We start from the raw sequence: 56,519 nt of genomic DNA on the forward strand, positions 1-56,519 counted from the left end.
AGAACGCCTTGCGGGCCAGATGCAGCATCACCGACGAATCCTTGCCGATGGAGTACAGCATCACCGGGTTGGCGAATTCGGCGGCCACTTCGCGGATGATATGGATCGATTCCGCCTCAAGCTGCTTGAGGTGGGTCTGTCGCTCGGGAGAAAGCATCGCGATTCGGCAACCTCTCTTGAACACGGCCGCCGCATGGCGCGAGACATGCCACATGGCGGCGAAAACGAGTAAAGCCCCGCGTGCCTGCTCACAGCACGTCTGCTCACACCACGGGGACCGATCATGGCGGCCACGTTACCCAGAGACACATGATAACGTCAAAGAATTAAGGACTATCTTTTAAGTACACAAAGGCATAAAGGGCTGCGACCGTCACGCTCACGGATCGACGCGCTCGACCCAGGTCGAGAGCCGTTCGCCTTCCAGATCGATCACGCGGAACCCGGGACGCGAGGCCTCGTCCAGGGCGAAGTCCGCCTGTCGCGGCAGGAACTGGTCCGCCGTGGCGGGACAGCCGTACACGGCGATCTCGCCTTGCGACGACGCATGCCGTGCGGCGAAGGCCTGGTGGATGTGCCCGCATAGAATCGCGCGCACCTGGCCATAGGCGGCCAGGGTCTGCCATAGCGCTTCGCGATCCGCCAGGCCCAGGGCATCCATCCAGGCCGAGCCGATTTCCAGTGGGGGATGGTGCATGGCCAGCAAGGTGGGCCGGTCGTCTTCTTCGAGGCGCGCGGCCAGATCCTGCAGGGGGCCCTGTCCGAGCTCGCCAGCCGCCTGCCCCGGCACGCGGGAGTCGAGCAACAGCAGTCGCCACTCGCCCAGGTCGAGCTCGTCGTGAAACGGGTGCAGCTCCGCCATGAATTCGGGATGGTCGTGGTTGCCGGTCATCCAGAACCAGGGACATTCGAACGCCGAGAACACCTCGTAGGCGTGGCGGTATGCAGCGGGCGACTCGTCCTGGCTGATGTCGCCAGTGACCAGCACGATGTCCGGGCGCAACTGCCGCGCCCGCGCGACGACGGCACGCAACTGATGCAGGGGATAGCCGATGCGCGAACGGGCTTCCGGATTGGCACACAGGTGGCAGTCGCTGATCTGGACCAGACGCATCACGGCAGCTCCGGCACGTCCGCGGTCAACCCATGGGCCAGGCCATGTTCCAGCCATTCGCCCAGGAACCGGTTGAGCTGCAGTTTCTCGTCGGGTTGGTGCATGCGTGCGTTGGGGTAGCGGTAGCGCCCCTGGAAATGGCGCTGGCGCTGAAAGTCGGTGACTTCGGCCATGCGCGCATCGTGGTACAGATGCACGCGCATGCGCGGTGACTCGATGATCCCGTCCAGCACGCCGCTTTGCGAGACACGACAAATCGTCGTATAAGGCGCGCACTCGAGGACTTCCAGCCACAGCGAACCGAAGCGACGGTGCTCGCCGGCCAGGGCGACCTCGCGGGTTTCCCCTGCCTCCAGGTCGCCGAGCAGACGGCTCAGGCGCAGATAGTTGGCGGTGCACTCCCCCTGGAGCGACTTGAGGTCATTGACATATGCCGTTTTCGCCATCGTCTACCTCCTTGCCCGCAAGGATGGCCGTTCGCGCACCAGCCAATGCATGCCGATCAGCGCCATCGCGTTGTCGATGGTGCCCCGTTCGAGTAACGCCCACGCCTCGGCGAACGCCATGACGTGGACCAGGATGTCTTCGTGTTCTTCCGCGAGACCGTGCACGCCGCCGAGGCCCTGACTGTCGATCAGACCGCAATACAGCGTGACGCGTTCGGTGCAGGCCCCGGGGCTCGGGTAATAGGTGTGCAGTTCGATCAGTTCGTCGATCTCGCAGCCGGCTTCTTCCTGCGCTTCACGTCGTGCGACTTCGGCCGTGGTCTCGCCGGGATCGACCAGGCCGGCCACTGGTTCGAGCTTCCAGGGACTGCAGGGATCGTCCAGCGCACCGGCGCGGATCTGCTCGACGAGCACCACGTTGTCCCGCCCGGGGTCGTAGAGCAGCACGCCCACCGCGTCGTGGCGAACATGCACTTCGCGGACCACCCGCTCGCTCCAGCTGCCGTCGAAGCGGCGATGCCGGTAATGCCGCCGCTCGAGCCGGAAAAACCCCGCTTGCAAGGGCTCGTCGTGGCGCGCCTCGACGGCCTCGTGCGCGTAACGTGGCGCGTGGGGATGAGACTGTTCGGCCATGACGCCTCCTGACAGTGAGGCCGTGGGGAGGCGAAACGGCCCGCAGGCGCTTCGTCCCGATGCACGGCACAATGCGCCTCATTATCCCGACGCCGCGCGGCAATGCCAACCGCGCGGCTCATGTATTACGACAATTCCTTCAATAGTTGCCGCGCCCGCTCGCGCAGCGCTTCGTCCGAGGCACGGCCGTCGCGGGCCTTGCCCTCCACCGCGAGACGCGCATGCCGACGCGCCTCGTCGAGGCGGCCCTCGTCGCGCAGATAGGTCGCATAGAAGTAATGCGTGTCGATGCCATCGCCGCGGATGTCCACGGCACGGCGCAGCAAGGTCTCCGCCTTGTCATCATCGCCGAACGCCACCGGCCACCCCGGCGCACGGTCGTAGAGCGCGCCCAGCGTCACATAGGCCGAAGCATCGTCGCCACGCGGGTCGAGCTCGATGGCGCGCTCCAGCGCCCGGCGTGCTCGCTTGGCCAGGTCCAGGGCGCCCAGTCCGCCTTTCGCCTTGGCGTACGACGCCAGTACCACGCCCTTGGCGGTCAACACGCGTGCGCTATCGGGATGCGCCTCGGCCAGTGCCTCGGCATCCTCCGCCAGGCGTGCGAAGGCCTTTTCCTGCGCCGCGCCCTGCATGGTGTACTCCACGTTGCCCCAGCGGGACATCAACGGATACACCCCATCTCCGGCGCTTTCGCCCCAGGCCGGCGCACCGAGCCCCGCCCCCAGTAACGCGACCAGCAAGACAGCCCCCACTTTTCGCGACGCGCGACGACGCGCTGCGCAATACGACGTGACAAGACGAGCTTTCATGACGACCTCCAGCGTGTTGCCCCATGGGGCGTGATCGATACCTCCAGAAATGTAACGAACGTTTGACTCAATCGCGACGTCGATTCGTCGTAGTGGCCACGTTCATGGCCCGACATCGGGCTTGGCGTACCGTCGAGGCTTGCGTAGGGTAATCACTCCACGCTCTGGAGGTAGGCATGAAAGGCCGCAACATGACTCGCTGGCGCGATCCGGCCAAGGATCCACGCCAGGAAAAGAAAAGCTCATTGATCACGGCACGGGGCTATGCCCGGCTCAAGGGCATCCACGAGCACCTTTCCCGCGTCAAGCGTCCCGCCCTCTCCACCAAGGTCGGTGAGGCGGCCGCGCTCGGCGACCGTAGCGAAAACGCCGACTACACCTACAACAAGAAGGAACTCAATCGCGTCATTGCGCGTATTCGCTACCTGGGCAAGCGCCTCGACGAACTCCAGGTCGTCGATCGCCTGCCCGCGGATACCTCACGCGTCTATTTCGGCGCCTACGTGACGCTGGAGGATGACGACGGCGAGGAAATGACGATCCGCATCGTCGGTCACGACGAAACCGATACCGACAAGCGCTGGATCAGTGTCGACGCCCCGCTCGCCCAAGCCCTGCTCGGCAAGGGACTCGACGAGGACGTCACCGTCAACGCGCCGGGCGGCGACACCGCCTACATCATCACGGACATCGCCTACGACCCCGAGGCCTGAGCCGGGCCTGGTGCAGCGTCAGCGTCTCGTCTTCACCGCCTGGTAGACCCGAAAACGCCGATCATCGGCCAGCACCGTGAACTCGCCGAAGGCGTCTTCCAGCCAGCGTGGGTACGGCAGGAAGGCATTGGCCACCAGCACCAGGCGTCCGCCGGGCACGAGCCGGGCCGGCGCTTCGCGGATCAGACGCTCCGCGGGGCCGTAGTCGATGGCGCGCTGCTGATGGAACGGCGGGTTGCTGACGATGGCGTCGTAGCTGCCCGAGACGTCACCGAAGACATCGCTTTGCCAGGCCTCGCCCGCGACCCCGTTGGCCTGAAAGGTGCGCCGCGTCGCCGCCACCGCGAAGGCGTCGAGATCCACCGCCGCGACCTGCGCGCCCCGTACGCCGAGCCATGCGCCGAGAATGCCGTCGCCGCAGCCCACATCGAGCACACGTTGTCCCGCGGGATCGCCCAATGCCGTGGGCAGCACTTCAAGCAGTTGTCGCGTGCCGTCATCCAGCTTGCCATGACCGAAGACGCCGGGATGACTTTCCAGGGTCAGTCCCGCCGCCTCGAAGCGTGTCCAGGCCGCCTCCGGCGACAACGCCAACCGCGCGGTGCGCGTGGCGTACAAGGTGCAGCGTCGAGCGCTGTCCACCTTGCGGCACCCCAGGCCCAGCGCCGCCAGCGACTTGAGCACGCGCTTGACCCCACCCTGGTGCTCGCCGACCACTTGCAGCGGCGTCCCCTCGGGAAGCGCGGCACACAGCGCCAGCAGCCACCACTCGCCCAGCGCATGCGCCTTGGGCCAGAACAGCACGGCGCCGGGCACCGGTGCGGTCAAGGTCGGTGCCAGATCAGCATGCACGGGACGTCCGCGCGCGCGCCAGGCCTGGCAAATCGCGGCATCGGCACTCCAGACGCTGCCGCCCATGGTGTGCAGCCACGCATCGTGGGGGGGCGCGACCCACAACCAGTCGCGATACGCCTCCGACTGACGCTCGAGCAATTGACAAGGGGGCGTCTCGGCGCTCATGACGCAGTCTCCGGTTTGAACAATGTGTAATGCAGATAACGGCCCAGCCGCCAGTGAGGGTCTTGCTGACAGTAACGACACTCGAGCTCGATGAGCTGATCGAGCTTTTCGGGCGAGACATCGCGGTCGGCCAGATAGTCGTGGAAGATACGCACTCCCGTGACCGAGACCAGCGACAGCCCCGCCTCCTGGCTCCACGCGCGCACCTGGGCATCGGTGAGCGGTGAGATCGGCGTCAGGCGCTGGCGCTTGCCCAGCCCCTCCAGACGGTCGTCGAGCGCCTTGGCGAGATTGCCCTTGACCACATTGGAAAAGCGCAGCGCATCGCGATTGAAGACCATCACCGACAAGTACCCGCCAGGCGCCAGCAGCGACGCCAGGCGCGCAAAGGCGTCACGCGGCTCGGCCAGCCATTCCAGTACCGCATGGCAGATGATCAGCCCCCAGGGACCGGGGGCACGCTCGGCCAGCGTTTGCCAGGTGGCATCCAGCGGCGTGACCGCCAGCCCCGCCACCCTGGCCATGGCACGTTCGCGCATGTCCCGGGAGGGCTCGACCAGGGTCACGGCATGCCCGCGCCGGGCCAGCCACTCGCTCATCTGCCCCAGACCGGCACCCACGTCCAGCGCCGGACGAGCGTCGGCGGGCAACTCACGGGGCAGGACATGCTCGAGCACCGCCAGGCGAATCGCGCCACGCGGCGTGCCGTACAAGCCGGCGGCGAACTTGTCGGCCAGGCCGTCGAAGACCCGATCGCGCTTGGCGGCATCATCGGCCGTCTCCTCGTGCTTCGCTCTGCCCACTGACCTCACCTATCATGCAAACGTTATAAAATGTCGGCATTTGCCGACACTTTTCGGGGCAATGTCTGGCGCCGGAATACCAAAAACGGGTAGTCTAGCGTTGCTGGGGGGTCGCCTCCAGCCCAGAGCACCCGGGGCTTTCGTGCATGGCGACCGGTACCGGGCCCGCCAGCGCATGCCACGGCAAGTCATTGTATCGCGGCCCGGCCTTCGACCGGTGAAACCACGCCATCACCACGCCGCCGCGTGGAGAACGCATAGGACACGAGACCCTTGGCTCCACACACCTTGCCGCCGTCACTGACCGAGCTGCTGGAAGTCCCTGGCATCGCCCTCACGATTGCCGATGGCGACCTGCCCGGCTGTCCGCTGGTGTTCGCCAACAAGGGGTTCGAACAGCTGACAGGCTATACGCGCGAGGAAGTGCTGGGACGCTCATGCCGCTTGCTGCAGACGGGCGACACGGACCCAGAGGCCAACCATCGCCTGCACCGTGCCATCGAAGAACACACACCGCTGACGCTAACCCTCGAAAACCGCCGCAAGGATGGCACCCGTTTCGACAGCGAACTGATGCTGGCCCCACTATACAGTCAGGAGGGACATTGCTACCTGATCAGCGTGCAGCGCGATATCAATGAACAACATCGATCTCGCACCCGCTGGCGCATCCAAGGCCGCCTCCTCGAACAGCTCAACGCCCAGGTGCCCGGTGTGCTGTTCCACTACCGGCAGGCCCCCGACGGTCGCGGTGACTTCCCTCACGTCAGTGAACGCCTGGCCGATTACTGCGGCCTCGAGCGTATGGCATTGACGCACGACGCCGAATGCTTCTTCTCCCGGATCGAGGACGACGATCGCACGCGACTGCGTGTCTCGCTGACATCCTCCGCCACCTCGCTGCGGTTATGCCAGGTCGTCTTTCGCTATCATCATCCCACTCGCGGGCTACGCTGGCTGGAATGCTCCGCCGTGCCCACCCGTTTGTCCAACGGCGGCACGCTGTGGCACGGCTACACGACCGACGTCACTGCACGCAAGCTCGCCACGGAGCGCATGGCGCTGGCCGAAACGGTCTTCGACAGCACCCACGACGGCATTCTCGTGACCGATGCCGACAAGCGCATCATCGACGTCAATCCCGCTTTCACGAAGCTCACCGGCTACAGTGCCGACGAAGCCCTGGGACGCAAGCCGCACCTGCTGTCCTCGGGCAAGCACGATGCGAACTTCTACCACAACCTGTTCGCCACGGTGCATCAGCAAGGCTACTGGACAGGCGATATCTGGAATGTGCGCAAGGATGGCCGCCAGTTGATCGAAAACGCCACCATTTCGGCGATCCACGATGCCGACGGCACCATCACGCACTATATCGCCGTCTTTCGCGACATCACCCAAAAGCACCTGAAGCAGGCGCGCCTGGAACGACGCGCGATCTACGACCCGCTCACGGGCCTGTTCAATCGCGAACACTTCGGCGATGCACTGGAAAATCTGCTCTCCGGGCTTTCCTACACCGGCATCGGAATCGCCGTCCTGTTCATCGACCTCGACGACTTCAAGCCGGTCAATGACACCTATGGCCATGCCGCCGGCGATGACGCCCTCGTGACCATCGCCCAACGGCTCAAGCAACAGACGCGCAGCACCGACCTGGTCGCCCGTCTGGGCGGCGACGAATTCGTCATCGCACTGGCAGGCATGCGCAGCGCGGAAAAGGCCGAAAAGGTCGCCTTCAAGATTCTCGATGATCTGATCAGCCCCATCGCGCTGCGCGGCGAACATGCCATCACGCTTTCCGCCTCGGTGGGCATCGCCTATACCGACGACAGCCGCTTTGCCCCGGACGCCCTGATCGCCGCCGCCGACAGTGCAATGTACGAAGCCAAGAGTCGTGGCAAGAATCAGGTCGCCATCACCGAGCATCAGCAAGCCAACGGCGACGATCTCTACACCCGACTACAGACCGCGCTGGACGACGGTGAGCTGGCCCTTTTCTATCAGCCGATTCTCTCGTTGAACGACGAACGCATCGTCAGCTTCGAGGCCCTGGTGCGCTGGTACCACCCCGAGCAGGGCTTGCTCGCGCCGCACCATTTCATCGATATCGTCAATCATTCGTCGCTGGAGCGGGTCTATAGTGCCTGGCTGGTCAACCAGGCCGCGCATACCGTACAGCGCTTTCAGGCACGCGACATGGCGGTCACCGTCAGCATCAACGTGACGCGCGACCAGGTCGAATCCGGCCAGCTCGCCGACGACATGGCACAGGCTCGGGAACGCCACGCCCTCGCTTCGCCCTTTCTCAACGTGGAAGTGGTGGAGACCGCCCAGTTCCACGACATCGACCTGGCGTACAACCAGCTTCAGCATGCCCGTCGACTCGGCGCGCAAATCGCCCTCGACGACTTCGGCTCCGGCGTATCCTCGCTGACATATGCCAGCCAGCTCCCCATCGACATCGTGAAGATCGACCAGGCGGTGATTCGCCGCCTCGCCGAGCGTCCCCAGCAACGCCGCTACGTCAGCGGCATCATCGACATGGCCCACGCCATGCAGCGCGTCGTCCTGGCCGAAGGCGTCGAAAGCGTCGAACAACTGGATGTACTGCGGCAGCTGGGCTGCGACATGGTACAGGGCTTTCTCATCGGCCATCCCCTGCCCAGCCAGGAACTCGAAGCTCACTATCTCGCCGAGGACGCAGAGCCGTTCTATCCGCTGGCGCTTCTCGCAGAGTCCAGGCAAAACGCGGGTTTATCCCAGGCGCCCGGGCGCTTATAATGCCCACCCGATCACGCCCCCGTAGCTCAGCTGGATAGAGCAATCCCCTCCTAAGGGATAGGTCATAGGTTCGAATCCTATCGGGGGCGCCATCGCAAGTCCCGCCATTGCGCATTTCTCCTCATCTTGATGGGCTCCGCTCCACCTGCCCTCGCCTCAGCCAAGACCGAGGCCAGTTCCGGCAGTCGCAGGCCAGCAGAACGCCGTTTGCCGATGCGGAAACGCATTGCGTTGGTTCCCTGTGGACGTCGCCCGGCTTTGCGCCAGACGCTTTCTGACAAGGATTAATCGGAGTGGGAGTTGATGAAGCTATCAACGACCTTGCCGGACTCCTGAACCCTTTCACAGAGCTCAGGTGATGGCTGCTGCTCGGGGTTCTCTTCCAAGCTTTCCAGCTCCGCGTAGATGCTCTCGTAGTCATATCGCTCACGAAGTGCCTCGAACTCGCTCCGATACTTTTCGAGAACCGACTCTGGGTCATCGATCCCCTCCAGAAACGCCAGGAAAGAGGCTCGTTTCTCCATCATCGATGATCGAATGCCATCCCGACTGCATTCGATATCAGCGGCGCTGTCAGGCGCCGAGACGAAGGAAATCGCCATGGTCACGATCACGGCACCCACCGGCCAAAAAGTGTTCATGTCACACCCCTGATTGTTAGAAGAACGAAACCTCTCGAACTTGCATTAGACCACCAACTGAATCGCTGCAACCGATTCCTATCCGATACCCGCCGCCATTCACCTCTTGACCAGCACAACGGCGAGCGCCCGGCCGGGCGCTGGCGAAAGTGGTCCGCCAGGTCCTCACGCAAGAACGCGTTATCGGGTTGACCATCAGCACGGCATGCCGCTTTCTGGGTATCAGCCGCCAGGCCTGGTATCAGGGGGGGCAGACGTTGCAAAAAGTATGCAGACCGGGATCTGAGAGTGATCGTTTTTGTCCGCAAGAGTTGCCTTTACCAGATGAGGTCAATCAGGGGGACTTGCGGGCATCATGACGCCATTATCTCGCTAATTAAGTCATGAGACATTTGCGTTGAGCTACGCGCTCGCCCCCGGTAGGATAGCGCGGCCTTTCGGGGCTAATTAAAATTCGATATACGCAAGGGAACACCATGACTCTCAAAAAAACGGCAGCCGCCATTTGCGCGGCGGGGATGGTATCGCTTTCAGGTTGCGCCAGCATCGTGGGCGATACGGACCAGCAGATCACGATCAACAGCACGCCTTCGAAGGCGGACGTGGTGATTTCCGACGAACATAGCCAGGAAGTCTTTCAAGGCACCACGCCGACGACCGTGACCTTGAAAAAGGCCGATGGCTCTTACTTCGGCGGCAAGAGCTATACCGTCGAGCTCAGCAAAGAAGGCTACGACTCGCGCGCAATTTCGATCACCAGTGCCCCCAACGGCTGGTATATCGGGGGCAATATTCTGTTCGGCGGCCTGATCGGCTGGCTGGTCGTCGACCCGCTGACCGGCGCCATGTACACCCTCAGTCCGGACGACATCGATGCAGGCCTTGGCGAGAGCGTGGCCAGCCATGACGGTGGCAAAACGCTGAACCTGGTGCTGACCGAAGACGTCCCCCAGGAACTTCGCAAGGACATGCGGTTGCTGGGCCAGCTGTAAGCATTCCCTATCGGTAGCACCTGGAAAGCCCGCGCTCGTCGCGGGCTTTTCTTGCCGTGAGTCACACTACGGCGTTGCACACTTTGCGACACCGCTTGTCGCTCCCCAGCGCAATACTCATGCCGTCTCGTCTTTATCGATAGGAGATCGACATGGAAAACGGGGTGGTGACATATCTAGCATCGTATGTCGCACGCAAGCGTGGCGATGTTCGAGACAAGGAAGCCTGGGCACTAAAAGACGAACAGCTCGCCTTGTGGGAAGCGGATCGCAGGGTCTGGAGTGACGAGGTACCGCTGAATGCCGACTTGGCGGCGAGCCTGCCGCTGATCCCCGTGATCGACGACCGCCTCGCCACGGCGACTACCGATGGCCATGCGCTCTACTTCGATGCTCGCTTCAGCGCTACGCTGGATACGGCAAGCCGCCGCTATCTGCAGGCCCATCTGCTCTGGCACTGCGCTTTCGGCTATTTGCTGCCCGATGACCCGGAGCACGCTCTCTGGCATTTGGCATGGGATCACGAAATCAACAGCCTGCTGCTGCAACAAGGCTATGCCCTGCCCAGTTCGTCGGTGCTGTTCTTCGCCAAGGTCACGCGACCGGCGAACGAGGTATACGACTGGCTTCTGACCCACCCCGCCCTGGAGCAGGAACTCCCTACAGATAGACTCTGGCAGGAATGCCTGACGTCACCGTCATCGCGCCACGCTCGGCGTGATGCCGATTTCAGACTGGGCACGGTCGACCGGCGGCTGACGGAAAGCTGGCGCGCCCATACACGCATGCTGGCCAACGATTATCGATGCACTCAGCATCTGCCCATCCCGATTGCCAAACGCCTGCGCGACCTTTGAGCAAGCAAATTCAGTGGTACTAAACCCCATGATGCTAAACAAAGTCAGGTAATAGCCGATAACGATATGTAATTAAACGTAATCAAAGGCGAGAATGTCATGTCCGATGTGCGCGATACACTCTTTCGCTACCTGACCCTGCTGCAGTTGATTCCACGCAGCCCCGGCCGCATCGCCACCCCCGTGCTGCTGGAAAAGCTCCGCGAGCGTGGCTTCAGGGTCGATGCACGCTCGCTGCAACGGGATCTGCGCGACAAGCTGGCACTGCATTTCCCGTTGATCTGTGACGACTCGCACAAACCCTTCCGCTGGTATTTCGACCGCCAGTTTCAAAGCCACCTGCCGGCGCTGGACCTGCCCAGCGCGCTTACCCTGATACTTGCCGAAGAACACCTCAAGGGGCTTTTACCGCCCGTCGTCGTCGACCAGCTATCGCCTCAGTTCGCCGATGCCCACCGGGTGCTGGACGACTTGAGCGACAACGGCCTGAGCCAGTGGACGCAACGTGTGCGCGCCCTTCCCAATGGCAAAGCACTCCTGCCCGCCGCCATCGACAATGCGGTATGGCAATGCGTGGCCCAGGCCCTGCTGGAAAACCGGGCACTCGAAGTGTGCTACCTGTCGCGCAGCCGCGAGAGCCATAAAACGCTGACCCTGCATCCACAAGGCCTGGTCAGTCGGTACAGCGTGACCTATGTGGTGGCGACCGTGGGGGATTACGACGATATACGCCAATTCGCGCTGCATCGCATACGTCACGCGACCATCAGCCAGTGTCCGTGGCGCGCATCGCCAGGGTTCGACCTCGACGCCTACATCGCCGACGGCGCCTTCGGCTATCGGCAGACGCCCGATGATGTCGAGCTGGTCGCCAACGTTGCCCCACACGTCGCCTGGCTACTCTCCGAGACACCGCTGTCGAACGAGCAACGCCTCGAGCCTTTGGCGCATGGCGATTGGCAACGGCTCACCGCCACCCTGCCCGACGACCAGCAGACCCTCTGGTGGCTAAAGGGAATGGGGGCCAGCGTGGAGGTCGTCAAACCCGATACCTGGCGCGAAGAAATACGCGACGATGCACGCCGGATTCTCGCTCGTGCTTCCTGCCGCACTTCCAGGGCATGCGATGCTGTCGCCGAGGAAGAAAGCTCCCTCTGATCACGCCACCCTATAGAGTCGGTGACAAAAAAAACCCCGCAAGAATGCGGGGTCAATCAGAGCAGGGATGGACTATCGCTGGCTCACACCAGCCGTCGCGCAAGATGCCGTTAGCACCCTTGCCACTCGGACACTTTCGACATAGCAGCCCATTCACCGTTGTACAAGTTATGTACTGAAAATTTATAACTTCTGTACACCATGCACGAGACATAAAAAAAAGCCGGCTCGATGAGCCGGCTTTCGTTTTCATGCGACCTTCAAGATCGCTGGGGCATCGACAGCTTAGAAGCTGTAGAGGGCACCCACAGAGACACCGTCACCGAAGTCGTTTTCACGATCGTACTGTGCGTACTCGATGAAGGTGTACATGGCCGGAGACAGGTTGTACGTCGCGCCAAGCACGAATTCGTTGAAACTGTCGTCGCCGTCGTAAGAACCCGGTGCAGTGAGACTGTGGCCCCCACCATTTGCGTTGTAGCCTGCCGGGTTAGCTACAGCCGCGACTTCCTTATCGGCATCGACGTACTGGTAGGAGCCGTAGACGTCGCCGAAGCCATAACCGTAGCGGGCACCCAGCGCGTAGCGCTTGATGTCGCCGTTTTCACCGGCGTAGTCGACATCAGTGTTTTCCGCCTTGGCGGAAATACGCAGGGCATCCATGGTGTACTGAGCGTTCAAGCCATAGGCCTTGGCTTCGATGTCATCGCCACCAGTGGTGCTTTCGAGCGTGTAGTTATCGAGGTCGTCATAGACGGCCGCGATGGAGAAGGCGCCAACGGTATACTTCAGGCCACCGAAGAAGGAAGCATTGGAGCCCTGGTTTTCGTAATCGTCACCGGCATCAAACTCGTCCTCGGCGTCGCCCTTGTACTGCGCGCCGACGGCGAACTGCAGGCCAGCCAGTGACGGCGAGACGTACTGAACCTTGTCGCCTTCGCGATCCGCAGTAGCGTCAAGGCCGTAATCATCGCCGTAAAGGTTACCCAGGTCGCTGCTGGAGTCGGAAACGTCGAAGTATTCGTTGTTGGAGATCGGGTCCTGGATCCAGTCGTCGATCAGCGGATCCCAGGAACCGACACGGGCGTCACCGAAGTCGCCCTTCAGGCCCAGGTAAGCCTGGTCGCCGGTGTCGAGGCCGCCGTCGATCTTGGATTCGTCGGCGTCGTGCTCGAGCTCGGCCTTGAAGTAGCCGGTCAGGCCCGGGTTGATGATGTGCTGACCGGAGAAGCCGATGGTGGAGCCGTTGTCGAACAGCTCGTCTTCGGAGTTACCGTCGATATTGTCGACGGACTTGTAGGCAAGCTGAATGTTGCCGTATAGGTCGAGTTGCGTGCCGTCCTGGTTGTAGACAGTGGCAGCCTGTGCAGCGGCGGAGGCGCCCAGGGCACCGGCAACGGCAGTCGCTAAGAGCGTCTTTTTCATCGCGATAGGTTCCTTAACTAGCTTACTGTTCGATCGTGTCTGCAAATGCAGTCGGCTTTCGACCCGGTTTTTTCTCGACATGCCTTGGACAATGCCGAGACGAGTTCATAAAGCCTTGTTGTTATCCAATGCTCGCAAGGAAACCTTATACCGGTCTTTCGGAGAACGCAACAAGAAAAAAACACTGTTTTCCTTCCGCGTCACCTGACGAATCGGTCAAGCCTTCCTCCACCGCGAGCCGGCCCCGCAAGGCCCAGACGTCAACGTACGCCTGAGACATGACAACGGCGTGACATCGACGGCCTCTCATCTTTACGACTCAGAGCATCGCTGACAAGAGGCAAACTTCAACGGCACCCGAGTTTACGACAAAAGTCGCATCCCCTCAGTCGCGCGACTGACAACGAGCGGAGTCATGGAAAGAAAAAAGGGGCTTATGCCCCTTTTTTCCTCTCATCATTTTACCGTCTTGCGCGACATTCAACGCCCGTGCTTGGCCAGCAATTGACTCAGCTTGCGCTCCAGCTGCTCGGATTCCTTGCGTTCCTGCTGGTGGCGCTGCTGCTTTTTCTGCTTCTGCGTCAGTCCGTCGAGTTGCTTGCGCGCGTGGCGCGCTTCGCCTTCGGTCACGGCCTCCACCGCCTGCCCATCGAGATCCACCCGCATGACGCCGGCGCGTACGGCCTTTAGATAACGCGGCAAATGCACATAGCAGGCCAGCGCACGACGGACGAGCTTTTCCGGCCAGGGCTCGCGCGCCACGAGATCCAGATGGATGCCTGTCTTGAGCGGCTGCGTATGCCCCTTGAAGAAGGTGTCCGGATAACGCCGATACCATTGCGACAACAGCGCCTGGGGAGACGGCGGTTCGTGTTCCGCGCCCAGTGCCAGACGGGCCTGGGGCGTCTCGTCATCCGACTCGGTGGACAATGGCGATGCATCCGACATCGAGGCGTTGGAGGATGACGAGGAAGCCGTTTCCGACGTGCGACGCGGCCCGCGAAAGGCGATCGGCCCCAGCCCCCGAGCCTTCGCTCCCGCATCGGGAAGCTCCGCCTGGGTGGCCGGGGTCTCGGCCTCGGCGGGTTCCAGCTCGGCGAGCGCCAGCAAGCGCTCACGCAACGCACGATTTTCCGCTTCGAGTGCCGATAGTTGCCCACGAGCCGCCTCGAGTTCGGCCTGGCAAGCCTCGGCATGATGTTCCAGTGCCCTGAACAGGGCGTCGGCGTGGTCGGTCAGCAAGGCGTGCACTCCCTGGTTGCCTTGAACAACGCTGGGCCACCGAATCGCCTGCGCGTCGCATCGGCAGACAAGCCCAGCCCATGCGGGCTATCGGGTAAGTCTGTGCCAGCTTCGGCGCGCTGGCAACCTCGATCGCCCGTCACGCATTCTCAGGTCTGGGCGGACGCGTCGGTACCGGCATCGTCGCGACGCGTGTAGTGCACGAAGGCGTACTCGGGCTTGCCCTCGCCGCCCTGGCCCGGCACGCGCTGCGTTTCCTGCCACTCGCGGGCGTCGAACGCGGGAAACCAGGCATCGCCCTCGACCTCGATGTCTACCTCGGTCAAGTAGAGCCGCGAGGCGCAGGGCAAGGCCTCGGCAAAGATTTCGCCGCCCCCGATCACGCAGATGTCCTCGACGCCATCGATGATGGCCTGGCCATCGGCCATGTCGAGGGCACTGGCAAGATCGTGGCACACGCGAATCCCGTCATGGTCATGCGCATAGCCACGGTCGCGGGTGACGACGATGTTGAGACGCCCGGGCAGCGGCCGGCCGATGGACTCGAACGTCTTGCGCCCCATGACCAGCGGCTTGCTCATGGTCACGGCCTTGAAGAACTTGAGGTCCTCGGGCAGATGCCACGGCAACTTGTTGTCGACGCCGATGACGCGGTTGCGCGACATCGCCGCCACCAGCGCGATGGGCACGACCGTCTCGATACAGGAGGTCTCGGTACGTGGGGTCGCGTCGCTCATACGGCCACCTCCGCCTTGATGTGTGGATGCGGATCGTAGTCTTCGATGGCGATGTCATCGAACGTGAAGGCGAACACATCCTTGACCCGTGGATTGAGCACCAGGCGAGGCAGCGCGCGAGGCTCGCGGCTCAATTGCAAGCGTGCCTGCTCGAGATGGTTGAGGTACAGGTGGGCATCCCCCAGGGTGTGCACGAACTCGCCCGGCGCCAGGTCACAGGCCTGCGCCACCATGTGGGTCAACAACGCGTAGCTGGCGATGTTGAATGGCACGCCGAGGAAGATGTCGGCGCTGCGCTGATACAGCTGGCAGGACAGCCGCCCCTCGGCGACATAGAACTGGAACAGGGCGTGGCACGGCGGCAACGCCATCTCGTCGACCAGTGCCGGGTTCCAGGCCGAGACGATGAGGCGGCGGGAATCGGGGTTGCGCTTGATCTGCTCGACGACATTGGCAATCTGATCGACATGGCCGCCATCCGGACGCGGCCAGCTACGCCATTGGTAGCCATACACGGGCCCCAGATCGCCGTTCTCGTCGGCCCATTCATCCCAGATGCGAACGCGATTTTCCTTGAGATAGGCGATGTTGGTGTCGCCGCGCAAGAACCACAGCAGTTCGTGGATGATCGAGCGCAAATGCAGCTTCTTGGTGGTCACCAGCGGAAATCCCGCGGCCAGATCGAAGCGCATTTGATGGCCGAAGACGCTGAGCGTCCCCGTGCCGGTGCGGTCACTTTTTTCCACGCCGTTCTCGAGCACGTGGCGCATTAAGTCGAGATAGGGTTGCATGTCGTCCGAACGTTAAACGGTGAAGGCGCGGCACGGCCGCGCCGAGAATGAGTGGGCGGCGCTCACGTCGCCGCCTGCATGCGCGCGTCGTCGACCGGCTGGCGCCGCGACCACACGCACAGCGCGATGCCGGCCAGCGCCATGGGCACGGTCAGGAGTTGGCCCATGGTCAACCAGTCGAAGGCGATGAACCCGAGCTGCGGGTCGGGCCGACGCACGAATTCGACCGAGAAGCGGAATACCGCGTAAAGCAACAGGAACAAACCAGATATCATACCACGACGACGCGGCCGGCTTGAGACCCACCAGAGCACGACGAACATCACCACGCCTTCCAGCGCGAACTCGTACAACGGCGAGGGATGCCGCCCCTCGGGACCCAGTCCCGGGTACACCAGCGCCCAGGGCACATCGGTCACACGACCGGGCAGCTCATGGTTGATGAAGTTGCCGATACGCCCGGCACCCAGGCCGAGGGGCACCAGTGGAGCGACGAAATCGGTCAACTGGAAGAACGCCAGTCGATGCTTGCGCGCGAACAGCCAGGCAGCGATCAGAACGCCGATCAGGCCGCCGTGAAAGCTCATGCCGCCATCCCAGACCTGGAAGATCCACAGCGGATCGGCCGCGAGGCGCTCGAAGCCATAGAACAGCGCATACCCCACGCGCCCGCCGAGTACCACACCGAGCGCACCATAGAACAGCAGATCCCCGATCGCGTCCGGCTGAACCCCGAGCCGATCGGCACGCCGCCGGCCCAGCCACCAGGCGCCCACGAAGCCCACGACATACATCAGCCCATACCAGTGCACCTTGAAGGGCCCCAAGGCGATGGCGACGGGATCGATATCGGGATAGGTCAGCATGCGCTCTCCTTGCATACGGTAGTGTCGGCGGCAGGAGCGCCACCTTACGATAGCCGCCGCCGGGCGGCAACGATGGCGCTGAAGCGCCGACTACTCGTCCGACGGGTTGGCCGTTCCGAGCCAGCGACGCACCATGGCCACCAGATCGCCCGGCCGGTACGGTTTCGCCAGACAATCGTCCATGCCGGCTTGCAGAAAGGCTTCCCGCCCGGCTTCCGTGACATTCGCGGTCAGCGCCACCAGGACACTGGCATGCCCCCTGGCGAGCCGCCTTTCCAGACGCCGCCAGCGTCGGCTGGTTTCCATGCCGTCCAGTGACGGCATGTAGATGTCCATGAACACCAGGTCGAACGCCTGATGCTCGGCCAGCGCCAGGGCTTCCTCGCCACTGGTGGCGGTCTCCACCTGACATCCCTGGCGCTCGAGCACGCTGCAGGCCAGCAGCGTATTCACGGGACCGTCGTCGACCACCAGCACGCGTGGCCGCGATTCTTGCGCGGCTGCCTCAGGTCCCTTGGGACGCTCGGTCAAGGTCTCCAGCAGCATCAGCGCGTCGTCGAGTCGTTTTCGCAACGCCGCGGTACCAGGCGAATCCTGATCGTCCCGAGCCGCCGTATCCGTCAGCGCCGACTCGAGTTCCTGACGCAGATGGTCGAGATAGCCGGATTTGAGCCGCGCATCCTCACGCGCCTGATCGCGCGCCACGCGCAGCTGATGCAGGGTGTCATCGATGTCGGCCTGATCGAAAAGCCCCCATACCGTATGCTCGCCTTGAACGGTCAAGCACTCGAGCCGGTATTCGCGCGTATCGCCGCGCGCATCGGTCAGGCGAATTCGGCGGCGCTGGTCATCGACGAGGCGCGGTGCCAGCCATGCCGACAACGTGGTGCCGCGAAAGGCATCGGGACGCTCCCCCATCAAGCCGGCCAGGGTGGGGTTGAGGCCGACGAGCATGCCGCCTTCAGTCAGCAGGGCCGGCAACTGCAAGCGTCCCGACCAGGAGACCATGTCCCAGTCGTCACTCGATGTCCGCTTCCGCAAGTGAGGTTCGAGACGCGCCAGCATCGTCTCGAGCGTCGTGTACGACGTGTCCTCGTGAGACGGCGGCGTCTCGCCCAGCCGCGTCAACCATCCTCCAAGCCCCGCCAAGGCCGCTTGCCAGCCTTCCTCTTCGCGCTGCATGCGCCAGTAGAGCACCATCACGAAGCCCGCGAAGATCAGCACATTGCCCATGATCAGGCCGATGCTCAGCCATGGGAGCGCCTTCTGCCAGGCACTGTCGTCGGGAAGACGAAGACGACTCACCAGCCGCCAGCCGGTGCTTGGCAGGGTATCCCAGAGCAATGCCTGGTCCCGTCCTTCCAGCCATTGCATGCCATAACGTCCCGCCGCGTCGGGCAATACGCGCGTGGCCTCGTCACGCATCAGCGAGCGCCCTTCGGCATCGACCAGCCAATGTTCGCCGGCGCTGCCCGCTTCATCGCGAATGAGCTGTTGCAACTGGGCCATGGAGATTTCCAGCCCCACTCTCGCGAGATAGTGGCCGTCTTCGATGACATTTCGCGTCGCGACCAGGTATCCCTCCGGCGAGGACGCCCGCGGCCACCAGACCACGCTGTCTGTCCCCTGCGGTGTCGCATCGCGCTGGTAGGGAGGCAAGGCGGTCTCGTGCAGAGGCTCGGGAACGCTGAAGGCACGCATGCCCTCAGGCATCACGAAGAGACGGCTGACCAGGGAGTCCATGGCGTAGTAGTCGTCCAGCAGCGTGGTCATCACGCGTTCGACATCGTCGCGGGACAACACTGCGGGCAGGTCCGATGTCAGGATGCGAGCCGGTCTGGTCTGCGTGGCTGCTGACACCAGTACACGACGCGTGGCGCGCGACAGCATGCGCAAGTGCTGCTGCTGAGTCGACAGGCGTGTATCCAGCTGGCGCGCGTAGACACTGTGCGACGCCTGCAGGCGCGCCAGTTCGTTTTCCGTTTCACGACGCTCGCTGGCCTGCCAGATCAAGGCACCGGCGCCGAGACACAGCAGCGTGAAGCCGATCTCGGCCAGCAGCAAGGGCCCCAGCAAGGCCTTCCAACGCGAACGATGGACGCTCGAAGAAGTCGCAGCGTGGTGCATTCTCTACCCTGCCCGTATCGATGCAGCGAGTGTACGCGCTCGCTTATCGACTGTCATGACGCGTGCGGGGCCGGGTGTGGCGCGTTAGGCTGGCGGCATGCAGCCAAAGAGAGGCACACGCCATGTGCTTGATCGTTTTCGACTGGCGTCCGGGGGACGAGGTACCACTGCGTCTCGCCGCCAACCGCGACGAAACCCACGACAGGCCGACACGCGCCCTGGCGCCCTGGGAAGATGCACCGTCACTGGTCGGCGGGCGAGATCTTCAGGCCGGCGGCACCTGGCTGGCGGCGTCGACGGCCGGGCGCCTGGCCGCCGTCACCAACGTCCGTGCGCCCCTTCATCCCGCCCCTGCCGCGCCGCCGAGTCGTGGCGCCTTGCCCTGCCGCGCCTTGATTCACGAAGCACCACGCGAGTGGCTCGAGGCGCTCGCCGCCGGCGAGGCAGCGGCATACGCCTGGTTCAACCTGTTGTACTGCGATGGCAACGCGCTGTGGCACCTGCATCACGGCCCGGAGGCGACGACGCTGACGTCCCTTTCGCCCGGCGTGCACGGGGTCTCCAACGCCACGCTGGATACCCCCTGGCCGAAGCTGAAAAGAGCCCGCGAGGGATTCGCGCATGCCCTCGCACAGACGTCATGGGAGGCCCACGCCTGGGCCCTGATGCGCGACACGCGTCCGGCCCCTGCCGACCGGCTGCCCGACACCGGCGTCGGTCTGGAAATGGAACGCTTCCTGTCGCCGATCTTCATTCGCGGCCAGCGTTACGGCACGCGAGCCACGACATTGGTGGAATGGCGGCGTGACGCCATCGTGCTGCAAGAAGCACGCTTCGGCCCCGATGCCCGACGGGACGGAGACAGCGAGCAACGTCTTGCCTTGTCTACGCCGTGATCGTCACGCCCGTCGTTCAGTCCTCGGGGGGCAGGAGATGGGCGAGTTTCCAGCCGCCCAGGCGTTGCCGCAGATGCGCACGCACCGCCGCCGTCGTGGGCAGTTGCAGGGTCTCGTCCAGCAGCGTGCAGGCGTCCTTCAGCGATACACGCCGAATCGCTGCACGCACGCGCGACAGGCTGGGCGCATTCATGGATAGCGTCTCGAAGCCCATCCCCATCAGCAGCAAGGCACCCGCGGGATCCCCCGCCAGCTCGCCGCACACCGAGGCCGGCACCCGCAGACGCCGCGACTCGCGGGCGAGATGGGACAAGGCGCTCAGCACCGCCGGATGGCAGGCGTCGTAGAGGCTGGCCACGCGCGGGTTGTTGCGATCCACCGCCAGCAGGTACTGGGTCAGGTCGTTGCTGCCCACCGAGAAGAAATCGACCCGCGCGGCCAGGGCATCCAGCTGATACAGGGTTCCCGGCACCTCGATCATCACCCCGATGCGCGGCCGCGCCAGGCTCACGCCCTCCTCCGCCAACTCGCGCAGGGCACGGTCGATGAGCTTGAGCGCGGCATCGACCTCCTCGATGCTCGAGATCATGGGCAGCAGGATGCACAGGTTGTCGAGCCCCACCGAGGCGCGCAGCATCGCCCGCAACTGCACCATCAACACCTCGGGATGATCCAGCGTCACGCGGATGCCCCGCCACCCCAGGAACGGATTGGCCTCGTCGATGGGAAAGTACGGCAAGTCCTTGTCGCCGCCGATATCCAGCGTACGCATCACCACCGGCAGCGGCGCGAAGCTCTCGAGCTGATCGCGATACAGCCGCGTCTGCTCCTGCTCGCTGGGAAAGCGCTCGTTCATCATGAACGGCACCTCGGTGCGATAGAGCCCCACGCCGCCGACCCGGGACTTGAGCGAGGCCACGGCCTCCACCGTCAGTCCGGTATTGACCATCAGCGGCATGCTGTGACCGTCGGGTGTCTCGCTGGGGCGGTCCTGCTCGTGCTCGAGCACATCGCTCAGCGCGCGTTCCTCGGCGATCAGGTTGCGATAGTGGTGTTCGCGTTCCGCATCCGGGCGTACGAACAAGCGCCCGCGATGGCCATCGAGGATCGCGCGCGCGCCGTTGAGGCGGGGCAGTGGCAAGTCCACCATCCCCAGTACCGTGGGGATGCCCATTGCCCGGGCGAGGATGGCGACATGCGAGGTGCTCGACCCGCGAATCGACACCAGGCCGACCAGCTTGTCGCGCGGCACCTCGCCGAGCGAGGCGGCACTCAGCTCATCGCCGATCAGGATGGTCTGCTCGGGGAAGGTATCCGGCGTGCGCGGACTGTCTTCCTGCAGGTGCGACAGCACGCGCCGCCCCAGATCGCGAATGTCGGCGGCCCGTTCGCGCAGGTAGTTGTCGTCGACACGCTCCAGGTATTGCACGTGCCGCTTGACCACATCGGCCAGCGCGCCGGGTGCCCACTGCCCTTCGCGAATGCGCTTCTCGACTTCCTGGCCCAGCGCAGCGTCCCCCAGCATCTGCTGATAGACATCGAACAGGGCGACTTCCTGGGCGGAAATACGCTTGACCAGGCGCGCGGCCGCGACGCCGATCTCCTTGCGCACGTTATCGATGGCCTCGTGCAGACGCGCGATCTCGGCATCGATGTCGGTGGGAATCAAGTCGGGCACGCTGTTCAGGTCGGCCGGGGGCATCAGCACCACCAGTTCTCCCACCGCCATGCCGGGCGATGCCGCGATGCCCGAGAACATCGCCTGGCCATCGGCCTCGGTCGGACGGGTCAGCGTGCCCGTGGCCATGGCATGCGCCAGCACGCCGGCCAGCTGGGCCGCCATGGTGATCAGGAAGGCCTCCTCGCCTTCATCGAAGCGACGCATGGCCTGCTGCTGCACGACCAGCACCCCGAGCATGCGGCGCTGGTGAATGATCGGCACGCCGAGGAAGCTCGAAAAGCGCTCCTCGCCGGTTTCGGCAAAATAGCGGAAATACGGATGCGACGGTGCATCCTCGAGGTTGAGAGGCTCCTCGCGCTGGCCGACCAGCCCGACCAGCCCTTCGCCCAGCGGCATGCTCACCTGTCCCACCGCCTGGGTACGCAGGCCCAGGGTATCCATGAGCACCAGGCGATCGCGCTCGGCATCGAATAGATAGACGGAGCACACATCGGTGCGCATCGCCTTGCGAATCCGGCGCACCATGGTCGCCAGCGCGGCTTCCAGGCTACGCGCGCCGTTGACTTCCTGAATGATGCGTCGGAGAACGTCGAGCATGGGCATTTCTTCTTGTTGTCGTCACGGCGTGCGTGCGACGGTTGATCTGAGGCGAACGTGGCGGGGACCGCCCAGCTAGGCCGCGTCGGCCGGAGGCACGCCCGCGGCTAGCAAGGTCCCTCTTCGTTCGCCAAGCGGTGCACGCGCGGCGCCAGTTCCCGCAAGGCGCGGCGGTAGACTTCACGCTTGAAAGGCACGACCTGCCCCAGTGGATACCAGTAGCTCACCCAGCGCCAGCCATCGAACTCCGGCTTGGGGGTGGAATCCACGCAGATCCGGCTATCCCGGCAACGGATCTTGAGCAGGAACCATTTTTGTTTCTGGCCGATGCACACCGGCCTCGAATGCGTTCTCACCATGCGTCGTGGGAGACGGTAGCGCAGCCATCCGCGCGTACAGGCCAGGATCTCGACATCCTCCGGCGTCAAGCCGATCTCTTCCTCGAGTTCCCGATACAATGCCTGTTCCGGTGTCTCATGCGCCTTGATCCCTCCTTGCGGAAATTGCCACGCATTCTGTCCCACACGACGCGCCCAGAGCAGCTGTCCGCTGCGGTTGGCAATGATGATGCCAACGTTGGGCCTGAAGCCGTCAGCGTCGATCACGGACATCACCTTAATGAATCTTCGTTGAAGCCATTCTTCCACAAAGCCAGAAAGCGCATCAATACGCCTTGCGGTGGGCAACATTCGGTAACTCTGCGATAATCCCTTCCCTTCGACACCACGACTCGTCCCCTTCACCCTGCACGATGCAAGGAGCCTTCCTTGAGCCTGGCGATCTTCGATCTCGACAACACGCTACTGGACCTCGACAGCGACCACGCCTGGGGCGAGTTCCTCATCGAGCAAGGCGCCGTCGACGCGACGACCTACCGCGACGCCAACGAGCGCTTCTATCAGCAGTATCAGGACGGCACGCTCGACATCATGGCCTACCTGGCTCTCGCCCTTAAGCCGCTGGCCGAGAACACGCCCGAACAACTGGCCGCCTGGCACCAGCAGTTCATGGCCAGCAAGATCGAGCCGCACATCCTGACCCGAGGCGAGGAGCTGCTGGCGCGTCATCGTGCCAAGGGCGATCGGCTGTTGATCATCACCGCCACCAACCGCTTCATCACCGGCCCCATCGCCGAGCGCCTGGGCGTCGACGACCTGATTGCCGTCGAGCCCGAGATCGAGGCCGGCCACTACACCGGCCGCGTGGTCGGCACGCCCAGCTTTCGCGAAGGCAAGGTCGAACGTCTCGACGCCTGGCTGGCCGAGGAAGACGTCACGCTGGACGGCGCCTGGTTCTACAGCGACTCGCATAACGATCTGCCGCTGCTCGAGCGTGTCGACCACCCCGTCGCGGTCGACCCCGACGACGCCTTGCGTGAAGCCGCCACGCGGCGCGGATGGCGCATTCTCAGCCTGCGCGATTGATCCCGGCGACGGTTTATCGGTCGCCAAAGGGATTCCTTATGGCTTTATCATTAGTCATAAAGTCGACCTTGGGGATGCAGTATTTCCCGGCCAAAACCGTTATAATGCAATGCATCAAATTCCATCGCGCCGGTCGCAGTTCGAGACGCCGCTTGCCCGGCTGACCGACGCACCTTGTGTAAGGGTTACGTGAATGGTTGGCACGCATATGGATGAGTCAGTAGACATTGTACTCGTGGGCGCGGGCGTCATGAGCGCCACGCTCGCGACCCTGCTTCACGAGCTGGAACCGGATGCCCGCATCGAGATCATCGAGCGTCTCGACAGCACCGCCAGCGAAAGCTCATTTGCCTGGAACAATGCCGGCACCGGTCACGCCGGCTTGTGCGAACTCAACTATACGCCCCGCGCCGACGACGGCTCGATCTCGCTCGACAAGGCCATTCATACCAACACCCTGTTCGAAGAGTCCAAGCAGTTCTGGAGCTACCTGGTCGAGAAAGGCAATCTCGGCGACCCCGGCCGTTTCGTGCACCCCGTTCCGCACATGAGCTTCGTGCGCGGCGAAGACGACGTGCGCTTCCTGCGCGATCGCTACCACGCCATGCGCGAGCACCCCTGTTTCGAAGGCATGGAATACACCGAGGATCGCAGCGTCATCGGCCAATGGGCGCCGCTGCTGCTCGACGGTCGAGAAGGCGATGAACCGCTCGCAGCGACACGCGTGACCACCGGCACCGATGTCGATTTCGGCGCGCTGACCCGCCAATTGCTCGCTCGCCTCGAGGAAAAGCCCGACGAACAGGTGCGCATCACCACCGGCCAGACGGTCGAGGACTTGACGCGCAATGAAGACGGCAGCTGGCGCCTCAAGGTCGCGGGCAACGACGACACCCAACGTACCCTGAACGCACGCTTCGTGTTCCTGGGCGCCGGCGGCGCCTCGCTGCATCTTCTGCAGAAGAGCGGCATTCCCGAAGGCAAGGGCTACGCGGGCTTTCCGGTCAGTGGTCAATGGCTGCGCTGCGACAAGCCCGAAATCGTCTCGCGCCACAATGCCAAGGTCTACAGCAAGGCGCCCATCGGCGCGCCTCCCATGTCGGTGCCGCACCTCGACACGCGCAACGTCGACGGCTCGCCCTCGCTGCTGTTCGGCCCCTTCGCCGGCTTCACCACCAAGTTCCTGAAGACCGGCTCGGTGATGGATCTGGCCAAGTCCGTGCGCTCCTCCAACCTGAGCCCCATGCTCTCGGTGGCGCGTGACAACTTCAGCCTGGTCAAGTACCTGATCGATCAGGTACGGCTGTCGCACGAGCAACGTGTCGACGAGCTGCGCACGTTCTATCCCATGGCCAAGAATGACGACTGGCGCCTCGAAGTCGCCGGTCAGCGCGTCCAGGTGATCAAGAAGGACCCGCAGAAAGGCGGCATCCTGCAGTTCGGCACCGAGGTCGTGGCCGCCAGCGACGGCTCGCTGGCGGCACTGCTGGGCGCCTCGCCCGGCGCCTCCACCGCCACCTCGATCATGCTCAATCTCGTCGAACAGTGCTTCCCCGAGAAGTTCGCCAGCCAGGCATGGCAGCAGCGCCTGCACGATCTCGTACCCGCTCGTGCCGAGACCCTGGCCGACAACGGCGACCTGCTGCGCGACGTGCGCCGCCGCACGCACGACACCCTCAAGCTGGTGGACACGCAGCCCAGTCCCGAACCGGTGACCTGAAGCCGCGCCACTGTCTCGGAAGCCCTGCTGCAACGAAAGCCCTGCTGCATCGAGTAGGAGGGGGAGTCGCCTCCCCCGTCCTCTCACACCACCGTACGTACCGTTCGGTATACGGCGGTTCATGAAGAACGGCTAAGCCCTCTTGCCGTGTCGAGTACCGAGATCAGCCCCTGCTGCTCGAACCACTTCCGTGGCAGGGCCTGATTCATGTGCGAGGCGCCCGCATTCCACCAAGGACCTCGCCCATTCCCCGCTGACTTCCTGGCACGGGGCTCGTCCAACCCTAGCGCCAGGAGTTTCCGACGCCGGGTGCCTGGACGTTTCCACTGCCGCCAAATCACGCAGCGCAAGCGTCGGCGTACCCATTGATCCAGCGCTTCCAGGGGACGCTTCACATCGACGAGGCTGAAGTAGCTGGCCCAGCCGCGTAGGACGGGGGCCAACGCCTCGGTGACTCGCCGGATGTTGTGCCCCCTGCCACGCTTCAGGATCTCCCGGACACGCTGCATCAGGCGCTGCAAGCTGGCCTGGGTCAGCGTCAGCCGTGGCAGCTTGTGCCGAGTCAGCGTGTACCCCAGATAGCCTCGCTGCCAGGGGCGATCCACCGTGCTTTTGGCATGGTTGACCATGAGCCGAAGTGAGTTCTCGAGATACTCACTCAGGCTGGCCATGACGCGCTCACCCGCTCGCCGACTGCGTACATAGATCTGCATGTCGTCGGCGTAGCGGCAGAAGCGGTGGCCGCGGCGCTCCAGTTCCTTGTCCACGTCATCCAGCAGGATATTCGCCAGCAGCGGGCTCAGCGGTCCGCCCTGGGGCGTCCCCTGTCGGCGTGGCGCGGCCAAGCCGTGCTGGAACATCCCGGCTTCCAGATAGCGACGGATCAGGCGCAACACCCGCTTGTCGCGGACGCGACGCGCGATCCGCGCCATCAGCAGGTCGTGGTTCACCCGGTCGAAGAAGGCTTCCAAGTCAAGGTCGACCACCCAGCGGTGGCCGGCAGAAACGTGAGCCTTCATGGCCGAAACAGCCTGCTGAGCACTGCGCCCGGGGCGATAGCCGTAGCTTGATGCGGAAAAGCCCGGATCGAAGATCGGCGTCAACACCTGCAGCAGCGCCTGCTGGATCAGTCGGTCGGTGACCGTGGGAATGCCGAGCTGTCGGGTCCCGCCCTTGGGCTTGGGGATCTTGGCGGCTCGGATCGGGCTGGGGTGGTACTCACCGGCCAGCAGCCGCTCGCGCAGCGTCGGCCAGTACTGTTTCAGGTGGTCGGTCAACTGGTCCACCGTCATGCCATCGGCACCCGGCGCCCCTTTGTTGGTGACCACCCTACGGTAAGCCCGCGCCATGTTGGCCTTCTCTACCACGGCTTCCATGAGCGGGGCGGGCTCCGCTTTCGTCCACGATGACGACGCCGGGACCGTCTCGACGCCCACCGGCTGGGGCGCGGGGTTCCACCCCGGCCCCTCTGGGTGGGTGGCGGTGTTAGCGCCCATTGCTGTCTTCACGATCAATCCTCGAGACGTCATCGCCTACTCGCGGTTCTTCATGTTCGGCCCTTGGTGCCGAGGTGAACCGGCCCTTACTATGGCCTTGGCTGACGTCTGATGGCCCCTCCCGTCGCCTTTCGACGCCGGTAGCACTGTGGCAGACCACCAGACCTCCCAGGGTAAGACGCGCGACCTTCCCGCTTATGCCTGTCGGATGTACGTCATGGCGTTTCGTGCAAGTACCGGGCGTTGGTGATCGTTGCCACCTCACCCCGCCAGGACGCCTCATATCCGCTTCCTGTTCGTCAGGCCAGCGTTTTGCCTCGGGCTTCCTTCGGATTCTCCCTCGCAGAAGACACCCTTGCCGTCGGCTAGTACTTCCCCTTGCCGGGCGTACAGGGGACTTTCACCCCCAAATCATCCCGAGGCACCACCCTCGGGAACAGCGCCAGTCTGGCGCTGCGCGCCATGCCTGGCGCACAACGAAAAGCGCCTCGACCCAAGGGTCGAGGCGCTTTTTCATGTCCGGGGCGCAAGCGTGCGGCACGCCAGACTCAAGGCCGCCAGCACCGCTCGGGGCAAGCGCTCTTCAGTGCAGCCAAAACCACAGGTGCATGGTGCTCCAGGCATAGACGCCGGCCAGCACGTCATCGAACATGATCCCGAAGCCGCCCGCCACGCGGCGGTCGACCCAGCGAATCGGCCACGGCTTGATGATGTCGAAGACCCGGAACACCACGAACCCCCATAGCGCCGCCTCCCAGGAAAAAGGCACCGCCGCCATGGTGAGCCAGTAGCCGACGAACTCATCCCAGACGATGCCGGAGTGATCATGCACCCCCAGGTCGCGGGAAGTCTTGTCGCATAGCCAAATGCCCAGCAGCGAGGCAATGCCCACCAGTCCCAGGTACCACTCGAGGGTCAACCCCGACAGCAGCCAGTAAAACGGGATCGCCGCCAAGGTGCCGAAGGTTCCCGGTGCAAAGGGAATCGCCCCGCTGCCAAGCCCGAAGGCCAGAAAATGCGAAGGGCGACGCCAGACGCTGCGTGGCGCGCGATTCATGAGGCGCCTCCTGTGAAGTGCTGCCATCCCACTCCTTGGAGCGTCTCGGGAATGCCTCGTATGCCCGGCTCGGCGGCGACCCGCCCGATCTCGGTCAAGGCGACATCGCACGCGGCGCAACGTTGCTGGGCATCCGCCCAGGCGGCATCCGGCACGCTGACCAGCAGTTGATAATCGTCGCCGCCGTTGAGCGCGGCATGCAATGCGGCCTCGCGGCCCAGGGTCATGTCGAGGGAAGGCGCAAGCGGCAGGTCATCGGGCGACAGGACGGCCCCCACCCCCGAAGCCCGGCACAGATGACCGAGATCGGCCAGAAGCCCGTCGGAAATGTCCAGCCCCGCCGAGGCCAGGCCACGCAGGGCCTGACCGGCAGCGAGCTGCGGCGTGGGCGTCAGATAGGCGGCCAGCAGGGGGTCCGCGAGATCGTGACCACCCGCCTGCCACATGCGCAACCCGGCGTGACCGCCGCCCAGCGACCCCGTCACCGCCAGACGCTCGCCCGGGGCCGCGCCGGTACGGCGCAACGCCTGGCCGGCAGGTACATCGCCGATCACGGTGACCCCGATCGACAGAGAGCCGCGTGTGACATCGCCGCCGATGAGCGGCGTCGCGGTGCGCCGGCCGAGTTCGCGAAACCCGTGGGCGAAACGTTCCAGCCAGTCGGGCTCGGCGTGCGAGAGCGTCAGCGCCATCAGACACCCCCGCGGACGCGCCCCCATCGCCGCCAGATCGGAAAGTGCGACGGCCAGCGCGCGATGCCCGATGGCCTCGGGCGGCGCATCGCCGGGAAAGTGCACGTCGACCACCGAGGTATCCACGCTCAGCGCCAGTTCGTGACCGGCCTCCGGACTCAACAGGGCGCAATCGTCGCCGACGCCCAGCGCCACGCCGGGCATCGGCGGTTCGCTATCGGGCGTGGTGAAATAACGCGCGATGATGTCGAATTCACCCAACATGTCAGCGACGGCGCGCAGCGACCTCGGCACTCCGCAAGCGACTCGCCAGCTTGTCGAGAATACCGTTGACATACTTGTGGCCATCGGTGGCGCCGAACGCCTTGGCCAGTTCGATGCCTTCGTTGATCACCGCACGGTACGGCACCTCGAGGCGATACTTCAGCTCGTAGGCGCCCAGCCGCAGAATCGCCAGCTCGATACGGTCGAGGTCCTCGAGACGCCGGTCGAGCAACGGCGCGATGGTCTTGTCGATGGCCTCGCGGTCGGCGGCCACGTTGTGCAGCAGCTCATGGAACAGCGCCAGGTCGGCGATTCCCATGACCTTGTGCCAGTTCTCGTGGTCTTCGAGGTCCTCATCGGCAATCTGCGCCCGGAACTCCGACTCCACCGCCGTGATCGACTTGCCGGTCATCTGCCATTGGTAGAGTCCCTGCACCGCCAGCTCACGCGCCGCACGCCGCGATTGCTGAGCCGGGGTCGCCTCACGTGGCGTCTGGCTCATGCCTCACCCCCGAAGCGCTTGAACAGCGAGACCATTTCCATCGCCGCCATGGCGGCCTCGGCGCCCTTGTTGCCGGCCTTGGTCCCGGCGCGCTCGATGGCCTGCTCGATGGAGTTGACGGTCAGCACGCCATTGGCGATGGGCGTGTCGGACTCCAGCTGCAAACTGCTCAGCGCGCTGTTGCAGTTACCCGCCACGTACTCGAAATGCGGCGTACCGCCCCGAATCACCGCGCCCAGGGCGATGACGGCATCGGGCTTGAGTACCCGCAGGGCACGCTTGACGGCCAGTGGCAGTTCCCAGGCGCCGGGCACGTGGATGATGTCGACGTTTTCTTCGTCCACGCCATGACGGACGAGGCTGTCCACGGCCCCTTCCACCAGGCTATCGACCACATGATGATTGAAGCGGCCCACGACGATGACATAACGGCCATCGACATCGGTGTAGCCACCCTCGACTTGAGAGATCGGTTGCATTGTCAAATCCCGGGTCTGGAAGCGCGAAACTTCGCGCACGATATATCAGCTATGTCGGTACGTGCCAGTGAAGTGATCGCTTACGCCGCCATGACGCGACCCTCGGGCCGCGTCCGCGGCCGTCGCTTGCGACCGGCACGCCCGGCCGCCGGCGCCCCAGGGCGCGGCGGTCGAATGGATGAAGACCTATTCTACCGGCTGGTCGCTCTCGGGGGTATCGCCACCCACCCGTTCGACGACCTCGAGGTCGAAACCGGAAAGCGCGGAGAACTTCCACGGCGAACTCAACAGCCGCATCTGCCCCACGCCCAACTGGCGCAGAATCTGCGAGCCGGTGCCGATGGTCAGGTAATTGCCGGCGCCATCGGACTCGCTGGAACGCGGGGCCGGCTTGCGTCCGAGCAGCACGTCGAGCTGGTCTTTCAGATCGAGCCGTGGTCGACCATCATCCAGCAGCACGAACACGCCCGCGTCGGCTTCGGCGATCTGGGCCAGGGCACTGGCAGCGGTCCAGCTGTGGCTATCCGGCCTGGTCAGCATCAGCAGGTCGCGCAGCGTATCGGCGATGTGCACACGTACGGTGGTCGGCGACTCGGTGCGCGGGGTGCCCTTCACCAGCGCCAGATGGTGCGTATTCTGGATGCGGTCGCGGAAGACGTGCAGGGTCAACTCGCCGAAAGCGGTATCGACGACGCTGCGCTCGACCTCGTCGACGGTGCGCTCGTGGTGAATACGGTAGTGAATCAGATCGGCGATGGTGCCGATCTTGATGTCATGCTCGGCGGCGAAACGTTCGAGCTCGTCGCGACGCGCCATGCTGCCGTCATCGTTCATGACCTCGCAGATCACGCCGCTCGGTTCGAAACCGGCCATGGCGGCCAGGTCGCATGCCGCCTCGGTGTGCCCGGCGCGCCGCAACACGCCACCCGGCTCGGCCATCAGCGGAAAGATATGCCCTGGCTGGACGATATCCGCGGCCACGGCGTCGCGCGCCGCCGCCGCCCGTACGGTGCGAGCACGGTCGGAGGCGGAGATCCCCGTGGACACGCCGCGCGCGGCTTCGATGGAAACGGTGAACTTGGTACCGAAACCGGAGCCGTTGTCGCGGACCATCAAGGGCAGTTCGAGGCGTTCGCAACGCTCCCGGGTCATCGGCAGGCAGATCAGGCCGCGGGCGTAGCGCGCCATGAAATTGATGTGCTCGGCGTCGACGCACTCGGCGGCCATGATGATATCGCCTTCGTTCTCGCGATCCTCATCGTCCATGAGAATGACCATCTTGCCTTGGCGGATGTCCTCGACGATGGCGTCGATGGAAGCCAAGCCCTGTTTGGATGAAAGCGCCATGGTGTCTCCGATGCTCGTCTCGTACACCGATGCGTCGCGGGCATCGGCGCCGTCTAGGGGGTGTCGTTGCATGACAACGCGGGCGTCGTGGCAGCCCGACACCCAGTCAGGTCGGCGCCCAGAGTACCTGCAAGCGCGCCGACGCGCCAGTGGCAGCGCCCATGTGAGTGAAGGCTCACGCTTCGTCCTTGGCGCTGCGCGAGGGCCGCGCCACGATCCGCCAGTCCTGGCCCACGGCGCGAATGTCGTCGATGTGCAGCGGACGTTGCTGCGCCATGCGTTCCAGCCCCGGCAGGGCGAACAGGGGACGTGCCTCGCCGCCGAGCAGCGTCGGCGCCACGAACAGGTGCATCTCGTCGATCGCCTCGAGATCGAGCATGGCACCGGCCAGCGTCGCCCCGGTTTCCAGCAGGACCTCGTTGCACTGCTCGTCGCGCGCCAGATACGCCAGCAGCGCGCGCAGATCGACGCGGCCGCCCTCATCGGCGGGCAGCATCAGCACCTCGGCGCCGGCACGCGACAAGGCCTCGCGGCGTGCCTCGTCGGGGGTACAGGTTGCCACCAGGGTGCGCCCCGGCTCGCGCAGACAGGCCGCCGCCAGCGGCAAGCGCAGGCGCGAGTCCACCACCACGCGCAAGGGCTGTCGACGGGCGATGGCCTCGCCGTCTTCGAGCGCGAGCTGATCGGCGCGCACGGTGAGCCGCGAGTTGTCGAAGATCACCGAATCGACCCCGGTCATCACCGCACTGGCCCGCGCGCGCAAGCGCTGCACTTCGGTCCGGGCGGACGCCCCGGTGATCCATTGCGACTCCCCGCTGGCCATGGCGGTACGCCCGTCCAGGCTCATCGCCATCTTCAAGCGCACGAACGGCAAGCCATCGCGCATGCGCTTGACGAAGCCGACATTGAGCGCCTCCGCGTCGGTCGCCAAGAGCCCCACGCCCACCTCGATGCCCGCCTCGCGCAGCATGGCCACGCCACGCCCGGCCACCTGGGGATTGGGATCGACCATGGCGACCACGACACGGCGCACGCCGGCATCGATCAACGCCTGGGCACAGGGCGGCGTGCGGCCATGGTGGGAACAGGGCTCCAGTGTCACGTAGACCGTGGCGCCCGCGGCGGCGTCGCCCGCCTCGCGCAAGGCATGCACCTCGGCATGCGGGCCGCCGGCATAGGCGTGGTATCCCTCACCGACGATGCGGCCGGCATTGACCACGACGCAGCCGACACGCGGATTGGGATGCGTGGTATAGAGGCCATGGCGCGCCAACTGCAGCGCACGCGCCATGCAGGCTTCGGGGGACGGCGGAGTCATCAAACCTCCTGAGGCATTGACGCGTCGCGGCAAGCCGCGTCAGCGTTTGTCGGCATCATCCGGCGAAAAGCTGGGTTCCTGCGCCAGACGATCGATCTCGGCGCGGAACTCATCCAGGTCCTGGAAGCGACGATAGACCGAGGCGAAGCGGATGTAGGCGACCTGGTCGAGCCGCTTGAGCGAGCGCATGACCTCCTCGCCGATCTCGCGCGCCTCGATTTCGCGCTCGCCACGGGCACGGAGACGCTGGCGAATGCGCTCGACCGCCGCTTCGATGGACTCGGCGCTGACCGGACGTTTCTCCAGCGCACGCAGCATGCCGGCGCGCAACTTGCGTTCGTCGAAGGTTTCCCGCGAGCCATCGCCCTTGATCACGCGGGGCATGACCAGTTCCGCCGTCTCGTAGGTGGTGAAACGCTCGCCGCAGTCGTTGCACTGGCGACGCCGACGCACCTGGTCCCCCTCGGCGACGAGGCGCGAATCGGTCACCTTGGTGTCGTACTTTCCACAAAAGGGACAATGCATCGTGGCGCATCCGCGGTTGGCTATCGAGGATCAGGGGCGTCGTGATCGAAACCGCGACGGGGCATCCGAACGACCTTCAGTCGTCACATCACGGTCAAGATCATCGGCCATTGTAGCCTTTACGCCGGGCAAGCGGAAACTCGCTTGCACACCGTGGCCACCCGGACCACGCTCATAACGCGACGCTTGCGTCGCAAGCACCCCCTTCATTGACAAGGAATCGCCTGGAGGAACCGTCATGGGCATCATCGCATGGATCGTCTTCGGCCTGCTGGCCGGTATCGTCGCCAAGCTCATCATGCCGGGCCGCGATCCCGGCGGCCTCATCGTCAGCCTCATCCTCGGGGTACTCGGCGCCATCGTCGGCGGCTGGATCGGTACCGCGCTGGGCTTCGGCACGGTGGATGGCTTCAACCTCGGCAGCTTCGCCATCGCCGTGCTCGGGGCCATCATCCTCCTGGGGCTCTACCGCATCGTGAAGAAATGACCCTTCCCCGCCCGCGCACGTCGGCCAGGGGCTGGCGTGCGCGGGCCACCATGCCCGGCAAAACGGCAGTCTTCGCCGAGCATGGCACGACTTCTGCAACAATTCTGGCGTGCGAACCCCCGATTCTCGCGAGGAGCCGTCGATGCCCCACCCCATGTCCCACGCTCCGCAGCGTCAACTCGATGAAGCCGAGTTCGTCGACCGCGCTCGGGCACGCCTGAACGAGATCTACGGCCCTCGCGCCGACGAGGTGCTGCGCCGATTGCAGCGACTGGTGGCGCACCAGCGCGGTGCGATTCCCGAACGCCCGCGTCCATTGTGGAGCGAGCGCGACCAATTGCTCATCACCTACGGCGACCTCCTGCTCGACGGCGAACGCCCTCCGCTGCAAGTGCTCGACGAATTTTTGGAGACCCGGCTCGCGGATACCTTCAGCGGCGTGCACGTCCTGCCGTTCTTCCCCTGGAGCAGCGACGACGGGTTTTCGGTCATTCATTATCGCGAGGTCAACCCTGCGCTGGGCGACTGGGACGACATTCGCCGCCTGGCCCGTCACGGCGACCTGATGGTCGACCTGGTGATCAATCATGTCTCGCGGGAATCGCTGTGGTTCGTCGACTACCTCGCGGGCACGCAGCCGGGCCGCGACTATTTCATTGAAATGGACCCCGCCACCGACCTGTCGCAAGTCACGCGCCCGCGCAATTCGCCGCTGCTGGTGCCGGTCTCCACGCGCCGGGGCACGCGCTACCTGTGGGCCACCTTCTCCGAAGACCAGATCGACCTGAACTTCGCCAATCCCGATGTGCTCATCGAATTCATCGGCATCATGCTCTATTACGTGGCGCAAGGCGCGCGCATCATCCGCCTCGACGCCATCGCCTATCTGTGGAAGCAGGTCGGCACCGCCTGCATTCATCTGCCGGAAACGCATGCCGTGGTGCGCCTGCTGCGCGCCGTTCTCGATCACCTCGCCCCCGGCACCCTGCTGATCACCGAAACCAACGTCCCGCACCGCGAGAACATGAGCTATTTCGGCCTCGAACGGTTGGCGACCGCATCGCCGGACGCGACCGCGCAGCCCGACGAAGCGCACATGATCTACCAGTTCACGTTGCCGCCCCTGCTGGTGCATACCCTGACCAGCGGCGACGCCACGGCGCTGGAGGCCTGGGCGCGCAGCCTGCCCTCGCTGCCGCCGGGATGCACCTACTTCAATTTCACCGCCAGCCATGACGGCATCGGCGTGCGAGCCCTGGAGGGCCTGCTGCCGCCCCACGAGATCGAAGCGATGCTCGAGCTCATGCATCGCTTCGGGGGCTACGTGAGCATGAAGGCCGACGCCGACGGCAAGGACTCCCCCTACGAAGTCAACATCACCTATTTCGACGCCCTGCGCGGCACACGAAGAGGCGCCGACCCCTGGCAGGTGGAACGCTTCCTGTGCAGCCAGCATCTGATGCTGGCCCTGCAAGGCATCCCCGGCATCTACTTCCACTGCCTGACCGCCACCCTCAACGACCATGAAGGGGTCGAGCGCAGCGGCCAGTTGCGCACCATCAACCGGCGCCGCTGGCAGAAGGAAGAACTCGATGAGTTGCTCGACAGCCGCAATACGCCCACGCGCGAGGTCTTTTTGGCCTTGCGCCGACGTCTCAAGCTGCGTGCCCAGGAGCCCTGCTTCCACCCTCAGGCGGCGCAGCGCATCGTGACCACGCCTCCGACACTGTTCGCCGTGCAACGTGGCCCGCTCGACGATGGCCGCCGTCTGCTCGCGATCTACAACGTCACCGACAAGCGCCAGCCCCTGGAGGTGGCCGAACTGGACGAAGGCAGCTGGTACGACCTGCTGGCCGACGCGCCCTGGGATGCCTCGGCACCACGCGAGTTGCGCCCCTACCGCAGCCTCTGGCTGGTACAGCGCCCCGGCGCGGATTGAAGCACTTGCCGACGCGACAGGCGCTGGGTAGAGTGAATGCCGGAGATGGCATTCCTCCGGTCGCCGAGCCCCGTCATGTGCGGTGCCACCGCGACAAACCGCCTGGCGTGATCCGAGACCATGACGTCTCGACCACCGGCCGCCAGCGCTAATGATGCCTGCCAACGCACCCGAGGTGCGTCGTGTGCAGGCATTCGCTATCCGTCTTTCGGCACGCCGCATCTCGTTCATTCATTCTCGACAGGAATGCGAACACACATGTGGCTTTCCCTCGTGGCGATCGGTGCCGGCGCCGCCCTCGGCGCCAACCTGCGCTGGCTACTCGGCATGTGGCTCAATGCCCTTTTCCCTGCCCTGCCCCCCGGTACACTGGCGGCCAACTGGCTGGGCGCCTGGTTGATCGGCATCGCCATTGCCCTGTTCGCCCAGCTGCCGCAGCTTTCACCGGAATGGCGCCTGTTCGTGGTGACCGGCTTTCTCGGTGCACTGACGACCTTCTCGACGTTTTCCGCCGAGATGTTCGGCAACCTGCAGGCCGGACGGTACGCCATGGCGTTGACGGGCATCGCCGTGCACGTCGCGGGATCGCTGGCGATGACCGGCCTGGGCATCGCCACCTTCGGCGCCCTCAAGCAGTTGGGAGGTATCATCAAATGAATGCATGGCAACACGGTGACGAAGTCATTTTCATGGCACCGCAATCACGCCGGCACCACGGCAAGCCGGTGATCGATGCCGTGGCGGCATGCGCCAAAAAGCTCGGCATCACGCGCATGACGCAACGCATGGACAGTGAGGGTACCGGCGCCAACGGTCGCACGCACTCGGCGCATTTTTTCGAACTGGCCGACCAGCCCGTCGAACTCGCGTTCGTGCTGGAAAAGGCATTGGCCGAGCGCCTGATCGAGGCGGTCGACGAAGCGGGTATCGACGTTTTCGTGCTCCGCCGCGACGTCGCCTACGCACAACTGGGCGGCGAACGACGCTGAGGCTACACCGTCACCAGGGCGAAGCCGGCGTTCTGCAGCGCGATCCCCACCGTCATGCTCGACTGCGCCCATTCGACATCGGCCAGCGCGGCAATGTCGGCGAAGCCTTGGCCATGCCAGGCCTGCAGGCAGGGGCCATGATCACCACGCCCTCGCGCTGCAGGGCCTCGATCAGGGCGCGATTCGGGTTGCCCGTGTCAGCGGGCAGGCCATGCTGACGCGCGTAGGCGGTGTCTTCGAGCAGACAGGGGGTGGCCGCGCCCGAGGCGACCACGACCATGTGACGCCGCTCGACGGGCACCTCGGCCGCGGCGAACAGGTTCACCGCCCGTACCGCACGCAGCAGGCCGGCATTCGCCGAGGTCGCCTGCGCGCTGGGCGTCGTCCATTGAAACAGCGCCCGGTAGGTCCCCCATGCCAGCGGCAGCCATTGGCTCAGCTCACCGCCAGCGGGCGGCGCGATATCGATGGGCGGTGCTACATCGCTCGGCATCTGCCGCGAGATCCAGGTATCCCAGCGTGTCATGATGGCGCCCTCCCGACCGTCGATGTCTTCTACTTCATCGCGTCCGCGCGCACTTGGCAAGCCTCGCGCGCCGTCAGACGGAAACGTTTAATGCTCGGCTAATCCCATCCCGGTAACTTGAGCAAGACATAGCATTGCTGACTAGCGTCTTTTCCTATTGCATTGAGAGGAGCTTCTCATGAAGCCTTTCCACCATGGTGCCCGACTCGGCCTCATTACTGCTCTGGCTTTGGGCAGCACTCCCATATGGGCTCAGCCCGACAATCTTCCCGCTCCCATCGAGGCGCTCGTCGACCAAGGACTGACGGTACACGAGCGCTTCGAGGCTCCCGACGGCCTCACCGGTTATGCCGCCAGTGCGCAAGGCCAGCCGGTGGCGATCTACGTCACCGCGAACGGCCAGCATGCCATCGTCGGCAACCTCGTCGATGCCGAGGGCAACAACCTGTCGAGCGAGCCGCTCGACGAATTCGTCAAGGGGCCACAGGACGCCGCCGTCTGGCAACGCCTCGAGGACAGTCACTGGATTCTTGATGGCGACCGCAGCGCTCCGCGCACGGTGTACGTCTTCACCGATCCCAACTGCCCGTACTGCAAGCGCTTCTGGGACGCCGCACGCCCCTGGGTCGAGGCCGGCGAAGTGCAACTGCGACATATCATGATCGGCGTTCTCAAGTCCGATAGCCCGGCCAAGGCAGCCACGTTGCTGGGCGCCGCCGATCCTGCCGCCGCCTTCGCGGCACACAATCGCGGCGACGAAGTGGCCCCGTCCGCCCAACCGGCCGACATCGAGCAGCAGGTTCAGGACAACAACACTCTCATGCGCGAGCTGGGCCTGCGGGGCACGCCGGCGATCGTCTATCATCGCGACGGTCAGCTGGAGGTCACTCAAGGCATGCCCGGCGACGACAAGATGCACGCCGTCATGGGCTCACCACGCCCCTGACAACGCGATGCACCATTTTTCCGTATGGCCATCACTCAATGAGTTTCAGGATGAGGCCCAAGAGAACGGGAAATGCGACCAAGGATGAAAGAGAGGCCCGGACCTATGCCATCAATTCTCATGAGGTGGGTACTGCTGTTGGCGTTACTAAGCTTCGCCGCATCAGCCACGGCTCAGTCGCCATTCGGACAACAAGGTGATTTTCTGCCGCCGGACCAGGCCTTCAAACCGACGCTGGTACAGGACGGTGACAAGCTAGAAATCGACTGGCAAATCGAGCCCGGTTACTACCTCTATCGCCACAGCTTCTCTGCACAGGCGGGCGGGCGCGAACTTTCCCTCGACATCCCCGATGGGAAGAAGATCGAGGACGAGTACTTCGGTCGTTCCGAGATCTACCGCAATACGGTGAGCATGACCACACAGATCGGGGATGCCGATACCATCACTCTTCATTGGCAGGGTTGTGCCGATGCTGGTCTCTGCTATCCCCCACAGCAACGAACCTTCGATCTGGAATCCGACACCCTCACTTCGAGGAGCAGCACCGCAGAGGCTAACGCGGCGGACACGAATGTCTCAGCCGATTCCCCGAACGCATCGCCCACAACTTCCTCATCTGACGCGCCAATTCCCACCTCTCAACCCCAGACAGAGGCGGAAATGGCAGAAGATCAGCAGTTGGCAGCACGGCTCGCCAATGGCAACTGGATCTGGGCGCTGCTTGCCTTCTTCGGCATGGGTCTCTTACTGACGTTTACGCCTTGCGTGCTGCCGATGATTCCCATTCTCTCGAGCCTGATCGTCGGTCAGCGTAGTAGCGGGAGGAATCAGCGTACCACCGGATTCCTGCTCTCCCTTACCTACGTTCTGCCCATGGCCGCGACCTACGCGATACTGGGTGTCGCCGCCGCCATGGCCGGTGCGAACCTGCAAATACTGTTTCAGAATGTCTGGTTCATCGGTATCTTCTCGGTGCTATTCGTGGTGCTGGCACTCGCTATGTTCGGCGTCTTTGAGCTCGAACTGCCGGTAGCGCTGCGTCGACGTCTGGATGCCGGGATGTCCAAACAGCGCGGGGGACGCTTCAAGGGTGTCGCCGTCATGGGCGTTCTCTCCGCGCTGCTGGTCGGTCCTTGCATGACCGCGCCTTTGGCTGGCGCCCTGCTTTTCATTGCCGAGACCGGCAACCCCTGGCTTGGTGGCGCGGCTCTATTGGCGCTGGGTCTCGGCATGGGTACCCCGCTGGTGCTGATCGGCACGCTTGGCAGCCAGTTGTTGCCCAAGCCCGGTACCTGGATGACACGTGTCAAGGCGCTGTTCGGCTTCGTGCTGCTGGGCATGGCGATCTGGTTCATTGCCCGAATTATCCCTGATGCCATAGAGCTTGGCCTGTGGGGTGCCCTAGGCCTCGGCGTCGCGATCTCTCTGGCGTCCATGGCGCGAAACAACGGCACGGGTGGCGTCCTGCCCCAAGTCGCAACAGCCAGCGCTGCCATCATCGGTCTGTGGAGCGCGTTGATCATGATCGGGGCCGCCGGTGGCGCTGACGACCCCTGGCGGCCGCTGTCGGTCTATGCTCCGAGCGATATGGCAACGGCCTCCCAAGACGTCAATGAGACGGGACCTATCGCGTTCGATGACGTGGACGACCTGGACACGCTGAAACGCCGTATCCAGGCCGCAGCCAACAGCGGCCAGATGACACTGATCGAATTTACCGCAGATTGGTGTGTGTCCTGTGAGGTCATCGAGCAGGAAGTATTCAGCGACCCAACCGTCAAGAATGAAATCCAAAACGTGCAACGCTTGAGCGTCGACGTCACGGATTACGATGCCGAGGACCAGGCCATCATGCAGCACTTCGATATCGTGGGACCGCCGACCTTGATGTGGTTTGGCCCGAATGGCCAGGAGCAGCGTGGCGCCCGTATCATCGGTGAACTGGATGCCGAGGCGTTTCTCGATCGCTATGAGCAGGCTAGGCAGAGCGTCAAAGATTCCAGGGAGGGCTGATCATGAACCCACTCGACCGTAGTATCGCAATGGGTCCCTTGGGCATGAGCCTGGGTCTGCTTTTGTTCATCCTCGCTCTTGTCGTCGCGCTGATCGTGGGCGCCTGGGTGGGCCGCCGCCGACAGGTCAATGTCGGCGACCTCCTGTTCAATGCCTTGTTGGTCGGCGTAATCGGCGCACGAATCGTTTTCGTGGCCCGCTACTGGGAGAGCTACGACACCTTCTGGTCCTGGTTCGACATCCGGGATCGCGGTTTCGAGCCGTTGGCGGGTCTGATTATCGCCTTCGCCTATCTGGCCTGGCGTTTCTGGCGGCATCGGGCTGTACGTCGACCATTGGTCGCCGCGGTTCTGTCGGGAGCGTTGGCGTGGTCGATAACGGCTGGCGCATTGATGCTGATGGCCCCCCGCGGTGCGAACCTGCCCACGGTGCCGTTGGCGGATCTCGATGGATCTCAAGTGACCCTGCCCGCTGTACGGCAAGAGACCGATCGCCCCATGGTGGTCAATCTCTGGGCGAGCTGGTGCCCGCCCTGCCGGCGCGAGATGCCGATGCTGGAAAAGGCCCAGCAGGAGCGGGACGACGTGGCGTTCGTGTTCGTCAATCAGGGCGAGAGCGTCGACGCCGTCGAGACGTTTCTGCAACGGGAGTCCCTCTCGCTCGATCATCTCTATCGCGATCCGAACATGGCCTTCGGCCGGAAGGTGGGTGCCATGGCCATGCCAACCACACTCTACTACAACGGCGACGGCCAGCTCGTCGACACTCATTTCGGTGAGCTTTCACGTGCCACGCTCGACCGCAGTCTGGAGCGTTTCGATCCCTGATTTTTTTCAGCTTTTTTACTTTCACCCTGAATACTTCTCTCATTTTCAAATGAGAGAGAAAATAACAGCGTCATGGATGTCCTTTACCCGAACAAGCGACAAACTATATTGAGCGAACCAGCAAGAAGCTAATCGTTGAATTCATTCATACAAGAGGTGCTTAAACATGAGAAAAGATGACACCCGCAGCTCAAGAAAATGGGACGAAAGGTATGATGCAACTGACTATGCCTATGGAGACCAGCCAAACCAATTCTTGACACAAGCTATAGAAAAGATTGCTACACAACACCAGGGGAAGGCACTCTGCCTTGCCGAAGGAGAAGGCAGGAATGCCGTCTTTTTGGCGAGCCTCGGCTATGAGGTGGTGGCTATGGATCAGTCTGCCGTTGGGCTGGAAAAGGCGAATCGTCTGGCAGCTGACAGACAGGTCGACATCGTGACACGACAAGCCGACCTGAACGACTATGAGCCCGAACCGAATACCTTCGACCTCATTACCATGATTTGGGCTCACACGCCCAAACCCGTTCGGCTAAAAAGCTACGAAATCGTGAAGAAAGGCTTGAAAAGAGGCGGATATTTCATCCTGGAAGGGTATCTTCCGTCGCAGTCGACAAGGAACACCGGAGGCCCTTCGGATCCAGAATTCATGTTCACGTTGGGCGAACTGCGCACCCATTTCACGGACTTCAACATCATTATTGGTCGAGAGTTGACTCGAAACGTTACGGAAGGGATCTACCACACAGGGTCTGGCGATGTAGTCCAGCTTCTCGCCTTAAAGTTGTAACTGGCATGACAGGGGAATCAAACCATCGATTTCGATGACGAAAAACCCGCGCACTTTAACTACTATTGCCAAAAGAGGCTTGGAAGAAACCATTGGACGAGCCTGGTGTAGGTAGACATAGTCGCACGAGAAATGGTGTATACTCATTGGAACCCAGCGTGATCGAACCACCGGCCCTCTCGGCCAATGTCTGCACAATGGAGAGCCCTAATCCGCTGCCTTGAGGGTGAGTGCCTCGATGGAAGCGCTCCGTCAACCGTGCGAGTTTATCTGATGGGATGATCTCTCCTTGGTTGACAATATCAATCACGGCCATGCCATTCATATGCTGCGCTTCTATCTTGATCAAGGTACTTGGCGCCCCGTGACGCATGGCGTTTTCAAGCAGGTTTCGTAGTGCAATAATCAGCAGTGCGCTGGGCAATTCGACACGAAGTCTGTCGACCGGCTCGTTCCAATGGCAGCGATCACGACAGCCTGTTTCCGCCATGGCTGTCTCCAATGCTTCTCCCACAAAGGTAGGATCGCCGTTTCCACTCACGATCTCTTCGCTCTCCATACGTACCAGTAAAAGCAACTGTTCTAGTGTCTTCGTCAGCCGCTCAACCCCCGCTTCGGCTTGCTGCATCGCCTTCCGGCGCGGGTCGCCGTCGACGCGTCGAGCAACCTGTAGATGTGTACGAATCGCCGTCAATGGAGTGCGCAACTCATGTGCAGCGTCATCGGTAAAACGTTGCTCACGCTCAAGCATTCGCCGAGTCCGAACCAGCAGATCATTGAATCCTTCTATCAGCGGACGAATCTCACTCGGCAACCCGCGGATCGGCAGTGCCGAGAGATCGTCGTGATCGCGTGACATCAAGCGCCGCTGCAGCCTCGAAAGCGGCGACAGCCCCCGGGTCACGCCCCACCACAGCGCGATCAGGCTGCCGATCGAAGCGAGCAGAAAGGGATAGAAAGCGGCACGGCGTACCTGGGCCAACAATGACTCCCGTTCCCGCAGGCGATCCGCCACGGTGATGCGCTTGTCGTCGTCGACCAGGGTATAGACGCGCCAGCGCTGTCCATTGTGATCGCGGTAGCTATAGCCTTCTTGCTCAACCGACAGGACATCGTTCATTTCCGGATGGGTACCCGCCACTATTCGTCCCCGCAGTGATGACACTCGGCAGGCAACACCTTCAAGTGCCGGAATGGCTGGAGCCTCCCCCATACCGTCATTCCAGGCCTCCGTTGGTACGCGATCGAGCAGGCCGGCCACCATCCTCGCCGACTGCGCCAAGCGTTGATCCAGCGAACGTTCGAGCTGGGTCGACAGGTCTCGCATTGACCACGCTGCGGTAAGTCCCCATAGCAATATCAGGGTAACCCCCAATGTAGCGACGAGACGCAGGCGTAGGCTCATGACGGTGTATCGCTATGAGTCGGACCTAGACGATAACCAACCCCTCGAACCGTCTCTATAACATCTCGCCCAAGCTTGCGACGCAATTGATAGATATGCACATTGAGAGCGTTGCTCTCGATTTCTTCATCGATACCATAGAGACGATCTTTCAGTTGATCAGCACTCAAGATTCGCCCCCGTGCGCGAATCAGCGCTTCCAAGAGCATCAACTCTCGACGCAGTAGCACCACTGATTCGCCATCCAGCGTTACACTGCGGGCAACAGGATCGAACGCCAGTCGACCATGACGCAATGAATGATCAATCTGCCCGGCGGCGCGACGCAGCAATGCGTGCAACCTTGCCGTCAATTCATCCAGATCGAACGGCTTGACAAGATAGTCGTCGGCCCCGCCTTGAAGCCCTTCGACCCGATTGGCCACGGCGTCTTTCGCCGTCAGGATCAACACCGGAATGTCGATACCAACCCGACGCCAGTGTTGCAGCAACGTCAGCCCATCGCCATCGGGCAAACGGCGATCAAGCACTACGGCATCGTACTCGATCGCGGCAAGTGCCCCGTGTGCACCATCCAGCGTGGTCACGATATCGACGACGAAATCGCTCAACGCTAGTCCCGCTTCGATGCCGGCCGCCACCGGGGCGTCGTCCTCGACCAGTAGAACCCTCATGAGATGACATCCTGTACGGAAAACGCGCAAATATAATGTCGGACGTGCAATTAAGTGAACATGAAGTCTCACCTGTTAGCCGGTGACCTTCCCCCTGGTTTCGGTCCAAACACAATTCCACCAGCTGACCAACACACTCTCTGCTGAAGTCGTCTACGATGTTCAGCACGCAGAAACGGTGCCCCGAGGCGAGCTGATCTGCGACGAGGTCCAAGGACCAGCGTTGGTTGAGGCTATCGGGTAATGCCATCGGCATCCTAGGCCGCACCAGTCGCTTACGCCGGCGGGCGCGGCCTCCAGATTCCGGAGTCGCTTGGCTTCCGACACCTACATACCGCCGTATCTGGCCTTCCATCGATAGACGGCTTGCTCGGTCACGCCATGTTGCCGAGCCAGCTCGATCACCGAAGCGCCGCGTTCATGAGCCTTGAGGATGGTAATGATTTGCGCTTCGGTATGGCGGTTACGATTCATTGCAAGATCTCTTGATCAGAGTAAACGTAGCGGCAATCTCACATTTCCGATGGGCCTGTTTCTGGGGGCACGCGGCGTTCCATAGATCAAGGATCACCGTTGCCCCAATACCGATAGCGGCTGCCCAGAGTGTCATATTTATCACTTCATACTTTTGCAGTATCACCTTGGTTTATTCGTTGACGAACCAAACTTCAATCGTGAGCCATAAGCCGCCCAGTATCGGCAGCCTGAGCCAATTGGCTTAACTGACAGAGAACTGGCCCATCATCCCGTTATTTTCGTGTTCGAGGATGTGGCAGTGGTACATGAAGGGAGCGTTTTCCGCCGGCTGCAGGAACTGCACGAGCAATTCGACGGGCTCCTGGGCTACGATCGTGTCCCTCAGCCCTTGGTCTCTAATATCCGGGGGCGAGCCGTTTCGGCTCAGAACGGTAAAGTGCACACCATGAATGTGGAACGGATGGGCCATCATCGCGCCGGAGACTTCCCAGATTTCGGTGTCTCCTAGGCCGACGCGTTCATCGACCCGCCCTATGTCGAACGAGCGCCCATTGATGCCGAATCCTCCCGATCCGCTGCCCATCATGCTACCCATGCCCATGGTCATTTCGAAACGGCGTCGCCGTATGGCCGTCGATGGATCGAGGCGCTCATGGGTCAACAGCTGCTCGGGCACCTTGACAACAGAGGTTTCAGCGCCCTGAGGCTCGAATCTGACGACGGCATCTCTTTCACCCCCGGTCAAGTCGGCTGTACGCTCCATCATGCGCATCCTGGGGACATTACTGTCCGGCCCGGTTGCCAGGGTAACGGGCAGGCCATCAGAGAAGTCAACGAGGATTTCGGCGCGCTCGCCGGGCGCCAGGCGTAGCGAGCGCAACTCGACCGGCCTCTCAAGCAAGCCGCCTTCGGAAGCCATCCAGTGAAAGGGCCGGCCATCCGTGAATGCCAAATCGAAGAACCTGGCATTGGCGCCATTGACCAGCCGAAGACGAACCAGCCGGGCGGGAACCCGAGCAAACGGATTGATCGTTCCGTTTACCATCAAGGTATCGCCTCGGCGTCCGTGCATCCTCGTCCTCATGCCCTGCGGAAGCACGAGAGAGCCGTTCTCGAATTGGCGGTCCTGCATTATCAAGGGGATATCATCGACACCATACTCCGAAGGCAACTCCAGGGCCTTTTCCTCGTCATCGGTGACGATCATGAGGCCGGCCAGCCCGGCATAGACCTGCTCCGCCGTGCGACCATGGGCATGCGAGTGATACCAGAGCGTTGCCGCTGGCTGGCGGATGGGGAGCACGGGTTGCCAGGTGGCCCCGGTGGGTATCGTCTGGTGAGGGCCCCCATCAAGCTCGCCGGGAATCAACAGGCCGTGCCAATGAACGGTGGTATCTTCGCTAAGAGCGTTGGTAACAGCGACTTCCACGTCATCGCCACGGTGGACACGCAGCGTGGGGCCAAGATAGCTCCCGTTATAGCCAAGCGTTTCGCTTTCTCGCCCAGGAAAAAACGATGTCTTTCCGGGTTGCACCCTCAGCGAAACCGATTGGCCGTGATGGCGGGCATCGATTAGCTCGGGAATCTTCAATTCCCTGGGCTCGGCGGCGTTTGCCAGCCGCCATGCGAATGGGCCAGCCAACGCAACGCCTCCTGCTAGAGTTGTCGCAGTCAGAAAAGACCGGCGCGTCAACTTCATAAACTGTCGCTCCTGGAAATAACGCGAGAAAACAGGAGCATGTGTCGAGCCAACACAGCTATCACTTGCAACGCAATCTCGCGCCAAAGAAAAGAAACATCGACACCGGAGTAGGAATTATTATCCAGCCCATCTTTCGTCACGTCACCTGGCGTGGCGAGTCGATAACGAGTCATTGCCGACAAAAGCCTGGTGAATAGGTATCAATAAGTTCCGGTAGAACGACGCCCATGGCCAGCGGAGTGACCTTCATCAGCAGCACCATGGTGGCGTAGCCCACCCCGCCAAAGTCAGCATTAATCCCCCGCTCTTAAAACTTGAAACCAATCTATAAGCCGCCCTGCAGCACGAATGGCAAGCCCAGTCGCTCCAGAGGTACATTAACCTCGGCGTAAAGACCCACGGCTCTTGCGACGTATTGTAGCACTTCGCTGATCTGATCCGGCTCGCTGGCAGCTTGAGTCAGGTTGAAGACCGCCTTTTAATCCTTGGCTGATAACTCAGGTCCTGTGCAGGTTGGGAGCGAATCTGGCCCACGCCATCGATCACGGGCGTCTTGAAGGACAGCTCCGCTGCCAGTGCACTTGCATCCACCAAGGAACTTCCCAGCATGGCAACCAAGGCAGCAGTCATAAGTCGCGAAGTAGAGTGCATGTTATGCTCCCTATTTGGGTGGGTGGGGTGATCGACTTATGTTGAGCTATTGCTGAGGTCCGTAAGTCTTTCCCCTTTCTCAGCGCGAGACGACTCGGGCCAGCCACCAGCCGACTACCATCGCAACCAGCATCGCCATGAGGGGAGCGCTCAGCCCGACAAACGAGGCGACCGCCGGCCCCGGGCAATAGCCGGAGAGGCCCCAGCCGACACCGAAAAGCGCCGCACCGCCCAGCAGACGGGCATCGAAGTCATGACGAGTGGGCAATTGAAACCGGGATTCGAACAGCGGCGCTTGGCGTCGCCAAACCAGCCGGTAACCGATGAAGGTGGTGACCACGGCGCCACCCAGAACGAACATTAGCGTCGGATCCCAGTCGCCGGCCACGTCGAGGAAGTCGATGACCCGTGCCGGATCGGTCATGCCGCCGATCGCCAGTCCGAGCCCAAACAGCAGCCCTGCCAGATACCCCGCCAACGCTTTCATACCGAGCCCCCCAGCACGTGCCGAACGACGAATACCGTCAGCATGGCGACCAGCACGAAGACAAGCGTCGCAGCCATCGACCGGGGCGAAAGCCGCGCCAGGCCACACACACCATGACCACTGGTACAGCCACTGCCGATACCAGTGCCTACGCCGACCAGAAGACCCGCGATCACCATTAACCCGACACCGCCCGCCGGCGCGCCGATGACCTCATTAGGGGCACCGGCAACATTACCGAGCTCCCCACCCAGCAGCATGAGCACCATAGGGCCGCAAACCAGGCCAAGCAGGAAAGCCAGCCGCCAGGCTGAATCGCCTCGGGGTCGCTCCAGCAGGAGCCCCGAGAGAATGCCACTGATGCCGGAAATACGTCCCAGTGACCCCATCAGCCAGATGGCAGACAGGCCGATAAGGATGCCGCCCACCAACCCTGAAAGACTTGCCTCTATATCCAAATGTAGCTCCATGAAACTATTCGCGTTTCAAGAAAATGTGGCGTTTCGAAAAAAATGTGGCGTTTCGAAAAATGCTGCACAGCCCTGTCTGGCATCGGGGGCTTGTCGGTCTCAGGCGTGCTTAGTGCCCTGAGTTCGCCTGGCTTGCCTGCTGCTCGAGACGCTCACGCAAGGGCTCAAGATCGTAACCGGCGGATTGTGCCGCCTCGATGAGTTCAGGAACGGGGCGATGCCCTGCCTGCGACAAAGCCCAAAGGTGAGTAACGCGCTTGCCCGAACGGCAAAATCCAAGAACCTGCCCAGGCGCTTCACCCAGAATACGGCCGAACTCATCGATATCACCCTGCGCATACTCACCGGGTTTGACCGGGAGCTGATACCAGGCCATCCCCAAGGATTCCGCTTTTTGCTCAAGCGTATCCGGATCCGGCTGATCCTCACTTTCGCCCCGTGGACGATTGGAAAGGATCGTGCGAAATCCCTGAGCTGCCAGTTGCTCAAGCTCATCGAGCTCGGGCTGTGCCGTGACGCTCAATCGACTATCAAGCCGTTTTATCTCCATATCCACCTCTCTTGCGCTCTAAATTTGTCGGGAGTTGACCGCTTTCTGAAACGGCATTTGGCTTCAGGTCATTATAGTTCATATCACAAAAGCCAAAAAATAAAAATCGATAACAAAAAACTATTGGTTCTATGGATATAACTTTTTTTACTAACGTCATAACAGCAGTCATCATTGGCATCGGATTCGGCGGCATAAAGCTTCTGACCAAGCACGAACAGGAGATCAGCAATGAGTTTGTTACTAGGCGATACCGCTCCCAATTTCACTATCGATACCACAGTAGGTGAGATCAACTTCCACGAATGGGCCGGCGATTCATGGGTCTTCTTTTTCAGCCATCCCGCTGATTTTACACCAGTATGCACCACTGAAATGGGACGGACAGCCCAACTCTCGAAAGAATTCGAAGCACGCAATGTAAAACCCTTGGGCCTATCCACAGATACAGCCGAGGAACACGTAAAGTGGATTGAAGACGTCAACGACACCCAGAACTGCGACCTGCAGTTTCCGATCGTTGCAGATGCCGACTGCAAAGTGGCTGAGCTGTACGAAATGATCCACGCTGGCGAGAGCGAAACCGCAGCTGTACGCAGCGTATTTATCATCGACCCAAACAAGAAGGTCCGCCTGACCATGACCTACCCGATGGCTGTGGGCCGCAACTTTGATGAAATTCTTCGGGTAATCGATGCCCTACAGTGTGGCGATACTAATCACTGTGCCCTCCCCGCTGACTGGCGCACAGGCGATGACGTCATCATCCCTCCATCCATTTCCAATGAAGAAGCAAAAGCTCTTTTCCCGAAAGGCTGGAAGGAAGTCCGCCCATATTTGCGCATGACCAAAATTTAAGTGGCTTCTTAACATTATCGAGGGCTTGCTTTCCGGCAAGCCCTTTTTCGATCTCAGGCAGCCAGGGCCGACAATCACCTTCCATTTTATATCGATATTTTCAGCCAGCAGTTGCTGAATATCCAGATACCGATGTTTCGATACTGGGATGGCTCAGTGGCGCCGAGCCTCGGCCATGCAGCTCGCACCAGGCATCGAAGGTGCTCAGAAAAACCCGGCCATTGAGCGTTTCGAGCAATTCAGTACGACTCAATCGATCCATCACCGGTCCTTTGACCTCGGCAAGATGCAATCCGATATGTCTGTCCTGTAGGCGCCGATTAAGCGCTTCGAGGCTCTCCAATGCCGTGGCGTCGATGACATTGATCGCTTGGCAGGCCAGCACTAGATCCCGCGGCGGTGGATCGCGATTGACTACCGCTGTGATGAGGTCCTCCAGGTGGCGAACGTTGGCAAAGTAAAGGCTCTCGTCGACGCGCAGGATGGCGACGCTGACGTCGGTTTCCACGGCATGGCGACGGACGTTGCGAAAATGCTCGGTGCCGGGGATGCGACCGACTTCCGCGCTGTGCGGGCGGCTGGTGCCATACAGATGCAACGCCAGCGACATGGCGACACCGACCAGGATGCCCACGTCCACGCCCAGCATCAGCGTCGCCAGTGCAGTCGCCGACATGGCGATGCCTTCGCCACGAGCATAGCGCCAGACACGCTTGAATGCCGCCAGATCGACCAGCGACACGGTGGCGATGACGATGGTCGCCGCCAGCGTTCCCATCGGCAATTGTCTCAGCCAGGGCGAAAGAAACAGCATGGCCAAGGCGATGCCCACCGCGGTGAACGCACTGGAGGCCGGAGTACGGGCACCGGCATCGAAGTTGACCACGGAACGGGAGAAGCCGCCGGTGATCGGCATGCCGCCGGTGAACGAAGCCGCCAGATTGGCTCCCCCCAACCCGATCAGTTCCTGATCCGGGTCGACGCGCTCGCCTCGACGCACCGCCAGCGCCTGCGCCACCGACACTGACTCCACGTAGCCGACGATGCTGATCAGTACTGCCGAGCCGATCAGTGATCGCCACAGCGCAGGCTCCCAGTCGGGCAGGGTCAACGGCGGCAGGCCGGCAGGAATTTCGCCGATGACGGCGACCCCATTACCGAGCCATCCCGCCGCACCGGCCACCAACGTCGCCAGCATGATGGTGGCGATGGGCGCCAACTTGACCAGCACGCCCGCCACTCTGGCCGGTACTCTGCAGCGCTCCAACGCGGATTTACCCCACCGCCGTACCAGCCACAACACCAGAAGCGATCCCAGCCCGATGCTCATCGTCGGCAGACTGACATCTTCCAGCACGGAAGGCAGCTGAGCCACCAGCGCCGGTAACGTCGAGCCCGACAGGTCGACTCCAAGCAACTGCTTGAGCTGACTCGCCGCGATCAGTACGCCCGAGGCGCTGACGAAGCCGGTCATCACCGGGTGGCTCAGAAAGTTGACCAGAAAGCCCAGCCGGCAGAGCCCCATGATCAGCAGAATGCCGCCGGAAAGCAGCGCCAGTACCAAGGCCGCGGCGATATAGTCCTGCGAACCCGATTCGGCTACCTGCGACAAGGCGGATGCCGTCATCAACGAGACAACCGCCATCGGTCCCACCGACAACGTCGTGCTGGTCCCCAATAGCGTGTAGACCACCAGCGGCACGAGGCTAGCGTACAACCCCACCACCGGGGGAAGTCCCGCCAGCATCGCGTAGGCCAATGCCTGCGGAATCAGCATCAGCGCCACGATGACCGCCGCCAGCAGATCCTCGCCCAACCACTTGCCGTTGTAGCGCCGTCCCCAGTCGAGAATCGGCAGCCAGCGTGCCAACCCGACCCTATGCTGCTGATTCATGTTTTCTCAGCCTCGTTCTCCGAACCGTGTCGTGAGCTGTCATTCATGCAAGATGCACCGTTCAGGAACGACGCTGCGGTTTGGCCAACCACTCATGCCCCTTGAGCATCAGGTGCCAGTAGATGAAGGGCAATTGTTGCGCTTTGATGTTCCAGCCAAGCTTGGTTGGTCTTGTCGCCTGGTTGATCCAGGAGGGGAAGGTCGGCTGCAACTGGCCGCCGTAACCGAACTCCGCCAGCACCACGCGGCCACGCTCCACCGTCAACGGGCAGGCGCCATACCCTGGGTAACCGGAGGGCATCGGCTTGCCATCGAGTGACGCGACCAGATTGTCCGCCACTACCGGGGCCTGCTTGCGCACGGCGGCAGCCGTCTTGGCATTGCCGGTGCCGCTGGCATCGCCGAGACCGAAGACATCGCTGAAGCGGTTGTGCTGGAGAGTGTCGGCGTCCAGGTCGAGCCAGCCGCCCTCGTTGGCCAGCGGCGATTCGCGCACCAGCCGTGGGGCGCGCTGCGGCGGCACGACGTGAAGCATGTCGAAATCGGTTTCGATCTCTTCACTGCCGTCCTCGCTCGTGACGCGAAAACGCGCTTTCTGGGCCGGGCCGTCCACGGCGACGAGGTTCTGCTGGAACTGCTTGTGGATGCCGTAGCGCTGCACGTATTCATCCAGCGCCGGCACGAAGTCCGAAACGCCGAACATCACGCCACCGGCATTGTGGAAGTGAACGTCGATATTGTTCAGAATGCCCTGCTTCTCCCACTCATAGCAGGAGAGATACATCGCCTTCTGTGGCGCGCCGGCACACTTGATCGGCATCGGAGGCTGGGTAAAGAGCGCCTTGCCGCCACGCATCGACTGCACCATCGACCAGGTATAAGGCGCCAGATCGAAACGGTAGTTCGACGTCACGCCATTCTTGCCCAGCGTCTCCTCGAGGCCATCGATCGCCTGCCAGTCGATCTCGAGTCCCGGCGCGACTACCAGCGCTCGATATCCCAGCGTCACGCCATTGCCCAGCACGACCTGGCGGGAATCCGGCAGCAGCCGTTCCGCCGCGGTCTGGTGCCAGGTCACGAAGCTCGGCATCACCGAGCGCATCGAACGCCGGGTCTGCTCCGGAGTGAACACGCCACCTCCCACCAGCGTCCAGCCGGGCTGGTAGAAGTGATCCTGCGCAGGCTCGACGATGGCGATATCGAGATCGGAACGGCGTTTGTGCAGACTCGCGGCGACCGCGATGCCCCCTGCCCCACCACCGATGATGACGATGTCATGGCGTTGGTCGTTCTTGGTCTTCGTTTCGTCCACGACTGTCGATTCGTTCATGACTGGCTCCCGTTGGTAGATTCAGCGCGGCGCGGTATGGCCTGACGGCGGCGACTTCTCATTCCCACGCCGCGCCTTCCAAAGCATCGAGCGGGAATTTCAGATAACGCTTGCCGTTGCTCTCCGGCTCTGGGAGACGCCCACCGAGGATGTTGACCTGCAACGCGTGCAGGATCAGCTTCGGCATCGGTAGCTCGCTATCGCGGCGATTGCGCAGCTCGACGTACTCGGCTTCGCTACTGTCGCTCAAGCGATGCTTGTTGGTCTCGCGCTGCTCGCGCACGGTGCTTTCCCACTGCGGCTCGCGGCCATCGGGCATGTAGTCGTGACCGGTAAACAGACGCGTCTCGTCGGGCAGCGCCAGGATCGCCTGGATCGAGTTCCAAAGCTGATGCGCGCTGCCGCCGGGGAAGTCGGCGCGGGCGGTGCCGAAATCGGGCTGGAACAGCGTATCGTGAACGAAGGCGGCATCGCCGATCACGTAGGTGATCGATGCCAACGTATGGCCCGGCGAGTGCATCACGCGGCACTCGATCTCGCCCAGCCTGAAGGTATCCCCTTCGTCGAACAGACGATCCCACTGGCTACCGTCATCCTGCAGATCCGGCCAGTTGTAGATGTCCTTCCAGAGAGCCTGTACTTGAGTCACCGGCCTGCCAATGGCGGTGGGCGCGCCGGTTTTTTCATGCAGATAGCGTGCGGCGGAAAAGTGATCCGCGTGCGGGTGCGTATCCAGCACCCAGTCGACCTCGAGCCCTTCCCGCTCGATGTAGGCCAGCAGCTCATCGGCCTGGAGCGTCGCTGTCGCACCGGATTTCTCATCGAAGTCGAGCACCGGATCGATGATCGCACACCGCTGAGTCGACGGATCACTGACGACGTATTGAATGCTGAAGGTACGGGGATCGAAAAAGCCTGCCACGTCCGGCTGACCAGATTGTTGCGCACGTGATAAAGCAAAGGTTTTCATCAACTATGATTCCACTGTCGTGAACATGAGATTGTGAAACCCATGATAGTACACATCTTATTATAACGTTATATTTTTTAGGAATAATAGAATGCGCACCATGCCGCTGATGCATAAGCCAGGCGATACCAGCGAAAGAAATGCCGTGGCTTAACGCACGCAACGCTTTTTGCGCAAGGTGCTGGCCAGCAACCCGATCTGACGCATGCCTCGCGGGTCAGACCTGGCCCTGATTGTCCAGCTCCACGGCCTCGTACATGCGCTCCTTGAGGTCATGGATCGCCGCCCCCACGCGGTTCCAGCTGGGAATGAAGGGCTTGTCGCGGGGCGATTCGAGAAACGAGGCGCCCGCCTCGAGGATGTTGGCGGTGAAAAGCTCCACGGCCTGCTCCTCGCTGTGACGATCGAGCGACAGACCGTTCATGCGCGCGTCGTTGTCGTAGGCCTCGATCAGATCCAGCGCGGTGCGATAGTAGGTTGCCTTGATGGTGCGGAAGGTCTCGGAGTGGATGGGCACGCCCAGTGTCGCCAGCTTGCGGAACATGGCCTTGGCGATGTCCAGGCTCATGCGGTTGAGGCCGCCGCTGGGATCGTCCTGGGAGACGGGCTGATGCTTGTGATCGTAGGCATCGGCGATGTCCACCTGGCACAGCCGCTTGGTCGAGTGGTTGCGATGAACCTCCGACAGCACGCCGATCTCCAGCCCCCAGTCGCTGGGAATGCGGATGCCGTCGAGCACATCGGCGCGCATCGAGAACTCTCCCGAGAGCGGATAACGATAGCTGTCCAGATATTCCAGGTACGGCAGCGGCCCGAAGACCATCTTCAGCGCACGGATCAGCGGGGTCACCATCAACCGCGCGACACGCCCGTTGAGCTTGCCGTCGGCCACCCGCGAGTAATAGCCCTTGCAGAATTCGTAGTTGAACTGCGGATTGGCGACCGGATACAGCAGGCGTGCCAGCATGCCCCGGTCATAGGTCACGATGTCGCAATCGTGCAGCGCCACCGCCGACGTGCGCGCGGAGGCCAGCACGTAACCGCTGCAATACCAGACGTTGCGCCCCTTGCCGGGCTCCTGCGGGGCCAGGTCGAGCGCGCTCAGCTCGGCATCCAGCGCCGACAGACGCGGGCCATCGTTCCACAGGATGCGGTGATGCTGCGGCAGGCGCGAGAAGAATTCGCGGGCACGCAGGAACTGGTCGCGGTCGGCACGATCCAGCCCGATCACGATTTCCGAGAGGTAGGGCACCTGCGCCAGCTCGTCGACGATGTTCGATAGCGCCGGCCCCTCGAGTTCGGAGAACAGCGAGGGCAGGATCAACCCCATCGGGCGGCGTCGGGAAAATCGCAGCAGATCGGATTCCAGTGCCTCCACCGGGCGCTGGGTCAGGTTATGGAACGTGGTGACAATGCCGTTTTGATAGAAGTCGCTCATCGTGCGGTCCCCTCCCTGGGTGACGTGTCCCAGCGCGTGTGCCACCAGTCGGCGATGCCCTCGGCCCAGCCTTCCGGGCCGGGCTGCCGGGTGCGAAAGAGCGGCACCTCGGTGGCGACGTTCACCGTCGCACCATGCTTGCCGCGTACCAGAATCGGATGATCGACCGCCTCGAGCAGGCTGATATCGTTGGGGCCATCGCCGAGCCCCACGGTGCCGGGCGTGGTCCCTCGCAGTGCCGTATAGCGCTCGACCAGCCAGCGTACCGCCTGCCCCTTGTCCACCGCCCCCATGACATGCCAGAAGCGCCCGCCCCGGGTCAGCCGCAAGCCATCGCTCTCCAGGGCCCGCCGGAAACGGGCCAGCGCGGCCTCGTCGTCGTCCCATATCAACGGCTCGCTGCCTTCGCGGGCCAGCGCCTGGCGGGCCTTGTCGGCACTCAACGCGGTCAATTCGCAGATCGTGTCGAGCGATAATTCGCCCATGCCGCGAAAGCGCACGTCCAGGCGGTCGCGCAGCACCGCCAGGCGCCGCCGGATGAAGCCGATGTCCAGTGACGGCGTCTTGACGATCAGCCCATCCGGCGCGGCGGGATCACGATCCAAGCGAGCGTGCTGCCAGCTTGCTGGCAGTCCGATCACCGCGCCGTTCTCGGCGATGAACGGGGTCGCCTCGAGCCCCAGGTCGTCACGCAGGGAAAGCAGTTCCTGGCGGGTCTTGCTGGTCGTGGGAATGACCGCGATACCGGCCTCGGCAAGCCGAGCCAGCCAGGCGGCGGCAGGCTGCCACGTATAGCTGTCATGATCGAGCAGCGTGCCATCCAGATCGGTGAACACCAGCCACGGCGACCGCGAAACCGTTTGCGTCATGAGCCTCTCCCCTTGGCGCCACGCCACCTGTCGCGGTGACATACTGGTGACGTTAGCACGGATCATGCCATCTGCACGTCAGCCCCTGCAGATAAAGGGCCGAGCGCAGACGGCTGGGGGCCGACTGCGGGGCATGAGCGCCCCGGCGACACGCCCATGCCCCACCGCGGCACAGGGCGCGCACCACGATGGGGCATGGGAAGCTTGTCAGGGGGAGACGGCGATCAGGCGTGATGACGCGCGGCGATCATGGCCAGCCCCGCCAGGGTCGCCGCATCGCTATCCAGGGGCGTGACCTCGAGGCCGGCCATGTTCAGCGCAAGCGTGTAAGGCGTGCGCAATGCCTCGGCACCGATCAGCAGCAAGCGCTCGAGATCGGGCCGGGTGGCACGCATGGCGCGGACTTCCTCGCCGATCAGGACCCCGGACAGGAAGCTGCCCACCTGGCCGGCGGCAAGCCCTTGGTACAGATGCCGGCTACGCGCCTCGAACAAGGCATGCAGGACTCCGTCCTCGCTCTGGGCCCGCGCCACGCCCTGGCGAAAGGCCGCTTCATCGAACGGCGCCTCGTCTCGCGCGGGCTCGCCCGGCAAGGTATGGAATCGCACCGCGTGATACAGCTCGCCGGTCATCAAGGTGGTGAAGGCGGTCAGGCGACCATCGCGCAATCGCGCCCATTTGCTGTGCGTTCCCGGCAGGCAGCAATCGGCATCCAGCGTGTCGGCCAGCGCCAGGGCGCCGAATGCCTGGACTTCCTCGCCGCGCATGACATCGCAGTGCGTGTCGTCGACCTGCTTGACGCCCGGCACGATCCAGGTGTTTTCCAGCCCCGGGGCGGCCACGACATGGGCGGCCAGATCCGCGCCCGTGACGGGCAAGTCGAGCTGCGGCGCTTCGCTCCAGCCCCGCTTGGAGCCCACCATGCCGGCGAGATACACCGGCACGCGCCCTCCTTCCCGCCAGTCGCCGACCTGCGCCTGGCAGTAATGCGGGAACTCGTCGGTCGCCAATGCCTTGAGCCCTGCCTCGCTGCGCCGCGACTCAAGGCAGGCGCCGCTTTGCCGA

General features: G+C 62.9%; 54 protein-coding genes, 1 tRNA gene, 1 pseudogene and 1 riboswitch (1 of these 57 running past the window's edge). Of the genes and pseudogenes, 18 read left to right on the forward strand and 38 right to left on the reverse strand.

The features are described 5' to 3' along the window. The 5 genes from ABGX75_RS16420 to ABGX75_RS16440 all read right to left on the reverse strand — a co-directional run. On the reverse strand, nt 1-157 hold a 157-nt coding region (locus ABGX75_RS16420; protein ID WP_347410942.1), incomplete at its 3' end, for a phosphoadenosine phosphosulfate reductase family protein. Between the two features lie 222 nt (nt 158-379). After that, a complete protein-coding gene (locus tag ABGX75_RS16425) occupies nt 380-1,114 on the reverse strand; it encodes a metallophosphoesterase (RefSeq protein WP_011507847.1) in 735 nt (244 codons plus the stop codon). Further along, nucleotides 1,114-1,560, reverse strand: a complete 447-nt coding sequence (locus tag ABGX75_RS16430) for a DUF1249 domain-containing protein (RefSeq protein WP_011507848.1) — start codon at nt 1,558-1,560, stop codon at nt 1,114-1,116. Before ABGX75_RS16430 ends, ABGX75_RS16425 begins: the two co-directional genes overlap by 1 nt. A 3-nt stretch (nt 1,561-1,563) precedes the next feature. Beyond that, nucleotides 1,564-2,193 (reverse strand): NUDIX domain-containing protein, encoded by a 630-nt coding sequence (locus ABGX75_RS16435; RefSeq protein WP_287124800.1) that lies wholly within the window; start codon nt 2,191-2,193, stop codon nt 1,564-1,566. Nucleotides 2,194-2,318: 125 nt separating this feature from the next. Continuing rightward, a complete protein-coding gene (locus ABGX75_RS16440) occupies nt 2,319-3,002 on the reverse strand; it encodes a hypothetical protein (protein WP_011507850.1) in 684 nt (227 codons plus the stop codon). Between the two features lie 176 nt (nt 3,003-3,178). Here ABGX75_RS16440 and greB point away from each other — a divergent pair, with 176 nt between their 5' ends. Continuing rightward, complete coding sequence (gene greB, locus ABGX75_RS16445) at nt 3,179-3,715, forward strand: transcription elongation factor GreB (protein ID WP_084076041.1); 537 nt, start codon at nt 3,179-3,181, stop codon at nt 3,713-3,715. Between the two features lie 18 nt (nt 3,716-3,733). On the opposite strand, the gene ABGX75_RS16450 is transcribed toward greB, so the two are convergent. Together ABGX75_RS16450 and ABGX75_RS16455 are read right to left on the reverse strand one after the other, a co-directional pair. Continuing rightward, nucleotides 3,734-4,735 carry a class I SAM-dependent methyltransferase gene (locus ABGX75_RS16450; protein WP_035415074.1) on the reverse strand — a complete coding sequence of 334 codons (1,002 nt, stop codon included), beginning with the start codon at nt 4,733-4,735 and terminating at the stop codon, nt 3,734-3,736. Beyond that, a complete protein-coding gene (locus tag ABGX75_RS16455) occupies nt 4,732-5,538 on the reverse strand; it encodes a methyltransferase domain-containing protein (protein WP_287124801.1) in 807 nt (268 codons plus the stop codon). The genes ABGX75_RS16450 and ABGX75_RS16455 overlap by 4 nt, the downstream gene beginning before the upstream one ends. A gap of 273 nt (nt 5,539-5,811) precedes the next feature. Between ABGX75_RS16455 and ABGX75_RS16460 the strand changes: the two genes are divergently transcribed. Both ABGX75_RS16460 and ABGX75_RS16465 read left to right on the forward strand, forming a co-directional pair. Then, nucleotides 5,812-8,322 carry an EAL domain-containing protein gene (locus ABGX75_RS16460; RefSeq protein WP_287124802.1) on the forward strand — a complete coding sequence of 837 codons (2,511 nt, stop codon included), beginning with the start codon at nt 5,812-5,814 and terminating at the stop codon, nt 8,320-8,322. A 15-nt stretch (nt 8,323-8,337) separates the two neighbouring features. After that, nucleotides 8,338-8,414 (forward strand) — tRNA-Arg (locus ABGX75_RS16465). 192 nt (nt 8,415-8,606) lie between these two features. Here the strand turns inward: ABGX75_RS16465 and ABGX75_RS16470 are convergent. Further along, a complete protein-coding gene (locus ABGX75_RS16470; protein WP_287124803.1) occupies nt 8,607-8,963 on the reverse strand; it encodes a hypothetical protein in 357 nt (118 codons plus the stop codon). Between the two features lie 476 nt (nt 8,964-9,439). Between ABGX75_RS16470 and ABGX75_RS16475 the strand changes: the two genes are divergently transcribed. The 3 genes from ABGX75_RS16475 to ABGX75_RS16485 all read left to right on the forward strand — a co-directional run bounded on the left by ABGX75_RS16475 (nt 9,440) and on the right by ABGX75_RS16485 (nt 11,970). Further along, on the forward strand, nt 9,440-9,955 hold the full coding sequence (locus ABGX75_RS16475; protein ID WP_011507859.1) for a hypothetical protein: 516 nt from the start codon (nt 9,440-9,442) through the stop codon (nt 9,953-9,955). 152 nt (nt 9,956-10,107) lie between these two features. Continuing rightward, on the forward strand, nt 10,108-10,812 hold the full coding sequence (locus ABGX75_RS16480) for a hypothetical protein (RefSeq protein ID WP_287124804.1): 705 nt from the start codon (nt 10,108-10,110) through the stop codon (nt 10,810-10,812). A 99-nt stretch (nt 10,813-10,911) separates the two neighbouring features. Beyond that, entirely contained in the window at nt 10,912-11,970 is a 1,059-nt protein-coding gene (locus ABGX75_RS16485; RefSeq protein WP_287124805.1) for a WYL domain-containing protein, read from the forward strand. 285 nt (nt 11,971-12,255) lie between these two features. Here ABGX75_RS16485 and ABGX75_RS16490 read toward each other — a convergent pair whose 3' ends face one another. The 6 genes from ABGX75_RS16490 to ABGX75_RS16515 all read right to left on the reverse strand — a co-directional run bounded on the left by ABGX75_RS16490 (nt 12,256) and on the right by ABGX75_RS16515 (nt 19,107). After that, nucleotides 12,256-13,395: a porin gene (locus tag ABGX75_RS16490; protein ID WP_287124806.1), complete on the reverse strand. Its 1,140-nt coding sequence runs from the start codon at nt 13,393-13,395 to the stop codon at nt 12,256-12,258. Between the two features lie 480 nt (nt 13,396-13,875). Further along, nucleotides 13,876-14,637: a ProQ/FINO family protein gene (locus tag ABGX75_RS16495; protein WP_287124807.1), complete on the reverse strand. Its 762-nt coding sequence runs from the start codon at nt 14,635-14,637 to the stop codon at nt 13,876-13,878. Nucleotides 14,638-14,786: 149 nt separating this feature from the next. After that, nucleotides 14,787-15,374, reverse strand: coding sequence for a dihydrofolate reductase (locus ABGX75_RS16500; RefSeq protein WP_287124808.1), 588 nt, complete (start codon nt 15,372-15,374; stop codon nt 14,787-14,789). Further along, nucleotides 15,371-16,165: a thymidylate synthase gene (locus ABGX75_RS16505; RefSeq protein WP_011507865.1), complete on the reverse strand. Its 795-nt coding sequence runs from the start codon at nt 16,163-16,165 to the stop codon at nt 15,371-15,373. Before ABGX75_RS16505 ends, ABGX75_RS16500 begins: the two co-directional genes overlap by 4 nt. A gap of 62 nt (nt 16,166-16,227) precedes the next feature. Then, nucleotides 16,228-17,031 carry a prolipoprotein diacylglyceryl transferase gene (gene lgt / locus ABGX75_RS16510; RefSeq protein WP_011507866.1) on the reverse strand — a complete coding sequence of 268 codons (804 nt, stop codon included), beginning with the start codon at nt 17,029-17,031 and terminating at the stop codon, nt 16,228-16,230. A gap of 90 nt (nt 17,032-17,121) precedes the next feature. After that, on the reverse strand, nt 17,122-19,107 hold the full coding sequence (locus tag ABGX75_RS16515) for a response regulator (protein ID WP_347410941.1): 1,986 nt from the start codon (nt 19,105-19,107) through the stop codon (nt 17,122-17,124). 173 nt (nt 19,108-19,280) lie between these two features. Between ABGX75_RS16515 and ABGX75_RS16520 the strand changes: the two genes are divergently transcribed. Continuing rightward, nucleotides 19,281-20,054: an NRDE family protein gene (locus ABGX75_RS16520; protein WP_347410940.1), complete on the forward strand. Its 774-nt coding sequence runs from the start codon at nt 19,281-19,283 to the stop codon at nt 20,052-20,054. 16 nt (nt 20,055-20,070) lie between these two features. On the opposite strand, the gene ptsP is transcribed toward ABGX75_RS16520, so the two are convergent. Then, nucleotides 20,071-22,332 carry a phosphoenolpyruvate--protein phosphotransferase gene (ptsP, locus tag ABGX75_RS16525; protein ID WP_035415060.1) on the reverse strand — a complete coding sequence of 754 codons (2,262 nt, stop codon included), beginning with the start codon at nt 22,330-22,332 and terminating at the stop codon, nt 20,071-20,073. A gap of 107 nt (nt 22,333-22,439) precedes the next feature. Next, complete coding sequence (locus tag ABGX75_RS16530) at nt 22,440-22,937, reverse strand: RNA pyrophosphohydrolase (RefSeq protein ID WP_035415254.1); 498 nt, start codon at nt 22,935-22,937, stop codon at nt 22,440-22,442. Between the two features lie 162 nt (nt 22,938-23,099). On the opposite strand from ABGX75_RS16530, the gene ABGX75_RS16535 reads away from it, so the two are divergent. Together ABGX75_RS16535 and mqo are read left to right on the forward strand one after the other, a co-directional pair. Further along, entirely contained in the window at nt 23,100-23,756 is a 657-nt protein-coding gene (locus ABGX75_RS16535) for an HAD family hydrolase (protein ID WP_347410939.1), read from the forward strand. Nucleotides 23,757-23,949: 193 nt separating this feature from the next. Then, nucleotides 23,950-25,476 (forward strand): malate dehydrogenase (quinone), encoded by a 1,527-nt coding sequence (gene mqo, locus ABGX75_RS16540; RefSeq protein WP_347410938.1) that lies wholly within the window; start codon nt 23,950-23,952, stop codon nt 25,474-25,476. Between the two features lie 119 nt (nt 25,477-25,595). Here the strand turns inward: mqo and ltrA are convergent, their stop codons facing one another. From ltrA to nrdR, 8 genes are all read right to left on the reverse strand, one after another. Next, nucleotides 25,596-26,852, reverse strand: coding sequence for a group II intron reverse transcriptase/maturase (ltrA, locus tag ABGX75_RS16545; protein WP_347410937.1), 1,257 nt, complete (start codon nt 26,850-26,852; stop codon nt 25,596-25,598). A 703-nt stretch (nt 26,853-27,555) separates the two neighbouring features. Beyond that, nucleotides 27,556-28,029 carry a phosphatidylglycerophosphatase A gene (locus ABGX75_RS16550; RefSeq protein WP_011507873.1) on the reverse strand — a complete coding sequence of 158 codons (474 nt, stop codon included), beginning with the start codon at nt 28,027-28,029 and terminating at the stop codon, nt 27,556-27,558. After that, complete coding sequence (thiL, locus tag ABGX75_RS16555; RefSeq protein ID WP_347410936.1) at nt 28,026-28,985, reverse strand: thiamine-phosphate kinase; 960 nt, start codon at nt 28,983-28,985, stop codon at nt 28,026-28,028. Before thiL ends, ABGX75_RS16550 begins: the two co-directional genes overlap by 4 nt. Nucleotide 28,986: 1 nt before the next feature. Continuing rightward, a complete protein-coding gene (gene nusB, locus ABGX75_RS16560) occupies nt 28,987-29,487 on the reverse strand; it encodes a transcription antitermination factor NusB (RefSeq protein WP_011507875.1) in 501 nt (166 codons plus the stop codon). Beyond that, entirely contained in the window at nt 29,484-29,966 is a 483-nt protein-coding gene (gene ribE, locus ABGX75_RS16565; RefSeq protein WP_011507876.1) for a 6,7-dimethyl-8-ribityllumazine synthase, read from the reverse strand. The genes nusB and ribE overlap by 4 nt, the downstream gene beginning before the upstream one ends. A 186-nt stretch (nt 29,967-30,152) precedes the next feature. After that, nucleotides 30,153-31,313 (reverse strand): bifunctional 3,4-dihydroxy-2-butanone-4-phosphate synthase/GTP cyclohydrolase II, encoded by a 1,161-nt coding sequence (gene ribBA / locus ABGX75_RS16570; protein ID WP_347410935.1) that lies wholly within the window; start codon nt 31,311-31,313, stop codon nt 30,153-30,155. Between the two features lie 175 nt (nt 31,314-31,488). Further along, on the reverse strand, nt 31,489-32,631 hold the full coding sequence (gene ribD / locus ABGX75_RS16575; RefSeq protein WP_052046708.1) for a bifunctional diaminohydroxyphosphoribosylaminopyrimidine deaminase/5-amino-6-(5-phosphoribosylamino)uracil reductase RibD: 1,143 nt from the start codon (nt 32,629-32,631) through the stop codon (nt 31,489-31,491). A gap of 39 nt (nt 32,632-32,670) precedes the next feature. Beyond that, on the reverse strand, nt 32,671-33,156 hold the full coding sequence (nrdR, locus tag ABGX75_RS16580) for a transcriptional regulator NrdR (RefSeq protein ID WP_011507879.1): 486 nt from the start codon (nt 33,154-33,156) through the stop codon (nt 32,671-32,673). A gap of 238 nt (nt 33,157-33,394) precedes the next feature. On the opposite strand from nrdR, the gene ABGX75_RS16585 reads away from it, so the two are divergent. The 4 genes from ABGX75_RS16585 (at nt 33,395) to ABGX75_RS16600 (ending at nt 36,571) form a co-directional block, all read left to right on the forward strand. Further along, the gene (locus ABGX75_RS16585) at nt 33,395-33,643 is read left to right on the forward strand and encodes a GlsB/YeaQ/YmgE family stress response membrane protein (protein WP_011507880.1); all 249 of its coding nucleotides are present in this window, start codon (nt 33,395-33,397) and stop codon (nt 33,641-33,643) included. Nucleotides 33,644-33,785: 142 nt separating this feature from the next. Continuing rightward, a complete protein-coding gene (locus ABGX75_RS16590) occupies nt 33,786-35,582 on the forward strand; it encodes a sugar phosphorylase (RefSeq protein WP_035413840.1) in 1,797 nt (598 codons plus the stop codon). Between the two features lie 32 nt (nt 35,583-35,614). Further along, nucleotides 35,615-35,750, forward strand: a riboswitch (Fluoride riboswitch). Nucleotides 35,751-35,840: 90 nt separating this feature from the next. After that, complete coding sequence (gene crcB, locus ABGX75_RS16595; protein ID WP_011507882.1) at nt 35,841-36,239, forward strand: fluoride efflux transporter CrcB; 399 nt, start codon at nt 35,841-35,843, stop codon at nt 36,237-36,239. Between the two features lie 32 nt (nt 36,240-36,271). Then, nucleotides 36,272-36,571 carry a DUF190 domain-containing protein gene (locus tag ABGX75_RS16600; RefSeq protein WP_240673378.1) on the forward strand — a complete coding sequence of 100 codons (300 nt, stop codon included), beginning with the start codon at nt 36,272-36,274 and terminating at the stop codon, nt 36,569-36,571. A gap of 52 nt (nt 36,572-36,623) precedes the next feature. Here the strand turns inward: ABGX75_RS16600 and ABGX75_RS16605 are convergent, their stop codons facing one another. Then, a complete protein-coding gene (locus ABGX75_RS16605) occupies nt 36,624-37,097 on the reverse strand; it encodes a hypothetical protein (protein WP_347410934.1) in 474 nt (157 codons plus the stop codon). A gap of 178 nt (nt 37,098-37,275) precedes the next feature. On the opposite strand from ABGX75_RS16605, the gene dsbG reads away from it, so the two are divergent. The 4 genes from dsbG to ABGX75_RS16625 all read left to right on the forward strand — a co-directional run bounded on the left by dsbG (nt 37,276) and on the right by ABGX75_RS16625 (nt 41,679). Beyond that, complete coding sequence (dsbG, locus tag ABGX75_RS16610) at nt 37,276-38,043, forward strand: thiol:disulfide interchange protein DsbG (RefSeq protein ID WP_110061970.1); 768 nt, start codon at nt 37,276-37,278, stop codon at nt 38,041-38,043. Between the two features lie 105 nt (nt 38,044-38,148). Then, nucleotides 38,149-40,059, forward strand: coding sequence for a protein-disulfide reductase DsbD (gene dsbD, locus ABGX75_RS16615; RefSeq protein ID WP_035413836.1), 1,911 nt, complete (start codon nt 38,149-38,151; stop codon nt 40,057-40,059). A gap of 2 nt (nt 40,060-40,061) precedes the next feature. After that, the gene (locus ABGX75_RS16620) at nt 40,062-40,886 is read left to right on the forward strand and encodes a prolipoprotein diacylglyceryl transferase family protein (RefSeq protein WP_035413834.1); all 825 of its coding nucleotides are present in this window, start codon (nt 40,062-40,064) and stop codon (nt 40,884-40,886) included. A gap of 166 nt (nt 40,887-41,052) precedes the next feature. Next, complete coding sequence (locus ABGX75_RS16625; RefSeq protein WP_035413832.1) at nt 41,053-41,679, forward strand: class I SAM-dependent methyltransferase; 627 nt, start codon at nt 41,053-41,055, stop codon at nt 41,677-41,679. 55 nt (nt 41,680-41,734) lie between these two features. Here ABGX75_RS16625 and ABGX75_RS16630 read toward each other — a convergent pair whose 3' ends face one another. The 7 genes and pseudogenes from ABGX75_RS16630 to ABGX75_RS16660 form a co-directional block, all read right to left on the reverse strand. Next, nucleotides 41,735-43,084 (reverse strand): ATP-binding protein, encoded by a 1,350-nt coding sequence (locus ABGX75_RS16630; protein ID WP_035413830.1) that lies wholly within the window; start codon nt 43,082-43,084, stop codon nt 41,735-41,737. Then, nucleotides 43,081-43,758 carry a response regulator gene (locus tag ABGX75_RS16635; RefSeq protein ID WP_084075784.1) on the reverse strand — a complete coding sequence of 226 codons (678 nt, stop codon included), beginning with the start codon at nt 43,756-43,758 and terminating at the stop codon, nt 43,081-43,083. The genes ABGX75_RS16630 and ABGX75_RS16635 overlap by 4 nt, the downstream gene beginning before the upstream one ends. A 130-nt stretch (nt 43,759-43,888) precedes the next feature. Further along, nucleotides 43,889-44,232, reverse strand: a pseudogene (locus ABGX75_RS16640) (transposase); the annotation flags it as partial. Nucleotides 44,233-44,476: 244 nt separating this feature from the next. Continuing rightward, nucleotides 44,477-45,934, reverse strand: a complete 1,458-nt coding sequence (locus ABGX75_RS16645) for a multicopper oxidase domain-containing protein (RefSeq protein WP_035413828.1) — start codon at nt 45,932-45,934, stop codon at nt 44,477-44,479. A gap of 733 nt (nt 45,935-46,667) precedes the next feature. Continuing rightward, complete coding sequence (locus ABGX75_RS16650) at nt 46,668-47,075, reverse strand: DUF6691 family protein (RefSeq protein WP_035413826.1); 408 nt, start codon at nt 47,073-47,075, stop codon at nt 46,668-46,670. Next, nucleotides 47,072-47,533, reverse strand: coding sequence for a membrane protein (locus ABGX75_RS16655; protein WP_035413939.1), 462 nt, complete (start codon nt 47,531-47,533; stop codon nt 47,072-47,074). The genes ABGX75_RS16650 and ABGX75_RS16655 overlap by 4 nt, the downstream gene beginning before the upstream one ends. 121 nt (nt 47,534-47,654) lie before the next feature. Next, nucleotides 47,655-48,095, reverse strand: a complete 441-nt coding sequence (locus ABGX75_RS16660; protein ID WP_035413824.1) for a TIGR01244 family sulfur transferase — start codon at nt 48,093-48,095, stop codon at nt 47,655-47,657. Nucleotides 48,096-48,326: 231 nt separating this feature from the next. On the opposite strand from ABGX75_RS16660, the gene ABGX75_RS16665 reads away from it, so the two are divergent. Beyond that, nucleotides 48,327-48,953 carry a peroxiredoxin gene (locus ABGX75_RS16665; RefSeq protein WP_224113682.1) on the forward strand — a complete coding sequence of 209 codons (627 nt, stop codon included), beginning with the start codon at nt 48,327-48,329 and terminating at the stop codon, nt 48,951-48,953. 100 nt (nt 48,954-49,053) lie between these two features. Here the strand turns inward: ABGX75_RS16665 and sulP are convergent, their stop codons facing one another. From sulP to ABGX75_RS16695, 6 genes are all read right to left on the reverse strand, one after another. Then, complete coding sequence (gene sulP / locus ABGX75_RS16670; RefSeq protein WP_035413820.1) at nt 49,054-50,847, reverse strand: sulfate permease; 1,794 nt, start codon at nt 50,845-50,847, stop codon at nt 49,054-49,056. A gap of 61 nt (nt 50,848-50,908) precedes the next feature. Beyond that, nucleotides 50,909-52,177, reverse strand: a complete 1,269-nt coding sequence (locus tag ABGX75_RS16675) for an FAD/NAD(P)-binding oxidoreductase (RefSeq protein WP_052046703.1) — start codon at nt 52,175-52,177, stop codon at nt 50,909-50,911. A 58-nt stretch (nt 52,178-52,235) separates the two neighbouring features. Then, on the reverse strand, nt 52,236-53,147 hold the full coding sequence (locus tag ABGX75_RS16680; RefSeq protein WP_035413818.1) for an MBL fold metallo-hydrolase: 912 nt from the start codon (nt 53,145-53,147) through the stop codon (nt 52,236-52,238). A gap of 217 nt (nt 53,148-53,364) precedes the next feature. Then, nucleotides 53,365-54,585 carry a glycosyl transferase gene (locus ABGX75_RS16685; RefSeq protein WP_011507896.1) on the reverse strand — a complete coding sequence of 407 codons (1,221 nt, stop codon included), beginning with the start codon at nt 54,583-54,585 and terminating at the stop codon, nt 53,365-53,367. Further along, nucleotides 54,582-55,454, reverse strand: coding sequence for an HAD-IIB family hydrolase (locus tag ABGX75_RS16690; RefSeq protein WP_035413816.1), 873 nt, complete (start codon nt 55,452-55,454; stop codon nt 54,582-54,584). The genes ABGX75_RS16685 and ABGX75_RS16690 overlap by 4 nt, the downstream gene beginning before the upstream one ends. 224 nt (nt 55,455-55,678) lie before the next feature. Further along, nucleotides 55,679-56,519, reverse strand: the 3' portion of a protein-coding gene (locus ABGX75_RS16695; RefSeq protein ID WP_110061965.1) for a 2-dehydro-3-deoxygalactonokinase. The gene runs 68 nt beyond the window's last position; 841 of the gene's 909 nt are visible here — the last part of the coding sequence; its start codon lies beyond the right edge, outside the window; the stop codon is at nt 55,679-55,681.

It is taken from the genome of Chromohalobacter sp. (assembly GCF_039830575.1).
Lineage (GTDB): Bacteria > Pseudomonadota > Gammaproteobacteria > Pseudomonadales > Halomonadaceae > Chromohalobacter > Chromohalobacter israelensis.

Bases quoted from the DNA above. Each gene is read 5' to 3' on its own strand.
- ABGX75_RS16425 (WP_011507847.1), bottom strand. From the start codon at position 1,114: ATGCGTCTGGTCCAGATCAGCGACTGCCACCTGTGTGCCAATCCGGAA.
- ABGX75_RS16430 (WP_011507848.1), bottom strand. From the start codon at position 1,560: ATGGCGAAAACGGCATATGTCAATGACCTCAAGTCGCTCCAGGGGGAG.
- ABGX75_RS16435 (WP_287124800.1), bottom strand. From the start codon at position 2,193: ATGGCCGAACAGTCTCATCCCCACGCGCCACGTTACGCGCACGAGGCC.
- ABGX75_RS16440 (WP_011507850.1), bottom strand. From the start codon at position 3,002: ATGAAAGCTCGTCTTGTCACGTCGTATTGCGCAGCGCGTCGTCGCGCG.
- greB (WP_084076041.1), top strand. From the start codon at position 3,179: ATGAAAGGCCGCAACATGACTCGCTGGCGCGATCCGGCCAAGGATCCA.
- ABGX75_RS16450 (WP_035415074.1), bottom strand. From the start codon at position 4,735: ATGAGCGCCGAGACGCCCCCTTGTCAATTGCTCGAGCGTCAGTCGGAG.
- ABGX75_RS16470 (WP_287124803.1), bottom strand. From the start codon at position 8,963: ATGAACACTTTTTGGCCGGTGGGTGCCGTGATCGTGACCATGGCGATT.
- ABGX75_RS16475 (WP_011507859.1), top strand. From the start codon at position 9,440: ATGACTCTCAAAAAAACGGCAGCCGCCATTTGCGCGGCGGGGATGGTA.
- ABGX75_RS16480 (WP_287124804.1), top strand. From the start codon at position 10,108: ATGGAAAACGGGGTGGTGACATATCTAGCATCGTATGTCGCACGCAAG.
- ABGX75_RS16485 (WP_287124805.1), top strand. From the start codon at position 10,912: ATGTCCGATGTGCGCGATACACTCTTTCGCTACCTGACCCTGCTGCAG.
- ABGX75_RS16490 (WP_287124806.1), bottom strand. From the start codon at position 13,395: ATGAAAAAGACGCTCTTAGCGACTGCCGTTGCCGGTGCCCTGGGCGCC.
- ABGX75_RS16500 (WP_287124808.1), bottom strand. From the start codon at position 15,374: ATGAGCGACGCGACCCCACGTACCGAGACCTCCTGTATCGAGACGGTC.
- ABGX75_RS16505 (WP_011507865.1), bottom strand. From the start codon at position 16,165: ATGCAACCCTATCTCGACTTAATGCGCCACGTGCTCGAGAACGGCGTG.
- lgt (WP_011507866.1), bottom strand. From the start codon at position 17,031: ATGCTGACCTATCCCGATATCGATCCCGTCGCCATCGCCTTGGGGCCC.
- ABGX75_RS16520 (WP_347410940.1), top strand. From the start codon at position 19,281: ATGTGCTTGATCGTTTTCGACTGGCGTCCGGGGGACGAGGTACCACTG.
- ptsP (WP_035415060.1), bottom strand. From the start codon at position 22,332: ATGCTCGACGTTCTCCGACGCATCATTCAGGAAGTCAACGGCGCGCGT.
- mqo (WP_347410938.1), top strand. From the start codon at position 23,950: ATGGTTGGCACGCATATGGATGAGTCAGTAGACATTGTACTCGTGGGC.
- ltrA (WP_347410937.1), bottom strand. From the start codon at position 26,852: ATGGAAGCCGTGGTAGAGAAGGCCAACATGGCGCGGGCTTACCGTAGG.
- ABGX75_RS16550 (WP_011507873.1), bottom strand. From the start codon at position 28,029: ATGAATCGCGCGCCACGCAGCGTCTGGCGTCGCCCTTCGCATTTTCTG.
- thiL (WP_347410936.1), bottom strand. From the start codon at position 28,985: ATGTTGGGTGAATTCGACATCATCGCGCGTTATTTCACCACGCCCGAT.
- nusB (WP_011507875.1), bottom strand. From the start codon at position 29,487: ATGAGCCAGACGCCACGTGAGGCGACCCCGGCTCAGCAATCGCGGCGT.
- ribE (WP_011507876.1), bottom strand. From the start codon at position 29,966: ATGCAACCGATCTCTCAAGTCGAGGGTGGCTACACCGATGTCGATGGC.
- ribBA (WP_347410935.1), bottom strand. From the start codon at position 31,313: ATGGCGCTTTCATCCAAACAGGGCTTGGCTTCCATCGACGCCATCGTC.
- ribD (WP_052046708.1), bottom strand. From the start codon at position 32,631: ATGACTCCGCCGTCCCCCGAAGCCTGCATGGCGCGTGCGCTGCAGTTG.
- nrdR (WP_011507879.1), bottom strand. From the start codon at position 33,156: ATGCATTGTCCCTTTTGTGGAAAGTACGACACCAAGGTGACCGATTCG.
- ABGX75_RS16585 (WP_011507880.1), top strand. From the start codon at position 33,395: ATGGGCATCATCGCATGGATCGTCTTCGGCCTGCTGGCCGGTATCGTC.
- ABGX75_RS16590 (WP_035413840.1), top strand. From the start codon at position 33,786: ATGCCCCACCCCATGTCCCACGCTCCGCAGCGTCAACTCGATGAAGCC.
- crcB (WP_011507882.1), top strand. From the start codon at position 35,841: ATGTGGCTTTCCCTCGTGGCGATCGGTGCCGGCGCCGCCCTCGGCGCC.
- ABGX75_RS16600 (WP_240673378.1), top strand. From the start codon at position 36,272: ATGGCACCGCAATCACGCCGGCACCACGGCAAGCCGGTGATCGATGCC.
- ABGX75_RS16605 (WP_347410934.1), bottom strand. From the start codon at position 37,097: ATGACACGCTGGGATACCTGGATCTCGCGGCAGATGCCGAGCGATGTA.
- dsbG (WP_110061970.1), top strand. From the start codon at position 37,276: ATGAAGCCTTTCCACCATGGTGCCCGACTCGGCCTCATTACTGCTCTG.
- dsbD (WP_035413836.1), top strand. From the start codon at position 38,149: ATGCCATCAATTCTCATGAGGTGGGTACTGCTGTTGGCGTTACTAAGC.
- ABGX75_RS16620 (WP_035413834.1), top strand. From the start codon at position 40,062: ATGAACCCACTCGACCGTAGTATCGCAATGGGTCCCTTGGGCATGAGC.
- ABGX75_RS16625 (WP_035413832.1), top strand. From the start codon at position 41,053: ATGAGAAAAGATGACACCCGCAGCTCAAGAAAATGGGACGAAAGGTAT.
- ABGX75_RS16630 (WP_035413830.1), bottom strand. From the start codon at position 43,084: ATGAGCCTACGCCTGCGTCTCGTCGCTACATTGGGGGTTACCCTGATA.
- ABGX75_RS16635 (WP_084075784.1), bottom strand. From the start codon at position 43,758: ATGAGGGTTCTACTGGTCGAGGACGACGCCCCGGTGGCGGCCGGCATC.
- ABGX75_RS16645 (WP_035413828.1), bottom strand. From the start codon at position 45,934: ATGAAGTTGACGCGCCGGTCTTTTCTGACTGCGACAACTCTAGCAGGA.
- ABGX75_RS16650 (WP_035413826.1), bottom strand. From the start codon at position 47,075: ATGAAAGCGTTGGCGGGGTATCTGGCAGGGCTGCTGTTTGGGCTCGGA.
- ABGX75_RS16660 (WP_035413824.1), bottom strand. From the start codon at position 48,095: ATGGAGATAAAACGGCTTGATAGTCGATTGAGCGTCACGGCACAGCCC.
- ABGX75_RS16665 (WP_224113682.1), top strand. From the start codon at position 48,327: ATGAGTTTGTTACTAGGCGATACCGCTCCCAATTTCACTATCGATACC.
- sulP (WP_035413820.1), bottom strand. From the start codon at position 50,847: ATGAATCAGCAGCATAGGGTCGGGTTGGCACGCTGGCTGCCGATTCTC.
- ABGX75_RS16675 (WP_052046703.1), bottom strand. From the start codon at position 52,177: ATGAACGAATCGACAGTCGTGGACGAAACGAAGACCAAGAACGACCAA.
- ABGX75_RS16680 (WP_035413818.1), bottom strand. From the start codon at position 53,147: ATGAAAACCTTTGCTTTATCACGTGCGCAACAATCTGGTCAGCCGGAC.
- ABGX75_RS16685 (WP_011507896.1), bottom strand. From the start codon at position 54,585: ATGAGCGACTTCTATCAAAACGGCATTGTCACCACGTTCCATAACCTG.
- ABGX75_RS16690 (WP_035413816.1), bottom strand. From the start codon at position 55,454: ATGACGCAAACGGTTTCGCGGTCGCCGTGGCTGGTGTTCACCGATCTG.